This is a genomic window from Nitratireductor sp. ATLC21 (assembly GCF_057196525.1).
On the sequence record NZ_JBXUOU010000003.1, the window covers coordinates 665,072 to 722,742 of the forward strand.

Here is a 57,671-nt window from a genome sequence, read left to right on the forward strand (position 1 = left end):
GACGATCCGGATATCAAGGCCGTCGGTTTCGTCGGCTCCACGCCGATTGCGCAGTACATCTACAGCCGCGCCACTGCCAATGGAAAGCGCGCCCAGTGCTTCGGTGGCGCAAAAAACCATCTCATCATCATGCCCGATGCTGATATGGATCAGACGGTCGATGCGCTTATCGGAGCGGGTTATGGTTCGGCCGGCGAGCGCTGCATGGCGGTGTCCGTCGCGGTACCTGTCGGCAAGGAAACAGCCGACAGGCTGGTCGAGAAGCTCATTCCGCGCGTCGAGAGCCTGAAAGTCGGCCCGTCAACCGACGCCTCGGCCGATTTCGGCCCGCTCGTCACCCAGCAGGCGCTGGAGCGGGTGAAGGGCTATGTCGATCTCGGCGTCAAGGAGGGCGCAAAGCTCCTTGTCGATGGCCGCGATTTCAAGATGCAGGGTTATGAGAACGGCTACTATATGGGCGGTTGTCTCTTCGACAATGTCACCAAGGACATGCGCATCTACAAGGAAGAGATTTTCGGTCCCGTCCTCTCGGTCGTGCGCGCCAACACCTATGAAGAGGCGCTGGCGCTTCCCAATGATCACGAATACGGCAATGGCGTTGCCATATTCACGCGGGATGGCGATGCGGCGCGTGACTTCGCGGCCCGTGTCGATGTCGGCATGGTGGGCGTGAATGTCCCCATTCCGGTGCCGATCGCGTATTATACTTTCGGAGGGTGGAAGGCATCTTCCTTCGGCGATCTGAACCAGCATGGGCCGGATGCATTCCGCTTCTATACCAAAACGAAAACAGTCACCTCGCGCTGGCCATCAGGTGTGAAGGATGGCGCTGAATTCGTCATTCCGACAATGAATTAAGCGGGTTTTCACACCCACTTTCACGTTTGGCGAGAAGCCCGCACCGGTGGCCGGTGCGGGCTTTTTGCTTGCTGATACGTATAGAACTGTTTTGTTCTTTTTTGTCTCAAACTTGCAATATTGATGCGTGAAAGCGGCATATTTCGAGAGGATTCGCGAGAAGCACTCACTTTTTTCCCTTCAATGCAATGACATTGCATTGGTCCGGTGCTAGCTTCCCGCGTCAACAAGAGCCGGAAAAACCGGCCTTCGGTTTGGAGCCGGTCGTGGGAAATTTGCCGTTGCAATCGGGCGTCATTCCTCTACGACTATCAAGGGGAAAGAATAAGAAATGCGCCTGAAGGGCGACATTTCAGGGGAGTTGCATATCACATGGAATATTTCGTCCAGCAGCTTATCAACGGGCTGACGCTGGGTTCCATCTATGGGCTGATCGCCATTGGCTACACCATGGTCTATGGCATTATCGGAATGATCAACTTCGCGCATGGCGATGTCTTCATGATCGGCGCGTTCATCGCTCTGGCGATGTTCCTGATCCTGACGACCGTGCTCGGCTTTGCATTTCTGCCCGTGGTGTTGCTCATCGTGCTCATCGTGGCCATGTTCTTCACATCCGCCTGGGGGTGGACCGTTGAGCGGCTCGCATACAGGCCCCTTCGCGGATCCTTCCGTCTGGCTCCGTTGATCACCGCAATTGGCATGTCGATCGTTCTGCAGAACTTCGTGCAGATCACGCAGGGCGCGCGCGTCAAGCCGCTTCCGCCGCAAATCCAGGGAGGCATCACCCTGATGGATGGTGGCGCAACCGGCATCGTCGTGCAGCTTTCCTACATGCAGATCATCATTATCCTGACGACCGTTGCGCTGATGGCGGGCTTTACGCTCCTCATCACCCGCACGCCTCTCGGTCGTGCGCAGCGCGCCTGTGAGCAGGACCGCAAGATGGCGGCACTCCTCGGCATCAATGTCGACCGCACGATATCCCTGACCTTCGTCATGGGTGCGGCGCTCGCCGCCGTGGCCGGCCTGATGTTTGTGCTGCTTTATGGCGTGATCGATTTCTACATCGGCTTTCTTGCTGGCGTTAAGGCGTTCACCGCGGCCGTGCTCGGCGGCATCGGCTCGCTTCCCGGCGCCATGCTGGGCGGTCTCCTGATCGGCCTTATCGAAGTGTTCTGGTCGGGCTATTTCTCGGTCGAATACAAGGATGTTGCGGCATTCTCGATCCTGGCCATCGTGCTGATCTTCCTGCCTTCCGGTCTTCTCGGTCAGCCTGAAGTGGAGAAGGTCTGATGGCGATGAACGCTTCGAACAAGGGGGGCGCTGCTCAGCAGAGCGCCCCCAACTCCTTCGCCGCTTCGGTCAAGGACGCCGCCATTGCCGGCCTCCTGGTTGCTGTACTCGGCTTCTTCTTCATCGGCATTCGCACGGACATCGCGCCCGGCGGTCTTGATCTCAAGATGCGCTGGGGCGCATGGATCATCTCGATCCTTGTCGTCTTTGCGGGCAGGCTCCTGCTCAATCTCTTCGTCCTGAAAACCGACAGCCCGCTCACGCAGAAGATTGCCGGTGCGATGCCGAGTGGCTCGCGCTTTGCCGGAACGGGAAAGTGGCTGATGCGGGCCCTCTTCGCATTTGCGCTCGTGCTGCCCTTCTTCTTCACCACCTTCTTCCCGGGCAAGGATCGTCAGTTCATCGATCTGGCCATTCTGATCATGACCTACATCATGCTCGGCTGGGGGCTGAACATTGTGGTGGGGCTCGCAGGCCTGCTCGATCTGGGTTACGTGGCCTTCTACGCGGTCGGTGCATACTCCTTCGCGCTTTTGGCGCAGTATCTCGATATCGGTTTCTGGTTCGCCCTGCCGCTCGCGGGCATTCTCGCGGCCTGTTGGGGCATTGTGCTTGGTTTCCCGGTTCTGCGCCTGCGCGGCGACTATCTGGCCATCGTCACACTGGCTTTCGGTGAGATCATCCGTGTCGTGCTGCTGAACTGGTATGAGTTCACCAATGGTCCAGATGGCATTTCGGGCATTCCGAAGCCAACATTCTTTGGCCTGGAACTCAAGCGGGGCGAGGGTGGCTTCGCCGATTTCTTCGGCATCGCCTACGATCCGATCCAGCGCTTCATCTTCCTCTACTACATCATCTTCATTCTGGCGCTGATCACCAATTTCGTGACCATGCGCCTGCGGCGTCTGCCCATCGGGCGTGCCTGGGAGGCGCTGCGTGAGGATGAGATTGCCTGCCGCTCGCTCGGCATCAACACGCGCAACACCAAGCTGACGGCCTTCTCCATCGGTGCGATGTTTGGCGGTTTCGCGGGCTCCTTCTTCGCCACGCGGCAGGGTTTCATCTCGCCGGAGAGCTTCACCTTCCTGGAATCGGCGATCATCCTCGCCATCGTGGTTCTGGGCGGTCTCGGCTCGCAGGTGGGCGTGGTGATCGCGTCCATCGTGATGATCGGCGGCATCGAGATGCTGCGCAATCTCGGCTTCCTTCAGCAGGTCTTCGGCTCCGGCTTCGATCCGGTGCAGTACCGCATGCTGATCTTCGGCCTCGCCATGGTGCTCATCATGGTGTGGAAGCCGCGCGGTCTGATCTCGACCCGGGAACCCTCCGTGGTTCTGAAGGAAAAGAAACGCATCGGCGCCGATATGGTGGCTCAGGGTGAGGGACACTGATGGACGCGGCTACGACTATGAAAAACTCTGATCAGTCGACGCCCAACTGGGACCGGGATCCGGTTCTGAGCGTCGAACATCTGACCATGCGGTTCGGCGGCCTCGTGGCCGTCGGAGACCTCTCCTTCAATGTCGGCCGGGGCGACATCACCGCCCTGATCGGCCCCAATGGTGCGGGCAAGACAACCGTTTTCAACTGCGTCACCGGCTTCTACAAACCGACAGAGGGCCGCATCGTGATGCGTCACGGTCCGGGCCGGCAGCAGGAAGACGTGGAAACGCTCACCGATAGCGGCCAGCGCTGGAAGACCACCGGAAACGGTGCCGTCTACCTGCTTGAGCGCATGCCCGATCACGAGATCTCGCACAAGGCCAAGGTGGCGCGCACCTTCCAGAATATTCGCCTGTTCGGCGGCATGACCGTTCTGGAAAATCTGTTGGTCGCCCAGCACAACCCGTTGATGGTGGCCTCCGGTTTCTCTATCGGTGGCATTCTGGGCCTGCCGAGCTACAAGAAGGCGCAGCAGGAGGCCGTCGACAGGGCGGTCTACTGGCTCGAACACACAAACCTCGTGGATCGTGCGGATGATCCGGCGGCCGACCTGCCCTATGGCGCCCAGCGCCGTCTGGAGATCGCTCGCGCCATGTGCACCAAGCCGCAGCTTCTGTGCCTGGACGAGCCGGCGGCGGGCCTCAACCCGCGTGAATCCGCCGAGCTCAACGAGCTGTTGAAGTATATCCGCGACGAGCACAATGTGTCCGTGCTTCTGATCGAGCACGACATGGGCGTGGTGATGGAAATCTCCGACCATGTCATCGTGCTCGACTACGGTGTGAAAATCTCCGACGGTCCGGCCGAGTTCGTCAAAAACGATCCGAAGGTCATTGCCGCCTATCTGGGCGTGGATGACGAAGCCGAGATCGACATGCCGGAAGTGCGCAAGGACCTGGCCAAGGTCTCCGGTGATGAGCCGGCGAAAAAGGCTTCAGCGTCCAAACCCGCTTCGGCTGCGAAGAAGGCAGGCACGGCGGCGAAGAAGTCGGGATCAGCGTCGAAAAAGACAGGCGCAACAAAGACGTCTGCCGCAAAGGCAGCCGGCGCCAAGGCTTCTGCGGCAAGGGCCCCGAAACCACGGACGTCAAAATCGTCTGCCTCGAAGCCAGCTGCTTCAAAGCTTGCCGCGACAACAGCATCTTCGGAAAAAGCTGCCGCTCCGGCGGCGCCGAAAACCGTGGCGGCAAAACCCAAAACCGCTGCGAAACCGAAAACCGCCGCTGCGAGCAAGGCCGCACCCGCCGCCAGCGAGATCAAGATTGCCAATGCCGGCGATTATCCGGGCAGCCAGCCGCACGGCACGAAGAAGCCGCGCGCGGGCGGGGCCAACAACCTCACCCGCGTCAAGGGCATCGGTCCGGCCAATGAGAAAAAGCTGAACGCGCTCGGCGTCTGGCATTTCGACCAGATCGCCGCCTGGAAGAAGGCCGAGGTGCAATGGGTCGGTTCCTATCTCGCCTTCCCCGGCCGTATCGAACGCGAAGAGTGGGTCAAGCAGGCCAAGGTTCTCGCAAAGGGAGGCGAGACCGAGTTCTCCAAGCGCGTCGACAAGGGGCAGGTGGCCACAAGCGTGCCAGGCAAGCGGGGCGCTCAGCCCAAAAAGAAGACCACCGCTAAGGGAGGCAAGGCATGAGCTCTCAGAACGAACCCTTGCTCTCGGTGCGTGGCGTCGAGACCTATTACGGCAACATCGTGGCCCTGCGCGGCGTCGACATGGATGTCCATCGTGGCGAGATCGTCACCATGATCGGCGCCAATGGCGCCGGCAAGTCGACGTTGATGATGACCATCTGCGGCGACCCGCGGGCCCGCAACGGCCAGATCGTCTATGACGGCGTCGACATCACCAACATGCCGACGCATGACATCGTCAGCCTGGGGATCGCGCAATCGCCGGAAGGGCGTCGCATCTTTCCGCGCATGACGGTGATGGAAAACCTGCAGATGGGTGCGGCGCTGGTCGATCCCGAGCATTTCGACGAGGATCTTGCCAAGGTCTTCAAGCTGTTTCCCCGTCTCAAGGAGCGTATCAGCCAGCGCGGCGGCACGCTTTCGGGCGGCGAGCAGCAGATGCTGGCCATAGCGCGGGCACTCATGAGCCGGCCGAAGCTTCTTCTTCTCGACGAACCCTCGCTTGGCCTTGCTCCGCTGATCGTGAAGCAGATTTTCGATGCCATTCGCGAGCTGAACGAAAAGGAGGGGCTGACGGTCTTTCTGGTCGAGCAGAATGCCTTCCATGCCTTGAAGCTCGCCCATCGCGGCTATGTCATGGTCAACGGCAATGTGACCATGAGCGGCACCGGCGCGGAACTTCTCAAGAAGGAAGAAGTGCGGGCTGCATATCTCGAAGGCGGGAGGCACTGATGGAACACGCAAACGGACCGATCTGGGAAGTCACCTTCTGGGAGTTCTTCTTTGTCACGGTGCTTCTGGCAGGCAGTGCGGCCTATCTCACCGGGCGCGCCATGGCGCGCACCTGGCAGGGTGATGCGCATCTCGCCTTCTACATCGTGCTTCTGGCGGCGGCCACGCGCTTCATCCATTTCGCGCTTTTCAGCGGCACACTGCTTTCGCTCCATTACTACATCGTCGATCTGATCGTCCTGCTGATCATTGCCTTCATCGGCAAGCGTATTACGCGCGCCGGGCAAATGGCGACACAGTATAGCTTCCAGTATCGGCGCAGTGGACCGCTCGGTTGGGAGCGTTCAGGCTGAACGGATTCATGATTAACCGGTATGAAGCCTTTATTTCTTTTTTGAATTGAGGTTTCATGCCGATTAAGCGGGCCGGTGCGGCCCGCACAGGCCAAACCGGAAAGCCAAACACCATTTCCGGAAAGCCAAGGGAACTTCTGGTGTTTTTAAAGGGAGAAGTCATGAAAAAGGCACTTATGGCTGGCGCAGCACTCAGCCTGATGATGACCGGTTCCGCCTGGGCGGACATCACGATTGCAGTTGCTGGCCCCATGACGGGTCAATACGCTTCCTTCGGTGAGCAGATGAAGGCGGGCGCAGAACAGGCCATTGCCGACATCAACGAAGCTGGTGGCGTGAATGGCGAAATGCTGAAGCTGGAAGTGGGCGACGATGCCTGCGATCCCAAGCAGGCTGTGGCCGTTGCCAACCAGTTTGCAGGCTCGGGTGTCGTGTTCGTAGCAGGTCATTTCTGCTCGGGTTCGTCCATCCCGGCATCGTCGGTCTATGCCGAGGAAGGCATCATCCAGATTTCACCGGCCTCCACCAACCCGGCTTTCACCGACAACCGGCCTGGCCCCGGCGTCTACCGCGTCTGCGGTCGTGACGACCAGCAGGGCGATGTTGCCGGCAAGTTCCTTGTCGAGAATTTCGGCGACAAGAAGGTTGCTTTCGTCCACGACAAGACCGCCTACGGCAAGGGCCTGGCAGACGCAACGAAGGCTGCCTATGAGGCCGCCGGCGGCAAGCCGGCTCTCTACGAAGCTTACACCGCCGGTGAAAAGGACTACACCGCGCTGGTCTCCAAGCTGAAGCAGGAAGGCGTTGGCGTCCTTTATGTTGGCGGCTACCACACGGAAGCCGGCCTCATGGCGCGCCAGATGCGCGAGCAGGGCATGGACACGGTGCTTGTGTCAGGTGACGCGCTTGTCACCGATGAGTATTGGGCCATCACCGGCGACGCGGGTGAGGGCACGCTGATGACCTTCTCGCCCGATCCGCGCAAGAACGAGATCGCAAAGCCGGTCGTCGACAAGCTGCTTGCTGCCGGCAAGACGGCTGAAGGCTACGCGCTCTACACCTATGCCGCCATCCAGGCATGGAAGGATGCCGTCGAGACAGCCGGTTCCACCGACTACGATCCGGTCGTTGCCGCTCTGAACGACGGCACGTTCTCGACCGTTCTCGGCGACCTGTCCTTCGACGACAAGGGCGACGTAACGCTGCCGGGCTATGTCTTCTACGAGTGGAAAGACGGCAAATACGACTACCTCGAGCAGTAAGCCACTGGCTTGATGTGAGGTCTGGCGGCCCGGCAGCGATGCCGGGCCGCTTTCTTTTGGTGAAGCGGCTGGCGCCCAATTTCATTCAGCTGGCATTCCAGCCCTTTCGTCATCCTCGGACCTGATCCGAGGACCCATGTCAAAGCGCCGGGGATAAACCGCAGCCCTTCAAGGCGACACGCAATTTTTCTCACACGCCCCCGTCACCACCGCAACGGCACGGATCCTATGGTCAAGCCATAGGAGACGACGTTGGCGAAGCGCGTTCCCTACTCGCTATTCGCTCTTTTCTCCCCACCCCCAAAACCTCCACTACACTCCCAGCCATCGCCCCTGTCGGCCCCCTTCTCCCCGCCTGCGGGGAGAAGGGGGCCGACATCCCGGAAGCCGCGATCCATGGAAAAGCACGCTGGAACACGGCCCTGTCCTCGCCCCCTCTGCAGAATACCCGCCAACGTCAAACGTCCCCTTCTCCCCGCGAGCGGGGAGAAGGTGAGGATGAGGGGCGCGCGCCATCAGTGGTCGGGATGCCGACACAGGTGGAGAAGATCGCAAGGCCCCGCCCGCCCCTCATCCCCCTGCCGGGACCTTCTCCCCGCAAGCGGGGAGAAGGAAGCCGTCATTCCGGAAACCGCAGACTATCCGGGACCCATTGGAAGAACGCGCCAACGACAAACGTCCCCTTCTCCCCGCAGGCGGGGAGAAGGTGAGGATGAGGGGCGAGCGCCGTCAGTGGCCGGGATGGGGAAGATGGAAGCGCGCCATCGGGCGGAAACAGGGTTTGGCAATAACACTGCTTCGAAACCGGCAAAGTTTCCTCCACGTCAAGAAAGTTTGCACCGCAGCATCGTCCACGCTAATCATACCGCGTCGTTTTGGCGCGGAGGGGAGTTTCGCGCCAGGCAATCCCGCACAAACCTTCTCTTCCCGGAGTTTTTGCCAGTGCAGATTAAGAAGATCCTCGTCGCAAACCGTTCCGAAATCGCCATCCGCGTCTTCCGCGCAGCCAATGAACTCGACATCCGAACGGTGGCCATCTGGGCCGAGGAGGATAAATATTCACTGCACCGCTTCAAGGCTGACGAATCCTACCAGGTGGGGCGCGGACCGCATCTGGAGCGTGATCTTGGCCCCATCGAGAGCTATCTCTCGATCGATGAGGTGATCCGCGTCGCCAAATTGTCGGGAGCTGACGCTATCCATCCGGGCTATGGCCTTCTGTCCGAGAGCCCCGAGTTTGCCGAAGCTTGTGCCGAGAACGGCATTGTCTTTATCGGGCCCAAGCCAGAGACCATGCGCCGCCTGGGTAACAAAGTGGCCGCGCGCAATCTGGCGGTGGAGGTGGGCGTGCCGGTGGTCCCCGCCACCGAGCCATTGCCCGATGACATGGAAGAGGTTGCCCGCATGGCGGAGGAGGTGGGCTTCCCGGTTATGCTCAAGGCCTCCTGGGGTGGCGGCGGACGCGGCATGCGCGTCATTCGCAGCCGCGAGGATCTGGAACACGAAGTCACCGAGGCAAAGCGCGAGGCCAAGGCCGCTTTCGGCAAGGATGAAGTCTATCTCGAAAAGCTGGTCGAGCGCGCGCGGCACGTGGAGGTTCAGGTTCTGGGCGATACGCATGGCAACGCCGTGCATCTGTTCGAGCGGGACTGTTCCATTCAACGCCGCAACCAGAAAGTCGTGGAGCGGGCACCGGCGCCTTACCTGAACGACGAAAAGCGCGACGAACTGTGCGGCTATGCGCTGAAGATCGCCGAGGCAACCAACTACATCGGCGCCGGCACAGTCGAATTCCTCATGGATGCAGACACGGGCGCCTTCTATTTCATCGAGGTCAATCCACGCATTCAGGTGGAACACACGGTCACCGAGGAGGTGACCGGCGTCGATATCGTCAAGGCACAGATCCACATTCTGGAAGGGGCGAAAATCGGCGACAAGGCTTCAGGTGTTCCCGCGCAGGCGGACATTCGTCTGAATGGTGATGCCCTTCAGTGCCGCATCACCACGGAAGACCCGGAGCAGAACTTCATCCCGGATTACGGTCGTATCACCGCCTATCGCGGCGCGACTGGTTTCGGCATCCGTCTGGACGGTGGTACGGCCTATTCCGGCGCGGTCATCACGCGATTCTACGATCCGCTGCTTGAAAAGGTCACGGCCTGGGCGCCGACACCCGAAGAGGCCATCGCCCGCATGGACCGCGCGCTGCGCGAGTTCCGCATTCGCGGCGTGGCGACCAACCTGACCTTCCTTGAAGCGATCATCAGCCACCCGAATTTCCGCAATGCGTCCTACACGACCCGGTTCATTGACGAGACACCTGAGCTTTTCACGCAGGTCAAGCGGCGGGACCGCGCGACCAAGCTTTTGAACTATCTGGCCGATGTCACGGTGAACGGCCATCCTGAGGCGCGGGGTCGGGCACTGCCCAATGCCGAGGCGGCGGCGCCGCATGTGCCTTATGTCGACATGCCGGTGCCGGACGGAAGCAAGCAGACGTTCGATAAGCTTGGGGCCGAGGGCTTCTCCAAATGGATGCGCGAGCAGGAGCGCGTGCTGGTCACCGACACAACGATGCGCGATGCGCATCAGTCGTTGCTCGCCACCCGCATGCGCACATTCGACATGGCGCGCATTGCCGGCGTCTATGCCCGTGCACTACCTGAGCTTCTGTCGCTGGAGTGTTGGGGCGGGGCGACCTTCGACGTCGCCATGCGCTTCCTGACGGAAGACCCTTGGGAGCGTCTTTCACGCATTCGCGAGGGCGCGCCCAACCTGCTTCTCCAGATGCTCCTGCGCGGTGCCAATGGCGTCGGCTACACCAACTATCCCGACAATGTCGTGCAGCACTTCGTCAAACAGGCGGCGGAAGGCGGCATCGATCTCTTTCGTGTGTTTGACTGCCTCAACTGGGTGGAGAACATGCGGGTGGCGATGGACGCGGTGCGCTCCGAAGGCAAGCTCTGCGAGGCGACCATCTGCTATACGGGCGATCTCCTCGATCCGGACCGCGCGAAGTACGATCTGAAATACTATGTCGGGCTTGCCGGAGAACTTGAGGCTGCTGGTGCAAACATCATCGCCATCAAGGACATGGCCGGCCTCCTGAAACCGGGTGCGGCGCGGGTGCTGTTCAAGGCGCTGCGCGAGGCAACCGACCTGCCATTGCATTTCCACACGCACGACACGTCCGGCATTTCCGCCGCAACGGTGCTTGCCGCCGTTGAAAGCGGGGTCGACGCCGTTGACGCGGCAATGGATGCGCTCTCTGGCAACACATCGCAGCCCTGTCTCGGCTCCATTGTCGAAGCGCTCAAGGGCGATGCCCGCGATACCGGGCTCGACCGTGAATGGGTGCGCCGCATCTCCTTCTACTGGGAGGCCGTGCGCAACCAGTACGCCGCCTTTGAAAGCGACCTGAAAGGACCGGCTTCCGAGGTCTATCTGCACGAAATGCCTGGCGGCCAGTTCACCAATCTCAAGGAGCAGGCCCGCTCGCTGGGGCTGGAGACCCGTTGGCACGAGGTGGCGCGCGCCTATCATGACGTCAACATGATGTTCGGCGATATCGTCAAGGTCACACCCTCCTCCAAGGTCGTGGGTGACATGGCGCTGATGATGGTTTCGCAGGATCTGACCGTCGCGGATGTCCAAAATCCGGAAAAGGATATCGCCTTCCCGGACTCGGTGGTCTCCATGCTGCATGGCGATCTTGGTCAGCCACCGGCAGGCTGGCCTGAGGCCCTGCAGAAAAAGGTCTTGAAGGGGGAGAAGCCGATCACGGTGCGACCCGGTTCGCTGCTGGAGCCGGCCGATCTTGAGGCGGATCGCAAGGCGCTCGAAGAGAAGCTCGGTCGCAAGGTGAGTGAGTTCGAGTTTTCCTCATGGTTGATGTATCCCAAGGTCTTCACGGACTTCGCCGCCGCATCGGAAAATTATGGTCCCGTCAGCGTGTTGCCGACGCCTGTCTACTTCTACGGCATGCAACCCGAGGACGAGATTTTCGTCGAGATCGAACGCGGCAAGACGCTGGTGATCCGTTGCCTTGCGATCGGTGAGGTTGACGAAAAAGGCATGGTGACCGTGTTCTTCGAACTCAACGGCCAGCCTCGTCGCGTCAAGGTCCCCGACAGGGTGCATGGTGCGTCTGCATCTGCGGCGCGCCGCAAGGCGGAGGCCGGCAACGAGGCGCATGTGGGGGCACCGATGCCAGGTGTCGTGTCCACGCTTGCCGTCAAGCCGGGGCAGAGTGTCCAGTCTGGTGACGTGCTTTTGTCCATAGAGGCCATGAAAATGGAAACAGCGCTTCATGCCGAGCGCGACGGAACGATCGCCGAGGTTCTTGTGAGTGCGGGCGATCAGATCGATGCCAAGGATCTGCTCGTCGTGTTCGAGAACGGCGATTGACGATCTCGGTTAAACCGATTTAAATGCGGCGCGATCAGGTGATTTCTGACGCGCCGTTTTTCTTGGAGCCGGTTATGTCATTCCGGAATGCGTCCATCGGGCGCTGGGCTGTCGCGGCCTGCTTTTTCGTCAATGGTTTCATGGTAGGCAGCTGGGCTCCGCAGATTCCGGTTGTCGCCTCCCGCTTTGAGCTGAGCGAGACGGCGCTTGGTCTGCTCATTCTCGTTTTCGGTTGTGGAGCGGTGGCCGTGATGCCGCTGTGTGGCTATTTGATCGGCCGGTTCGGCTCCCGCATTGTCTTGCGGGTGGCCGCTATTGTGTGCGCCCTGTCCTTTGGCGGCCTCGTCGGAGCCGCATACATCTGGCAAATGATTGCCGCACTTATCTTTTTTGGTGCATTCCTAGGCGCCATGGATATCTCCATGAACGCCAATGCCGTGGCTGTGGAACGCTCGCTCGGACGGGCGGTGATGTCTTCGTCACACGGGTTTTGGAGTCTGGGCGGGTTTGTCGGTGCCGGCGCGGGCGGACTGCTTATTGAGCGCTACGGTTACATGGCGCATGCGGGAATGGTGGTGGCATTTGCCGTTGTGCTTGTCCTTGTCACGCTGCCATTTCTGATTGTTGAAGCTCGGCCCATGGCCGGGGAGGATGGCCATGGGCGCAAGGGATTGCCCCGCAATCCGATGGTCTATGTGACAGGTCTTGTCGCACTTTTCTGCATGTTGCCGGAGGGAGCGGTGCTCGATTGGGCAGCGCTTTACCTCCGGCAGGAAATGGGCGCGGGAATCGCCGAAGCGAGTCTGGCCTTTACCGCATTTTCCGGCGCCATGGCGGTCATGCGTTTTGCCGGCGACCGTCTGCGCAATCGTTTCGGTGCAGTGCGCACCTTACGCTATTCCGGCATCGTCGCAACGATCGGCATGCTTGGAGCCGGGTTCGCCACTTCGCCCATGCTGGCGACGATAGCTTTCGCTCTCAGCGGTATGGGTATCGCCAACATGGTGCCGATAGTTTTTTCCGCTGCGGGCAACCAGCCGGGGCTGTCACCGGGGGCAGGTATGAGCGTGGCAACCACGATCGGCTATTCCGGCATGCTTGTTGCTCCATCGCTTGTGGGCTTCATCGCCGAGCGCACCGGATTCGCGCCGATTTTCCTGGCTTTTTCCCTGCTGCTTGCCTGCGTTCTGATGCTGGCCAATCTCGTCAGGTCCGCTGATACGATTGCTGCGCAGCCTGCCGGTTGTGCTTGATCTTTACCTGGCGCTAGATGTTGCCCATCAGCATTAGTATTAAAACGATAACCAGCAGCAGGCCCAAGATGCCTGATGGTCCGTATCCCCATCCGCGCGAATGCGGCCAGGCGGGGATGGCGCCGAGCAAGATCAAGATCAGAATGATGATGAGGATTGTGCCGAGCGACATCGCGTTCTCCTCGCTGTGTTGAAAGCCTTGCATTTCAACGTGTCAGCAGCGCTTCGGTTCCCTCAAAAGCAAAGAAGCCGGCGCGTCGCTGGGGATGCGCCGGCTCGTGATGTAAAAAGGCCTGGTCCCTCACTCAGCCGGTTTGGGAAAGGGGTCTTCCGGAACATCGGAAGTCTTTACCGGTGCCTTGTCCTTTTCACCCCGACGGAACAGTCGAGCAAACAGACCGCGCCGCTTCTGGCCGGCGGGCAGGGTCTCGCGCGTGAACACCATCAAAGCAGAGGGCGTGACGATCAGCGTTAGAGCTGTCGCAAAGGTGAGGCCATAGACGATGGCGCCTGATAGCGAAATCCACCACTGGGTCGAGGGCGCTCCGATGGTCACTTCCTGGTGGAACAGTTCCAGTCCGAGACCGAAAGCGATTGGCGCCACACCGAGCACGGCGGAAATGGCGGTCAGCATGACCGGGCGCGCGCGTTCGCGGCAGGTCTGAAGGATGGCTTCCTGCTTTTTCCAGCCTTCGCGCCGCAGCCGGTCATAGGTGTCGATCAGAACAATGTTGTTGTTCACCACCACGCCGGCAAGCGCAATGACACCAATGCCGGACATGACGATGCCAAAGGGCTGCCCGGTTATGAGCAATCCGAGGAACACACCGATTGTGGCCATCACCACGGTCATCAATACCAGGAAGACGCTGGTGAACTTGTTGAACTGGGCAAGGAGCACCACGAAAATCAGAAAGATTGCGGCGCCGAAGGCTTTCGACAGGAAGGCGCTCGCTTCCTCACTTTCCTCGTTCGACCCGGCGAGTTTCCAGCGTGTGGCGCCAAGGTCCATGTCGCCAAGCGTCTGCGTGACTTCGGCCTGGACGGCCGAGACCTGATAGCCGCTGGCGACATTGGCTGTGACGACGATGGTGCGCTGTCCGTCGATGCGGTTCAAAATCCCGGTCGACCGTTCCGGTTCGCGTGACACGAAGTTGGAGATCGGGACCGGACCCTGCGATGTCTGGACCCGCAGCTGATCCAGGGCAGAGAGGGTGCGCCGGTCCTCGGGCAGGCGCAGGCGAATATCGACAGCGTCGTCGACACCGGCAGGCCGGTATTCTGACAGTTTCAACCCGTTGGTCACAAGCTGGACCACCGTGCCGACAGACACCGGGCTGATCCCGTATTGTGCTGCCTTGGCGCGATCCACCTTGATCGCCCAGTCGATGCCGGGTGGCGGGAGGCCGTCAGATATGTCGATCACTCCCGGCACGTTTCCGATCGCACGCGCGACCTCCGCGGCATGGCTGTTCAGGTCTGTCGGATCCGCAGCTGAAAGGCGAACCTGGATCGGCTGACCGGTCGGAGGACCGCCTTCGGGTACGCGGACCTCGATTTCGACACCAGGGGTGCCGGCAAGCTCACGCCGCAGATCATCAAGGATCTTGCTCGCAGGCTCGCGCTCCCGCCAGTCAATAAATTCGTATTGGATGACGCCGATGACATCTTCATCGATATCCTGTCCGCCGCCACGGGTTTTGCCGACGCGTGTATAGACGGATTCAATGCCTGGCCAGTTGAGTAGCTTTTCCTCGGCAGGTTTTGTCAGCCGGTCCATCTCTTCAAGCGAGAGGTTTCCACGGGCATGCACATACATGAGGCCGTATTCCGGCTCCACATTGGGGAAGAATTCAACGCCAGCGCCATATTGAGAGTAGGAGTAGATGATGCCGCCCAGCAGGCCGACCGTGAGCAGAAGAACGGTTTTGGGAAAGCGCACAGCCTGCTTCACGAGCCCCATATACCACCCGTCCGGTTTCTGCTCTTCCTGCACATGTGCCTTGGCAAAGATCGCCCCGAGGGTCGGGGTGAATATCAATGCATAGATCATCGAGGCGCTTAGCGTGACGATCAGCGTGATCGGCAGGTATTTCATGAATTCGCCGACAATGCCCGGCCAGAACAAAAGGGGCGAAAAGGCCGCGATACGAGTCATGGTTGCAGCGATCACGGGGCCGGCCATGCGTTTGGCTGCAAGCTCGAAGGCTTGCGCCTTGTCCATGCCCTCGGTCATGCGCCGCTCGGCGAATTCCGTTACGATGATGGCGTCATCAACCAGCATGCCGACGGCCAGGATGAGGCTGAAGAGAACCACCATGTTGACGGTGAAGCCGCCAAGCGAGAGAGCGTAGATGCCCATCAGGAAGGACGCGGGAACGGCGAGTCCGATCAGCAGGGAAGCGCGCCCGGAGAGGGTGTAGAGGACAACGATGAAAACCAGAATCACTGCGATCAGGACATGGTTTTGCAGGTCGTTGAGCATGTCGCGGATCATCACCGATTTGTCCTGACTGTAGGACACAGTGATGTTGCCGTCCGTAACCTTCTCGAATTCGGTCGCTGCAGTTTTCACGGCATCAACCGTGTCGACAAGATTCGCGCCGACCCGCTTCTTGACCTCAATGGCGATTGCGTTCCTGCCGTTCAGGCGGGTGATCGTTTCGGCATCCTTGAAGGTGGAGCGGATCTCTGCCAGATCACGCGCTCGCACCACGGCATTCGGGCTTGAGACAATCGGCAGATTCGCCACATCCTCCACAGTCTCGATCAGTGAAGGCACCTTGACAGCATACCGTCCGGCTTCGCCTTCCAGCGAACCGGCTGCGACCAGGCTGTTTGAGGCATTGACGCCATTGATCATCTGGTCGAGCTGCAAGCCGTAAGAGGAGAGCTTCATCGGGTCGATGAGAATCTCGACCAGCTCGTCGCGAGAGCCCTGCAGCGTGCCTTCAAGCACGCCAGGAATTTCCTCGATCCGGTCTCGAAGCTCCCGTGCGGCGGCGGAAAGAACGCGCTCGGGTACGTTGCCGGCAAGCGTTACGACGAGAATCGGAAACTCTGAAATGTTTACTTCATGCACCGAGGGCTCATCGGCCCCCTGTGGCAGCTCGCGCCGTGCGTCGGCGACCTTGGCGCGCACGTCCTCGATGGCATTGGAGAAGTCGTAGCCGGCCTGAAATTCGACAAGAACAAAGCCGCCGCCCTGATAGGCGGAGGATCGCATTTCCTTGACGCCCTCAAGGCTTTTGAGCCGGGTCTCGATCGGGCGCAGCAAGAGCCGCTCCGAGTCTTCCGGTGAGATGCCCTGATAGGTCAGGCTCACATAGATGATCGGGATCGGTACATCCGGCTCAGCTTCCTTGGGGATGCTGATATAGGCCAGTGATCCGGCAATCACGAAGAAGAGCAGGATGGATAAGGTCAGCCTGGCATTCTGAATTGCTATACGGACGATGTCCATCGGGCAGGTCCTGTCTTGTCCCGTCAGCGCGCTTCAGTGTTTCTCCTGATACCGGAGGCGCTTTGTTTCAATGGTATACAGCCTTCGAGAGAAAGCCGTTTTACGCTACAGCAGGCTGTCTCAGCGGGTGGTCATCTCGGAGGCGAGGACGCCTGCCAGTTCCCGTATGAGCTTCTGGTCGGCGATTTCCGTCTTCACCGTGTCACCCTCGGTCACGAGATCCTGGCCGGCGACGATTACCTGCGCATTGGCCGGGATGCCGGCAAGGAAGAGAGCCCGGGGCGTGTCATCGACCAGGTCAATCGGGTAAAAGACCACCTTGCTGGTGTCATCGACGGCACGAACGCCAAGCTCGCCATTCTCGTTCAGCGTCACCACGGAACGCGGCAAGGCAACCGCTTCCACCGGCTCGGCGTGAATGTTGATCTCTGCGGTCATGCCGGCGGGAATGCTGCCGTCCTGATTGGGGATCGCCACCTCGATACGGAACGTACGGGTCTGCTCAGAAGCCTCGCGGCTGACGAAGCGGACTTCACCGCTGACTTTCGTGCCGTCAACCAATCGAACGTCCGCCTTGTCACCAACATCGACAGACCCAAGGTCGTGTTCGCTGACCTCGCCCACGGCGATCACCGGGTCGAGTTTGATCAGTGTGGCAACTTCCTGACCCTGCATTGCGGAGGAGCCGAGCTCCACGTCGACCTTGTCGATGATGCCATCGAAGGGTGCGCGCACGGTGATGCGTGCAAGGTCGGCTTCAGCAGCCTCGAGCTGGGAGCGGGCAGTGGCGAGTGCCGAGCGGGCGCTGTCCAACTGCAGGCGGGCAAGATTGCCGGACTTGGCAAGGCGGTCAGCAGCCTCGGATTCGGCCTGTCTCTGGGCCAAAACCTGACGTGCGGTCTCCACCGCCGCTTCCTTGCCTTCAGTCTCGAGCCTCAGGATCAGGTCGCCCGCGGATACCCTGTCGCCCTTTGAGACCGGCAGCTCCGAGACCACGCCGCCAGCGCGCAGGGCCAGGGCCGAACGCTTGTCAGCAGCGGTCTTGCCCGAAACGCGGATCGTTCTGGAGTGATCGATACGCGGCGGCGTCGCCACCGTCACCGTCTGCGCTTCCGCCGGCTTGTTTTCGGGTCGCTGCGCCACGGTCTGTGGCTCTTCACTGGCGCTGCCAACAGAGGAAAACTCCCCCGTGGCGATCCAGGCGGCTGTCGCGACCAACACGGCAATCGCGGCAAGTTTGTGCAACCTTATCTTCGGCATGTCGTTTTCCGATGCGATAGAGCCGGCCTGTCGACTGAGGACCGGCCCGATATGGGGACTGCCCGCGCAGAATTCAATTCGCCAAGGCGCAAGGGCAAGACGCGGTATCTTGCGGCAAAAGCACGCTCATATATCGCACACGCAAGCTTTACAAAAGCCGAATGGCGAATGCTCCTGACATCAACGAACGTCTGTCTGACGTCAGAATGCAAGCACATAAAAACGCCCTCTGCACGCTGGATGCGCGAAGGTTTGGGACATATTGACAAAAATCGTTATTTTGTCAATAGTCATCGAAAGAAAGTACAGTCCATGAATTTGATTGCCCGATGCACCGATGACCCCAAGCGGGAGCGTATCCTTGATGGCGCCATGAAGGTGTTTCTTGCCTATGGCTTTGCCCGAACCACGATGGATGACATTGCCCGGTCCGCTGATGTTTCGCGGCCGGCGCTTTACCTGCAGTTTCGGAACAAGGCGGACATCTTCCGCGCCATCGGCGCATGCGTTCTTGAGCAATCGCTGGAAGGCGCGCGGCAGGGGCTCGCCGAAGAAGGAACCTTTGGCGAGCGGATGATGACGGCGCTCGACCGGGCCCTGTTCGGGCTGATCGAGACCATCGATCAGTCGGCTCATGGACAGGAAATTCTCGACATGGAAAACAAGATCGCCGCCGATATCATCGCCGAGTGGCGCGATGGGCTGACAGCCATTGTTGAGGCAGCGGTGGCGGATGAGGCAACGCGGACAAATGCCGATCTTGAGGGGCAGGGGCTTTCGGCCCGGGGGCTGGCGGAAATTCTGCTGGATGGTCTTGAAGGTATGCGTATGCGCGGCCTGTGTGGAAAGCCTGCAATAGACGGTGCGCGGCGACTGGTGCGGGTTCTCGAAATTTCCATGGCCGCAGCGCAACCGGAACGTGGTTGAGGCGGGCTGCTGGCTTCAAACTGGTGATCGTCGCTATTGTGCCGTCCAGCCACCATCCATCGGCAGGGCCGTGCCAGTCATCTGCGATGCGTGATCGGAACACAGAAACACAACCAGCTCGCCCAACTCCTCGACAGTGACAAACTCCCGCGTGGGCTGCCTGGCAAGCATCACTTCGCGCACGACCGTTTCACGATCCATGCCATGCACCTTCATCTGATCAGGAATTTGCGCCTCCACCAACGGGGTCAGGACGTAACCGGGGCAAACAGCGTTGCAGGTGATGCCAGTCTCGGCGAGTTCGAGAGCCACTGTCTTGGTCAGCCCCACCACACCATGTTTGGCTGCAACATAGGCGGATTTGAACGGCGAGGCGCGCAGGCCATGTGCCGAGGCGATGTTGATGATGCGTCCGTGACCTGCCTTCTTCATGTGCGGGATCGCAGCGGCGATGGTGTGGAAGGACGATGAAAGATTGATCGCCAGAATGGCGTTCCATTTTTCGATGGGAAATTCTTCGACGGGGGCCACATGCTGGATGCCGGCATTGTTGACGAGAATATCGACGCCACCGAAGCGTTGTGCCACCTCATCGATCAGCAGACGGCAGGCGGCCGGATCGGACATGTCGGCGCTCACATAGGCCGCCTCCACGCCGTGATCATCGGCGAGCTTTTTTGCGATAGCATGGTCTTTTGAGCTGTCCGTGAATGAATTCAGGACGATATTGCAGCCGTTAGCTGCCAGCGCTTCGGCAATCCCGAAGCCGATGCCAGACGTTGACCCGGTGATCACAGCCGTCCGTTTTTGCTTGCCCGGTTCGTTCTGCATGGCATGTCCCTTTGTCGAAGCGTGGGAAATGAGGTAATGTTGCGGCGCAGCAAAGCGACGGATGGAGACACTGTCAAGCGAGGCGATCTGCGCAAATGCGCTTATGCGCCATTGACATTCCGGTCTGTCTCGGCCACCTCAAGCCCGATACGGCTGAAAACGGGACAGTTCCCCCAATGACCGGAACATTCACGGCCAGCAAATCTGTGAGCGGCTATTTCTCATCACCATTTCCGCGGCGCGAGGCCGTGGGTGTTGCCGTGGGCAATGTGATTGTCGGTGGGGACGCACCCGTGGTCGTTCAGTCCATGACAAACACGGACACGGCGGATGTGGACCGCACGGTGGCGCAGATCGCTGCGCTTCATCGCGCCGGCTCTGAATTGGTGCGCATTACCGTTGATCGTGATGAGGCGGCCGCTGCCGTGCCACGCATCCGCGAACGGCTGGAACGGGTGGGAATTTTTGTGCCACTCGTGGGCGATTTTCACTATATCGGGCACAAATTGCTGGCCGATCATCCTGCCTGCGCCGAGGCTCTGGCGAAATACCGGATCAATCCCGGCAATGTCGGCTTCAAGGACAAGAAAGACCGTCAGTTTGCCGCGATCATCGAAACGGCGATCAAGTATGACAAGCCGGTGCGCATTGGCGTCAATTGGGGCTCGCTCGATCAGGAATTGCTCACGCGTCTGATGGACGAGAACCAGAATAACGGGTCGCCCATGACGGCTCAGGAAGTGACGCGCGAAGCCATTGTGCAGTCAGCGCTGCTTTCGGCCGAGCTTGCGGAGGAAATCGGGCTCGGGCGCGACCGTATCATTCTTTCAGCCAAGGTCAGCCAGGTGCAGGACCTGATCGCCGTCTATACCGAGCTTGCGCGGCGCTCCAACCACTCGCTGCATCTGGGGCTGACCGAAGCCGGCATGGGCACCAAGGGGATTGTCGCCTCATCAGCCGCGATGGGTATTCTGCTGCAGCAGGGTATTGGTGATACGATCCGCATTTCCTTGACACCGGAGCCGGGCGGCGACCGCACCCGTGAAGTGCAGGTGGCGCAGGAGCTTCTGCAGACGATGGGATTCCGCCAGTTCCTGCCGGTGGTTGCGGCGTGCCCTGGTTGCGGCCGAACGACTTCGACCGTCTTTCAGGAACTTGCCCAGAAGATCGAGGGTGATCTGCGAAAGAACATGCCGGTCTGGCGCAAGAAATATCCCGGTGTGGAGAGCCTGAAGGTCGCGGTGATGGGGTGCATCGTCAACGGACCTGGCGAATCCAAGCATGCCGACATCGGCATTTCGTTGCCGGGGACGGGAGAAACGCCGGCTGCCCCGGTATTTGTGGATGGCAAGAAGGCAGCAACGCTGCGGGGCGAGAACATCGCGGCAGAGTTTGAAAAGATGGTCGCCGACTATATTGAAAAGCGTTTCGGGCCCCGCGAGACAGCGCAATAGCAGTTCATTTTCCCCGGTCAGCCAGGGATGACATCACCGTTTGGGTCAGTTCGCGCAGCAACTCCTCAAGGAGTTCGCGGCGCGCCCGGGGCATCGCGGTAAAGAGCGCAAGCTCGCTGGCCATGTCGGCCCTGAACGCCTTCTCGGCGCGCTCTTTGCCGGCGGAGGTAAGCTCAACCATCATGCTGCGCCCGTCTTCGGGTGAGGGGGTGCGCTTGACCAACCCAGCCTTTTCAAGCCGTTTCAGTCTGTGCGTCAGACCACCTGAAGTGATCATTAGGGATTTGTAGAGTTCGGTCGGCGTGAGGCGGTAGGGCGCTCCGGCGCGGCGTAGGGTGGCGATCACGTCGAACTCGCCCCGATCGAGGCCGAAGGCGGCGAAGGTTTCCTCGATGCCGGGGCGAACGAGCATCGATAGCCGGTAGATGCGGCCGAGAATGCTCATGGGGCTCGTGTCGAGATCGGGAAGTTCGCGTGCCCACTGCGCCCGCAGACGGTCGACATGATCCTCGCCGGTTTTCTCGATGCTCATGAAAGCTCCTGATCGTTCGCGGGTCTTGTTGGCTCGCTATATATCTTGACGAGAAGATAAAATGCAAATATCTTGATGTTAAGATATTCGGGCTCGGCACCGCGCAGGGCTTTGGAGGAAGAAGGGAGCAACAGCGATGTTTGAGATCATTCGCCGTTCTGAGCAGAAGCCGAGCCCCAAGGGTACGGTGACCTTTGAGGGGGAGCTCTATGGTGGGCAGGTTTCCATGTTCGTGATGAACAGTCCGCCCGGCCACGCCACAGGTCTGCACAAGCATCCCTATTCGGAGACCTGGGTGCTGCATTCGGGGGAAGCCGAGTTCACGGTGAACGGCGAAACCGTGCGCGCGTATTCGGGAGACATCGTTGTCGTTCCGGCCGATACACCGCACAGCTTCGCCAATGTGGGGTCTGACCGCCTCGATATCGTTTGCATCCACGCGTCAGGGCGTATCCAGCAGGAAAACCTTTGAAGGCCAGAACCCTGAAGTCAGCCTCTGCGGGCCTCTGCGGGCCTATGTCAGGCGCTTGCTGAAAGCCGGTGGGCATCGTTTCGCCAGTGGGTGATCTTGTCGGCGAGTTTCTGGGGGGAAATCGGCTTGGGCAGGTAATCGTCCATGCCGGCACCCAGACACTTTTCCCGGTCGCCCCTCAAGGCATGGGCGGTGATGCCGATGATCGGCGTGTGCGTCCCGTTGGCAGCTTCCAGTTCCCGGATCGCAGCCGTTGCCTCGTAACCGTTCATTTCCGGCATCGATACATCCATGAGGACGAGCCCGGGCTTCAGCGTGCGCAGCATCTCGACTGCCGTTTTGCCGTTGCTTGCGATTCTGTATTTCAGTCCCATTCCATCGAGAATCTGGCTGAAAACGAGCTGGTTCACTTCGTTGTCCTCGGCGACCAGAACATCGAGCGGCCCGCTGATCCCGCGCGACCCTGAGAGGCCTCGCTCAAGTGGCGTTGAGGCATGGATCTGAATCGGTTTGGCCTGAATCGGCGCTTCGACATTGTCCCGCGTAGGAAGCGCGCGGCTCACCTGCATCACTGAAACCAGCGTTTCCAGAAGCATGGAGGCACGTGTGGGCTTGTTCAAGTGCGCGGCAATCCCGCATTCGCTCATGAGGCGCGCCGTATCGGTCTGGTCGACCGATGTGAGAAGGACGAGTGGAATGCCCGCGAGCGCCGGATCCGCTTTGATCTTCTTGGCGACATCAGCGCCATTCATTTCGGGCATCTGATAGTCGAGAATGACACAATCCACCCGCGCATCAAGTTGAGCAGAGCGCTGCAGGAAGGCGAGACCGACGGCGCCGCTTTCCGCGGCTGCGCACTCGAAGCCCCAGCTGTTCAGTTGCTCAAGCAAAATCTCGCGGTTGATCGGATTGTCATCGATGACAAACACGCGTGACCCGGAAACGTCCACCGGCGCAGTCGCCTGGACGGCATTGGCCGTATCCACAGCAAACGGCACAGTGAAGGTGAACGTGGATCCTTTCCCCACCTCGCTGGTTGCTTCAATGGAGCCGCCCATCAATTCGGCAAGTTTGACAGCGATGGCCAGCCCGAGCCCGGTTCCTTCATGGCGGCGGGTAGACGATGAATCGACCTGCGCGAATTTGTCGAAGACCACGTCCAGCTTGTCTTGGGGAATGCCGATGCCGGTGTCTTCCACCCGAACCGTGACCCGGGTGATCTCCTCTTCCGATTTGCCTGAAACATCAATCAGGACATGACCGCGCTCGGTGAATTTTACCGCGTTGCCGACCAGGTTCGTGGCGATCTGACGGAACCGGCCCACATCGCCAATGAAGGAAGCAGGCAGTTCCGGATCGACGCGGACGATGAGCTCCAGGTCTTTCTCGGCCACGCGCGAGGATACCAGAGCCGCCACGTCTTCAATCGCCTCGCCAAGACGGAATGGCGCTTCGTCCAGCTTCAGCTGTCCCGCATCGATCTTCGAGAAATCAAGAATGTCGTTGATGATGGTCAAGAGGGCTGTACCCGATTTGACGATCACGTCGACGAACATCGCCTGACGCTGGTCAAGATTGGTGCGTGCTAGCAGTTCCGCCATGCCCATAACGCCGTTCATGGGGGTGCGGATCTCATGGCTCATATTGGCCAGGAATTCGGATTTCGTGCGGTCGGCCGACTGTGCCTTTATCTTTTCGGCTGCGAGCGAGATATTTGCGCTGTGCAGTTCCTGATGCGCCCTGGAGATGCGGCGAATCATCGGCTCAAAAATGCGTAGCGCCAGGATGAGGCTCGCAGTCACCATGGCCACGGCAACGCCGAAGAGGCCCCATTGGAGGGTGCCGTGGCTTTCAATCATTCCAGCGTTGAGAAGATCGGAGATGCGCTTTAGTTCCGGGCGCACCTGGGTGTTTGCGAGCGATTGGAGCTGCTTGAAAACACGCCGCGCCGTGGCGTTGTCGTAGTCGGTGAAAACCTCCAGCCTGTTGGCGAGCGAGATGATGTCGCGGATCTGCGCCCGCAGCGGGGTTTCTCCATTCTGGCCAAGCCAAATACGACGCACAGAAACGGGGACGGTATGGCCCGTGATATCCGTTGCAGTCGGCATTGTCTGCGAGATGGGCGCGCCTGAGTCCAACCCTCCCTGAAGATTGGTCAGGCGCTGACTTTCCAATGTGGTGACTTCCCCACTAACCGCGAATTCGAGCGCCTGAAAGGCGTCGTTCAATCGCGTCAGCGCCAGCTCGAGTTCGCTGTGACTTGATGCGGTTTCCGCCGCGTCTCCACGCGAAAGAAGTTCAGCCTGTTCAAGGCGCAACGCGTTGTGAATCACATCATTGGTGGCATCCGCCATGTGGCTGATGAATGCGCCGAAACGCACCTGATTCTTGGTCGTCTGCGTTTGCCACAGCAAGAATCCGGTCCCTAAGGCAACTGCGATGACGAAACCAGCCAGCAGCACGAACAAGCGTCCGCGCATATATTGTTGTGTCCCCAGGGTAGGCATTGCTGTTCCCAAGACGTCCCCATTTTCCGTAAGAATTGAACATCCTGATTAATGCCTGATTAACGCTAAAAGAATGAGTTTATACATGGCTTTGCGGCCAAGCGGCATCAATGCGCAGTCATGTTGGAAGAAAAACAAAGCAAGACAGGCCAAGCTGTCGTGTGCTCTCAAGAAAATACGGGTCCGAGATAGTGCTATTTATCGCGATTGGCCACAAAGCGAGCGGCTTGGCGAAGGGTCTCGGCACGTTCTTCGAATGGCTCCAGAATTTCTTCAGCCTGAGCAACGAGACCATTGAGTTGATGGCGGGTCCACTCAATCCCATGCAGGCTCGCCAAAGTCGCCTTGCCAGCGGCGGCATCCTTGCCGGTCGCTTTGCCCATCGTTTCGCTGTTGGAGGTGAGATCAAGCAGATCGTCGGCCAGCTGAAACGCGAGACCGATTGCGGATCCAAATTCACCGAGACGTTCCATCTCCGCCGGTTGCGCGCCGCCCACCAAGCTGCCAGCCTCGCAGGCAAAGCGGATGAGGGCGCCCGTCTTCATAGATTGCAGGAGGAGTATTTCCTCTTCGCTGAGGATGGAGCCTTCGGCAGCCAAGTCGAGCGCCTGACCTCCGGCCATGCCGCCCATGCCAGAGGCGCGGGCGAGCCGATTGACAAGCATGACCTTCGTTTCAGCGGGTAAATCTGTCTCGCCGGCGCTGATGATGTCGAAAGCGAAGGTCAGTAGACTGTCGCCGGCCAGGATCGCAGCGGCTTCATCGAAGGCGCGATGAACAGTCGGCTGGCCACGCCGCAGGTCGTCATCGTCCATTGCAGGCAGATCGTCATGGACGAGAGAGTAGCAATGTACGCATTCCAGTGCCGCCGCCACGCGCAATGCAGCGTTCTGGTTTTTCGTATCGAACAGTGCGGCAGTCTCGAGCACAAGGAAAGGCCGTAGGCGCTTGCCGCCGTTCAGAACGCCATGGCGCATGGCCTTCAGCAAACGTTCGGGCCGATGCAGCTCTCCCTCGAGGGGGCGGGGGGCGAGCAGGTCGCGCAGCGTGCTCTCGACCAGACTCGCGCCGGCGGCCAGTTTAATCTCGAAGGGGAGGGGCAGTGTCTCTTCCATGCCCGGAGCGATGCCGTTATTGGGCGTCGGGGTCAAGTCCGATTGTTGGTGCCATTGCGCCGCAGGCATTGGAGCGCTATGCGGAAAGCAGTGTTATGGCGTTTCAAATGCGGGGAAACAGGATTGAGCGGCCCGACAGTCGATCCCGAAAAAAAGCCGTCGACCATGGGCAGCCGGCGTCGTGGCCGTAGCGGTAAAGCGCGGGCAGGAACCGCCCGTGGATGGAGAAGACGGCTTTTCCGCCTTATCGTGACCATCCTCGTGGTGCTGGCCCTGATACCGGCCGGATTGACGCTTTTGTACAAGGTCCCGTTCGTTCACCCTCTTTCCACATTGATGATGCGCGATCTGGCGACGCTTCAAGGATATGACCGCCGCTGGACTGCGCTCGATGAAATGGGAACGCTAATCCAGCACTCTGTTGTGATGTCGGAGGACGGGCAGTTCTGTGCGCATGACGGGATCGACTGGGCCGCTTTGAACCTCGTCATCAACGATGCGTTGTCGGGCGAAAAGGCGCGGGGAGCCTCCACCATACCAATGCAGACCGTGAAGAATCTTTACCTCTGGCAGGGTCGATCCTTCGTGCGCAAAGGTCTGGAGCTTCCGCTGGCATTTTATCTCGATCTTGTCCTTTCCAAGCGACGTATCCTGGAAATTTATCTGAACATTGTCGAATGGGGCCCGAACATTTATGGAGCGGAGGCTGCAGCGCAACATTACTTCGGGCGGCGGGCTTCCGAGCTTACGCGCCGCCAGGCCGCTTTGTTGGCAGTGACGTTGCCCAATCCGCTGGAGCGCAATCCGGCAAAGCCATCCGGCGGCCTCAACAGGCTCGCTGCAAATATCGAGCAGCGGGCGCGCAAGGCTGGCGGTTATGTGGGGTGTCTGAAACCCTGATTGCAGCAATTCTCCAAAAAAATGCGTTGCGACCCACTGGCCAAAGGCCGTTTTGACGTGTATAGGCACGCCGACTTCCAATTCCCGGCCGAGATGCTGGGCCCTGGATCAAGGGGCCGCAACGGCCTTTGACCGATTAGCGGAGCAGGACAATGGCTGTACCAAAAAGGAAAACGACGCCTTCGAAGCGCGGCATGCGCCGCTCGGCCGATGCCATCAAGGCACCGACCTATGTCGAAGACAAGAATTCGGGCGAGCTGCGTCGTCCGCACCACATCGACCTGAAGACCGGCATGTATCGCGGTCGCCAGGTTCTGGAGCCGAAGGACGCATGAGCGACTTTCTCCAGTGAATTGCGGAAAGGCCGGTCTTTGACCGGCCTTTTTCGTTTGGGCTACCCATTTGCCGCATTCACCTCAGCGCGCTGCTGAACGTCGTGAAGGACAGAAAGGGCTTTTTCCGCAAGCTGTTCGGGCACGAATACATGGTCGTGATGGAAAGCAGCGATCACATTGCAAGGAATGCCTTCCTCTGCCAGCGCCGTGGCCACGGAAGCGGTTAGCCCCACACCATCTAGCGCCGAATAGACGCCAAGGACGATCCGGCGCATCGGCATATCTGTGTCAAAGCCATGTGCCCTGGCGCTTTGCAGGGAGACGACGAGCGTCGTTCCCTCCTCTTCCTTGAAAACGCAGAGCGCGTCCTTGAGGAGCGTCTCAGAGGTATCCTGGCGGGGGACGCTGCAGAAAACATAGATGCCCTCACTCAGCACCGGCGTCAGGCCTGAAAGCATAGAATGCCGGTCGCGCACAGGGTCGGTCATCTCGTGCAGTCCGAAGGGAAGTTCAGTTGGGGAAGAGCTTCAGGTCAGGAATCGCCCATTGAATCAATCTTGCGTTGCATCGCGGCAATCTGCTCTCGTAAATCTTTCAGATCGTCGGAGCGGTGCGTGTCATTGCCCGCGTCCCTTTCCGGAGCCGCGGGTGGCTCGGAAGCGCCAGACATCGGTGTGAACATGCGCATTGCATTTTGAAACATCTCGATGTTTCGGCGTGTCTGCTCTTCCACCATTTTCATTGGAGCTGACATGCCCATCATGTCCATCGAGGAGGTCCCAAAGGCCTTGTTCATCTGCTCACGCATGCGCTCCTGCTCTTTCGAGAAGGCCATCATGGATTGTTCGAGAAAGCTTGGAACAACCATCTGCATCTGATCGCCGTAAAAGGCGATGAGCTGGCGCAAGAAGGATACGGGCAGCATGTTCTGTCCGTTGCGGTCATTCTCCAATTCAAAAATGATCTGGGTCAGAACCGAATGGGTGATGTCGTCGCCGGATTTGGCGTCCTGCACGACGAAATTTTCATCGCGTTTCACCATTTCAGCGAGATCTTCCAGCGTCACATAGGTGCTGGTGCCGGTGTTGTAGAGACGGCGATTGGCGTATTTCTTGATGACGATCGGGTCGTCCTTGGCTGGCATTACTGACCTCCCCGTAGCACGGTGTCTATGGCGTCGCTTCCGGTCGTCTCTTCCGTCGACCTGGAATAACGATGCCCTGGATTCAAGGACCAGGGGCAGGATATGCGCAAAATCCGGTCGAATGAAAGCGGTTTTCGCAGGGGCGAAGACGCGGTCGCTTTTCTTCGGCGACGCGCAACAGTTGTTGCGCTGCACACTACCGTTTGACTCGTCACTTATTAGCCGCGACAAATGCGGATGAAGTCAGTCCGTTGCACGGGCTGCGCAATTTTACGTATCGCCTTTTCACGGGAGAAGCCTTCATGTCGACAGCTGAAGCCATCGTCGTCGCCAGTGCCGCTCGGACACCGGTCGGTTCTTTCAACGGATCGTTTGCCACCGTGCCAGCGCACGAACTGGGCGCCACTGCCATCAAGGAAGCGCTTTCACGCGCTGGTGTGGCGCCTGAAGAGGTGAATGAGGTCATTCTCGGTCAGGTGCTGACCGCGGGTCAGGGGCAGAACCCGGCACGTCAGGCTTCGGTCGCAGCCGGCCTGCCGAAGGAGACAACCGCCTGGGTGCTCAATCAGGTCTGTGGTTCGGGCTTGCGCACCATCGCCATCGGAATGCAGCAGATCGCTACGGGCGATGCCGACATCATCGTGGCCGGCGGGCAGGAATCCATGACGCTCTCGCCGCATTGCGCCTATCTGCGTGCCGGGGTGAAGATGGGCGATTACGCCATGATCGACACGATGATCCGCGACGGCCTTTGGGATGCCTTTAACGGCTATCATATGGGTATCACGGCGGAGAACGTGGCGCGGCAGTTTCAGATCACGCGTGAGGAGCAGGACGCCTTTGCGCTCGCCTCGCAGAACAAGGCGGAGGCCGCTCAGAAGGCCGGGCGTTTCAAGGACGAGATCGTGCCCGTGACCGTGAAGAGCCGCAAGGGGGAGACGGTCATTTCGGAGGATGAGTATATCCGTCATGGCGCGACCCTTGAGGGTATGCAGAAGCTGCGTCCGGCCTTCGACAAAGAGGGCACCGTGACGGCGGCCAATGCATCAGGCATCAATGACGGTGCTGCTGCGGTGGTTCTGATGCGCGAAAGCGAGGCGGAGCGCCGTGGTTTGACGCCGCTCGTACGCATCGCGTCCTGGGCAACGGCAGGTGTCGATCCGGCGATCATGGGCACGGGGCCGATCCCCGCTTCGCGCCGTGCGCTGGAAAAGGCAGGCTGGAAGGCGGAAGATCTCGATCTGGTCGAAGCCAACGAGGCCTTTGCCGCACAGGCCTGTGCCGTGAACAAGGATATGGGCTGGAACCCGGAGATCGTGAACGTGAATGGCGGAGCGATCGCCATCGGCCATCCGATTGGAGCTTCGGGCACACGCATTTTCAACACGCTGGCCTTCGAGATGCGCCGCCGGGGCGCGAAGAAGGGGCTGGCGACGCTTTGCATTGGCGGCGGAATGGGCGTCGCCATGTGCGTGGAAGCGCTGTAGATTGTTTGCCGGCACGCGGCGGCAGACGTCGCGTGCCAGCCGGCTTATCGCTCAGGCACAATGGGGCGAAGGCGGCGGGGACGATTCATTTTCAGGGAGGCGACCTGCATGAAGACGGCACTTGTTACCGGTGGAACCCGTGGCATTGGCGCGGCAATAGCAACAGCCCTCAGGGGTGCTGGCTATCGGGTCGCGGTGAATTACGCGGGCAATGACGAGGCGGCGGCGCGGTTTGCCGAGGAAACCGGCATTGCCGCCTACAAATGGTCGATCGCCGATTATGATGCCTGTGCCGAAGGTGTTGCGAAGATCGAAGCCGATCTCGGGCCGGTGGACGTTCTGGTCAACAATGCCGGAATCACGCGGGATGTGATGTTCCACAAGATGACGGTGGAAGACTGGCGCGCGGTTGTCGATGTCAATCTCAACGGCGTCTTCAACATGACGCATCAGGTTTTTGCCGGTATGCGCTCACGCAGGTTCGGTCGCATCGTCAATATATCTTCCATCAACGGTCAGAAGGGCCAGATGGGGCAGGCCAACTACTCGGCGGCCAAGGCCGGCGAGATCGGTTTCACCAAGGCATTGGCCCAGGAGGGGGCGCGATTCAATGTGACAGTGAACGCGATCTGCCCGGGCTATATCGCCACAGACATGGTGATGGCTGTGCCGGAAGCCGTGCGCGAGAAAATCATCGCCCAGATCCCGGTGGGGCGGTTGGGCGAGGCCTCGGAGATTGCAAGATCCGTGCTTTTTCTGGTTTCGGACGAGGCCGGGTTCATGACCGGGTCGACATTGACGGTCAATGGCGGACAGTACTTCGTCTGAAGGAAAAACTGCTGCGTTGCGCGGCTGGATGACCGGGTGCTGTGGAGAAAAGCGAGCGTCGTGCCTTGCGTATCTCTGTATCAAATTGAAGCAATTTGGTTAACGCGACATTCATCCTGACACTTCGGTCCTGTGGATAAGCTGTTCCTTATCTGTCGACAGCTGGTGGAAAACACCAGATGTAGTGGCGAACGTACCAGGAACATTCTGGTATCACTGATTCGTCGCCGATTCGTTCCGGGTTTGGTCGAAGTGTTAACGCGTGGGTCTTCGAAGCGTCGAAAACCCGTTAACCGCTCAGCAAATTTTCCTAACAAAATCTTATGCTTGTTAGGGAAGAAGAGACGCGGTCCTCTGCCTTTCGCTCAAAAGTTAACGCTCATCCCCGGTTTCATACCATTTGGGCAAGGTGTCGATTCAGCATGTAGGCCCACGTGCTGAGCGATGCACAGCATATTGGGGTGAACAAAACGGGAAACACTCGAAGTCAGTGATTCGTCGCTGATTCGTTCCAGACTCGTTCTAAACCTTAACAATCAAATTTTTCTCCTGCCCGTTTTGGCAGGCTTTGTCGGCGGAGTGTCAGTCTTGCCTTGGAATGCGAAGGCAAAGCGTGCTAACCCGTGTGCTCGCCTTTTTTCGCTGAGGTAGACGGCTTTCCGGGCCCTATGAATTTCCAGAATCAGAATGCCAGTCCCCGGACACTTTCGGGGCGCAACGTCACAGCCATCCTCGGCCCTACCAACACGGGCAAGACGCATCTCGCCATTGAGCGTATGGTGGCGCATTCGAGCGGGATAATAGGCCTGCCACTGCGCCTGTTGGCTCGCGAGGTTTACACGCGTGTTGTCGCCAAAGTGGGTGAGCAGCATGTGGCGTTGATCACCGGCGAGGAAAAGATATCGCCGCCGGGCGCGCGCTTCTCGGTGTGTACTGTGGAGGCAATGCCGCGTGAGGCGGATGTGGCCTTTGTCGCCATCGACGAAGTGCAGCTTGCCGCTGATCTCGAGCGCGGGCATATCTTCACCGACCGCATCCTGCACCTGCGGGGCCGCGAGGAAACGCTGCTGCTCGGTGCCGGTACGATGCGCGGCATCCTGGAAAAGCTGCTGCCGGGTCTTTCGGTCATAACCCGGCCGCGCATGTCGGTGCTTACCTATTCCGGTTCGCGCAAGATCACGCGGCTGCCGCGTCGCTCGGCCATCGTGGCCTTTTCCTCCGATGAGGTTTATGCGATCGGCGAACTGATCCGCCGCCAGCGCGGCGGTGTCGCCGTGGTGCTTGGCGCGTTGAGCCCGCGCACCCGAAATGCGCAGGTGGCGCTCTATCAATCCGGCGATGTTGACTATCTGGTGGCGACGGATGCCATCGGCATGGGGCTCAACCTCGATGTGGACCACGTTGCCTTTGCGCAAAACCGCAAGTTCGACGGTTTCCAGTATCGCGACCTCAATCCGTCGGAACTCGGCCAGATCGCCGGACGTGCAGGCCGACATTTGAGGGACGGAACCTTTGGTGTGACGGGCCAGGTGGACCCACTCGCCGATGAGCTGGTCCATCGTATCGAGGCGCATGAGTTTGATCCGGTCAAGGTGCTGCAATGGCGCACGGCCGCGTTCGACTTTTCAAGCGTTGACGCTCTCAAGGCATCTCTTGATATGCCGCCTCCGGTTGAGGGACTCACTCGCGCACTGCCTGCTGCGGATGCCAAAGTGCTCGAATTCCTGTCGCGGGATGAGGACATACGCAAGCTGGCGGAAGGGCGTGAACGCGTCGGGCTTCTGTGGGAAGCCTGTGTGCTGCCCGATTACCGGCGTATAGCACCGGCCCAGCACGCGGAAATTGTTGGTGCAGTCTTTTCTGATCTGGCGCGAATGGGCCATGTCGATGAAGACTATATGGCTGAACAGGTCAAACGTGCCTCGTCTACCGAGGGGGACATCGACACTTTATCGCAGCGGATCGCGCAGATCCGCACATGGACATTTGTCTCGCATCGGCCCGGATGGTTGGCCGATGCGACACACTGGCAAGAAAAAACACGAGAGATTGAGGACAGTTTGTCCGATGCGCTGCATGAGCGATTGACGAAACGCTTTGTGGACCGCAGGACTTCCGTGCTCATGAAGCGCCTGAGAGAGAATGCAATGCCGGAAGCAGAAATCAGCCCCGTTGGCGAAGTCCTTGTCGAGGGGCACCATGTTGGTGAGATGCTAGGGTTCCGCTTTACTGCCGACCGTTCGGCGGAGGGCGAGGATGCGCGCGCCGTCAAGGCAGCCGCGCAAAAAGCGCTCGCGGCCGAGTATGAAGCTCGTGCGGAGCGTTTTGCCTCATCGGGCAATGGAGATCTGGCGCTCGATTCTGATGGTCTGCTGCGTTGGCTCGGACAGCCTATCGCAACCCTGGTGGCTGGCGAGGATGCATTAAAGCCGCGTGTGGTGCTTCTGGCAGATGAGCAGCTTACCGGGCCGGCACGCGACAAGGTGGCTGCCCGTGCCGAACGCTTTGTGACATATCAGATCGAGTCGCTACTGAAGCCCTTGGTGGACCTTCGCAACACCGAAAGTCTTTCAGGAATGGCGCGCGGCATCGCCTTCCAGCTTGCCGAGAATTTCGGCGTGCTCAATCGACGCAATGTGGCCGAAGACGTTCGCGCTCTCGATCAGGACGCGCGTGCCTCGTTGCGCCGCCTCGGCGTGCGCTTTGGTGCTTATCACATCTTTGTTCCTGCGCTGATCAAACCCGCTCCTGCAGGGCTTCTGACACTTCTGTGGGCGCTGAAAAACGACGCTAAAGACAAGTCGGGCTATGGGGATGTCGTGAACGCGCTTGCCGCGGGGCGCACGTCTATCGTCACCGATCCGACCTTTGAAAAGGCGTTTTACGGGCTCGCCGGCTATCGCAATCTCGGCCGCCGCGCGGTGCGTGTCGATATTCTTGAGCGCCTTGCAGATCTTATTCGACCTGCGCTGTCGTGGAAGCCGGGAGCGGGCGCACGGCCTGAAGGCGGTTATGACGGTGCGGCCTTTGTGGTCACGCCGGCAATGATGTCCATTCTTGGTGCGACCGCTGACGATATGGAAGCGATCCTCAAGGGGCTGGGCTATCGTGGAGAGCCGAAATCAGCTGAAGAGGTGGCCGCGCATCTGAAGGCGCTCGACGAGGCGGCTGCGGAAAAGGAAGCCACACAAAAGGCCGAGGAACTCAAATCAGCCGCGCCCGTGGCTGAGGGGACGGAAACTGCCGCGGCGACCGAGGTGGCCACTGCCCAGCCAAATGAGGGAGCAGAGGCAGAGACCGTTGTGGCGGAGACACCCGCCGAGACCGCAACGCCTGCGGCTGCTGAGACCACCGCGGATGCAGCAGCTGAGGCTGTGGCTGAAGCGCCTGCTTCCGAGGCTTCGGCCGAAAATGCATCCGTCGAGGAAGAAGAACCGAAGCCGGTTCTCATCTGGCGGCAGGCTCGTTTCGATGGGCGAAAGCGCCATGGTGCGGGCAAGGGAAGTCCGCGCCAGCAGGGGCGCGGGCGTCAGGAACGCGAGGGGGCCCAAAAGCGAGGCAAACCTCCACGCAAGGACGGTGACAAGCAGAGCTTTAAACGCAAAGGAGCTGCGCATCGTCCGCGCGAGGAGCGGCCGGCTCGGATCGATCCGGATTCACCCTTTGCCAAGCTCGCTGCACTGAAGGACCAGTTGAAGAAGTAGCGCCATGCAATGAGCGGGACAGCTTTAGAACGGCAGCGCATCGATAAGTGGCTGTTCTTTGCACGGGTGGTGAAATCACGCTCACTCGCTGCCAAGCTCGCACAGGCGGGACGAGTTCGGGTCAATCGCAACAAGATCGAGCAGGCCGCCTACCAGATCAAGGTGGGCGACGTGCTCACCATCTCTCTTGACCGGCGTATCCTTGTATACCGTGTTCTGGCGCCTGGGGCGCGGCGTGGCCCCGCGGAAGAGGCACGTCTGCTCTATGAAGACATGACTCCGCCTGCCCCGCCCAAAGAGATCCTGGTAGCGTCACAGCCGCCAAAGCGTGATCTGGGGACCGGACGCCCGACCAAGAAGGAGCGTCGCGCGCTCGATCGGTGGCGCGACGACGGCTGAATCCGAAAACAGGTCTCCAAAGGTAGGAATGGGATTTCGCCTGCGACGATTGCGGCGCAATAACGGGCCTTGCAACCGCCCTTCAAAGGCGATACCTCACCTCTCGACATTCCAAGAAGCTGTCAGCCGAGAGCACCAATGACCTATATCGTCACCGACAATTGCATCAAGTGCAAGTACATGGACTGTATAGAAGTTTGTCCGGTGGACTGTTTCTATGAGGGTGAAAACATGCTCGTCATCCATCCGGATGAGTGCATCGACTGCGGTGTTTGTGAACCGGAATGCCCGGCAGAGGCGATCAAGCCCGATACTGAGCCAGGTCTGGATAGCTGGCTTCAGCTGAATTCCGAATATGCCGAAAAATGGCCCAACATCACCGCTAAGAAAGAGCCTCCGGCAGACGCCAAGGAATTTGATGGCGTCGAAAACAAGCTGGAGCAGTACTTTTCGCCGGAGCCCGGCGAAGGAGATTGAACCCACTTTACGTCCGTGGGGCATAATGCAAATAGACGTGGCAATCGCGCAGGATTCTGCCGCGACATCTTCGCACATGCGTCAAATTCTTGATTCTTTCGGCTTTTTGTGGTAGCTTCACGAAATCATGCCGGTGACAACACGTCTTTTGATGGCGCACACAGACTAATCACTGAAAGGTGGGGCTCAAAATCCGGACCGGGGCTATCTGGGTCAGGGTGTATTGGTTTGCGTGGCGGGCCTTCGGTACAGGGCTGTCACCATTTCCCAGAGCTTAAAATTTCTCGTGCGTCCGAAAAGCCGGCAGGCGTATGGGCATAGGTTATCGTCGAGGCGAGGCGATGCCGGCATGCCCCACTAGAACAGGAGTGTTAGGCGGATGACCACCCAGCAGAAGAAATCGGCGCAGCGTCAGGGATTCAAGACTGGCGAATATATCGTGTATCCGGCGCACGGCGTCGGGCAGATCGTTACGATCGAAGAGCAGGAAGTCGCCGGTCACAAGCTGGAATTGTTCGTCATCGATTTTCAGAAGGACAAGATGCGCCTCAAGGTTCCGGTCGCCAAGGCGACGTCCATTGGCATGCGCAAGCTTTCCGAAACTGATTATGTCGATCGTGCGCTCAAGGTCGTCCAGGGCCGTGCCCGCGTGAAGCGCACCATGTGGTCGCGCCGCGCCCAGGAGTATGATGCAAAGATCAATTCGGGTGACCTGATCTCCATTTCGGAAGTCGTGCGCGATCTTTATCGTGCCGACAATCAGCCGGAGCAGTCCTATTCGGAGCGTCAGCTCTATGAAGCCGCACTCGACCGCATGGCGCGCGAGATTGCGGCCGTCAATCGCATGTCGGAAACCGAAGCCGTGCGCCTGATCGAGACGAACCTGAACAAGGGTCCGCGCCGTGGTGCGAAAGCCGACAATGAGGAAGCCGAGAAGGACGAAGCGGCGTAAAACGTCCCTCCCAAACACTTTCCAAGGAACCCGGCTCTCTAGCCGGGTTTTTTGTTGTTCGGTGTCATACGCGCTCGCGGCTGGAACTTTTCGTGTTTCCGACTCGTTACTTTAAGTGATGTCTCGTTGCCTAGGCCTGAGAAACCCTATTCACGGTGCTTTCAAAAGGCCTTCTACCGCCGGCGAGACCTCCGCCACTGGCGCGGCCGCGCATGTTTGAACGGGCGTCAGCGACGCTTGGAATGTTTGGACAGCGCATGGCTAAGCCAGTGCGTGTGGGCTTGGTGGCCCGCTCTCCGTTGTCGGAGGCTGGCTCGTAACGCGGGAGTGCATGATGCAAGACCGGGCGGAACGCAAACTGATCGAGAATGCGATGAAAGCGCCATATCTGGCGCTGGAAGAAGAACAAGATCTGGCAAAACGCTGGTCGAAAACACAGGATCAGCAAGCGCTGCATCAACTGACCGTCGCTCATATGCGCCTGGTTATCGCCATGGCTGGCCGTTTTCGAAACTTTGGACTTCCGATGGCTGACCTCATACAGGAGGGGCATATCGGGCTCCTGGAGGCTGCAGCCCGGTTTGATCCCGAACGCGGCGTCCGTTTCTCCACATATGCGACATGGTGGATACGCGCCTCGATGCAGGACTATGTCTTGCGCAACTGGTCGATCGTGCGCGGTGGGACGAGTTCCGCCCAGAAGGCGCTTTTCTTCAAGTTCCGACGCCTGAGGGCAAAGCTCCAGAAAAGCATGGGGACTTCTGCCGAGATTCACGAAGAGGCGGCCAAACTTCTTGGCGTTTCAACCGCCGACGTGGCGATGATGGATGCGAGGCTGTCCGGACCCGACTTGTCTCTCAACGCACCGATGCGCGATGAAGGCGAGGCGTCTGCGGAGCGGATGGAGTTTATACCTTCCGATGCCGATCCCGTGGATGAAACCGTCGAGCACATGATCGACGGTGAGCGGCGTGCGGTGTGGCTCGCCAAGGCGCTCAATGTTCTGGATCGGCGCGAATTACAGATCATACGCGAGCGCCGGTTGTCAGACGAGGGGGCGACGCTTGAGGCGCTCGGGACCGCGCTCGGAATATCAAAGGAACGTGTTCGTCAGATCGAAAGCAGGGCGATCGAGAAGTTGCGCGGCGTGCTTGTTCGCGAGCATCCCGCGCTCCTTGGGGGCGCAGCCTGAAACAAACGGCGCTCTGAAAGATATGACAAATGGCAAATGCTATTGATCGGTGACGATCTTCACCTTGGTGCCCGCTGAAGGTGACGCTCCGGGTCCGAGAGCATTCAGCAGTCGGAAAAGCTCTACCTTCCGATCCACGCCGCGCATGCGTGCAGCCAGCGAAGCCAACGTTTCGCCAGGCTGAACCGTGACCACGCGGATCCGCAGGGGGGTGAGCGCCGCGCGTTCCGCCTCATTGAGCACACGGAAACTCTGACCGACAGAATCGGCAACCTTTTCAAGTTCGCCGCTCGTTGCGGGGGCGGCGGTCAGCAGGCGATAGACCTGTCCGCCCGAACGGATCACCGTCACATCGAACTGCCAGCCATCGGCGCTGGCGCGTCCCTTGGCGGCCGGGTAGCCATTGATGGTGAGGGTCCGGATTGTTTCGGGCTCAAGCCCGGCAACCCAGCCACTCGTCAGATAATCGGTCAGGGATGTTCCCTGCGGAACGGTGGCTCCATCGAAACGCACGGCGATGTCCTCGGGTCCGACGGCGGTGACTGCTTTCGCTGAGTTGTCGATGATGAAGCCCTGGGGAACGCGGAAGGCGACGCCGAGCCTTGGATGAAGAAAGTCGCGTCCGCGCACAAACCCTTCTTCCGGGGAATCGCCGTAGATCATGCCGTCGATACCAGCGAGGAAGGAATCGCGGTCTCGCTTGCCCGCCGCGTTGGGCTGTTGAAGTTCACGGGCATGGCGTTGCGCGAGCTCGATGCGGCGTGGGGCGTTGGGGTGGCTGGCCAGAAAGTCGAGGCTGGCGTCCGTCGCGCCGCTGACGCTGCGAAAGCCCTGATAGGCGTCCATCGCTTGCAGGAAACGAGCCGCGGCGAACGCGTCGTAGCCGGCATGGGAGGTGGTGCGAATGCCAATACGGTCGGCTTCAAGCTCCTGGTTTCGGGAGAATTGCGCAAGCCGCAATTTGCCGCGAACCAGTGCAGCCTGCGCCGCCTGATCGCGACCGCCCACCACTTCATTGACCACCTTGGAAGCGAATTTTTCTTCCGCCTCCAGTTTCTGCCTCTCGATGCCATGATTGGCGGTCACGTGTGCCATTTCATGGGCCAGGACAGCAGCGAGCTCCGCCGAATCATTGGCAAGCGCCAAGAGCCCGCGTGTGACATAAAGGTAGCCGCCGGGCAGGGCGAACGCGTTCACGTTCGGTGAATTGAGTATCGTGATCCGATAGGCGGCGCCGGTGTTTTGTTCGTCCAACGTCAGCGAGCCGACGACCTTGGCCACCATTCGCTCGAGCTTCGCGTCGGAATACTCGCCGCCATAGGTCTGGAGGATACGTGGGTGCTGCTGGCGGGCGAGACGTGCCAGCCTGTCACCGCGTGTCACCGTGTCCACCGTGACCGGGTTGGAGGATGGCATGAAACTGCCCGTGTCGGTCGGGATCATCTGGCAGCCGGAGAGGAGCGCGGTGAGCGTCAGGACCAGGACAGTTTTGCGCGACGATGACCGCGCGGGCGGCAGGAAGTTCATGGTAGCGGGCGCTCGATTGGACAAGTGAATGTCCTTCCGGTTGATCTTGTCCAAAGCATGACCAGCCTCAACGAGCCAGCCGCGCTTTTGGTTCCCTCAGCATTGCATCATGTCCCATCGGGGGCATCGTCTAGCGCATAAGCTGCAAAAGGGGAATCCATTTCTTGGAGCTTAATTGATTTCCCGGCGTGCGCCTATATAGCGGTTGAAGGCTTCCGATGCCTTGCCAGAGATGAACGCATCGGTTGTGCCAATGGCGGAAACCTGTCCTTCTTCCACGAAGATCATCGTTTTGCAAAGCCGCTCTGCATCGCGTGGATCATGCGTCGCCATCAGAATTGTCATTCCTTGCGCGGCGTGCAGCTCGGTGATGAGATCGAGCATCTCATCACGCAGGGCAGGTCCGAGCGAAGCGAAGGGCTCGTCCATCAGAAGGACGGGGCGTCTGCGAATCAATACGCGCGCAAGCGCCACACGTTGGCGCTCTCCGCCCGAGAGCGCCTGGGGTAAGCGGTCTTCCTTGCCGGCGAGGCCGGTTCTGGCAAGCGCATCCGAAACCGCTGCCCGGTCTTCCTCGGTCAATCTCAGGGAAGCAGAGCGGCCAAGCCCCACATTCTGGGCGACGGTGAGATGCGCGAAGAGATTGTTTTCCTGAAACACCATGGAAACAGGCCTGCGGTGAGGATTGAGCCGGGAAACATCTTCGCCATTTATGAGGACACGGCCCGCGGTGGGGTTCTCGAAGCCGGCTATCAGACTGAGCAGCGTCGATTTGCCCGAACCGCTTGGGCCCATAACGGCCACAATATCGGATGGCGCGATTGTCGCCTCGAACGCCATCGGCCTCCCCCCCGGATAAGCGAATTGCAGCGCTTCCAGAGCGATTTGCGCGCCATGTCCAGCGGCGGTCTTGATCATGTCTTCTCCCTGCCGAGACGATCGGCGATGAACATCAATGCCAGACAGAGAAGCCCCAGGAAAAGAGCGAGGCCGGCGGCATCTGCCGTGCGGTAGCTGCCCATGCGCTGCAGCAGGAGATAGGGCAGCGTCTGGACCTGATCGGAGCCGAACAGGGCGATGACGCCGAGATCGCCCAGAGATAGGGCGGCAGCGAAGGCGAGTGCGGTGGCAGCGGGACGTTTGAGCGCAGGCCAGTCGACAAGGCGTAGCCTGCTCCACCCGGTAATGCCAAGTGAGAGACACAGTCTTTCATGGCGGGCGCTGGCGGCATCATAAGCCGGACGAATGGCACGGATGGCGAAGGGCATGGCCATCACCGCATTGACCGTGACGACCATGACCGGCGCGAAGGCGAAGACATTGCCCACATGGCGCAGGAGAATAAACCAGCCAGCACCGATGACCAGCGGCGGAACGATGAGCACCATGGCAGCACCGCTGTCGGTTGCGCGCTCCAGCAGGGTTGCGGGCAGGGCGCCGCGTTTCATTTCCAGCGCGCGCCGGGCGGCGACCAGTGCCAGTGACAGGATGAGGCAGAGGAGGGCCGACAGGCTCGCGAAAACAAGGCTGGTGGCCGTGGCCGCAAAGACCGCGCTTTCGGTGGCAAGGCGTCCGAGATCGGCTTTCAGGCCAGCGACCACGGTTGCCGCCATCGGCCCTGCAACGAAGAAGAGCCCGATAAGGATGAGGGCTGCGTTAAAACCGGTCTCTGCGGGCGTATGCCAGACGATCCGTCGGGGTGCGACGGGGAGGTTTGCGTCGCCGCTGAAGGATGCGCCGAGGCGGCTCATTGCCAACACGATGCTGCCCGCCAAGGCCACCTGAATGAGGGTGAGCACCAGTGCACGGGCAGGGTCGAAGTCGAAGCGCAAGGCCTGATAAATCGCCACTTCGAGTGTGGTCGCGCGCGGGCCCCCTCCGAGTAGCAAGACGATGGTGAAGGACGTGACGCACAGCATGAAAACGAGCCCGGCAATGCCGGGCAGGGCAGCGCGCATGGCCGGCCATTCGAGAAACCGGAACGAGGCTCGCGCGCCCATGCCAAGCTGGGCTGCAAGACGCCACTGGTCTGCCGGCACGCTTTCAAGCGCGTTCAGGAAGAGCCGCGTTGCGAGCGGCAGGTTGAAGAAGACATGGGCGACCAGAATGCCCGAAAGGCCATAGATGCCAGGCCAGTGCTCGTTGAAGGCGACCGACAGGAATGGCGCGAAGAAGCCCGCGCGGCCATAGAGCGCGAGCACGCCAAGGGCAGCGACAATGGCTGGCAGCGCAAGCGGCACGGCGAACAGGCGCAGGATGAAGGCGCGGCCCGGAAAGGCCGGATGCCGCGCCAGCGCACGCGCCAGAAGGATCGAAGGGAGCACCGAGAGCAGCGTGGAAAGCAGGGCCTGCCAGAGCGTGAAACGGGCAATGCGCAGAAGCCATGCATCGAACGCATCCAGCACGCCAGAACCCTGGCGTGCCGCTTCCAATGCGAGGCCGATAAAGGCTCCGCTGACAAGCAGGCCGACGGCCGCTAGCGCGACACGCCCTGCGGTTATGCGTCTGTCCATGGCTGGCACCGGGGTGTGCTTAGCGGCTCATCACCGAAAGCCACTCATCGACCCATGTCTTCCGGTTCTTTGCCACCTCTTCAGGCGGGAACTCGAGCGTTTTGGTCGGTTTGACGAGTTCATCGAAAACCGGATTCAACTTGCCGGAGGTTTCTCCGGCCGGGAACATCCAGTTGGTTTCGGGAATGGCGTCCTGAAAGCCGGGACCGGTCATGAAGGCAAGGAATTTCTGCGACAGCGGATTCTTCGCGCCCGCAACCGTCTGTGCCGCCACTTCCACCTGCAGGTAGTGACCTTCCGCGAAGCTGGCTGCCTTGTAGCGCTCGGTGTCTTCGGCGATGCGGTGATAGGCGGGCGAGGTGGTGTAGGAGAGCACCATGGGAACCTCACCGCTGGTGAACAGTCCATAGGCCTCGCTCCAGCCGGGTGTCACCGTCAGCACCTTGTCCTGCAGCCGGCTCCAGGCTTCTGATGCCTTGTCTCCATAGACGGCCTTGACCCAGAGCAGAAGACCTAGGCCCGGTGTGGAGGTGCGCGGGTCCTGAATGGCGATCTTCAGATCACCCTCGGCCTCCACCAGTTCCTTCAGGCTTGCCGGTGGTGTCTCAATGGCTTCGGTGTCGTAGACGAAGGCGAAGTAGCCATAGTCGAAGGGAACGAAAATGTCGTTCTCAAAGCCGCCCGGCACCTCTACCTTGGCCGTATCAATACCGTGGGGGGCGAAGAGGCCGGTTTCCCGCGCCTCGTGGAGAAGATTATTGTCGAGGCCGAGCACAATGTCGGCTTTCGTGGAGCTGCCCTCAAGCCGGACACGGTTCAGCAGTGCCACGCCATCGGCGACCGAAACGAATTCCACGTCGCAACCGCATTCCGCCTCAAACGCCTTTTCCACCTGTGGGCCTGGGCCCCAGTCAGACGTGAAGCTCTCATAGGTGTACACCGTGAGCTTATCCTGGGCGATTGCCTGCCCGGAAAGGGCCAATGTGCCGAGCACCAGGATGGAAAGCAGGGTGGTGGTGCGCATCTGCGCCTCCTCTTTTCTGGTCTGGGAATGAGGCGCTGAATGAAAAGCGTCTAATCCCTCCGCCGGTATCAGCCGGATCAGGTTCCGCGGGTTGGTTGGGTTCTTCCCAAGCCTCTCAGCCGACAATGCGCCGGCACCCCGTTAGAGCGACCGGGAAAATAGGGCGCGGTGCGCAGCTCCGCAAGGGGTTGAATGGCGCAAACGACGTTGGCGCTGGCTCGCCGGCATGATATGGGCCTCGCCCATGAGCCGATTTACCCTTCTCCTTGGCGGAGACCTCACCCGGACACCGGCCCTCGATGCCGAAATCGCCAACAGCCGCATCATCGCAGCGGATTCGGGCATGCGCCATGCTGCGCTTCTGGATGTGAAGCCCGAGCTCTGGGTGGGGGACTTCGATTCCGTGCCCGACGGGTTTGAGGATGCCTATGTCGACGTGGCGCGCCGCACCTTTCCCTCCGAGAAGGACAAGACCGACGGCGAGATCGCGATTGCGGCAGCTCTGGAGGCCGGGGCGACAAGCCTTCTGCTGGCCGGCGCCTTTGGTGGCGAACGGGCCGACCACATGTTCCTGCATTTCGCGCAGGCATTGCAGCTCTCCGAGCGCGGCATTGCCGCGAAGCTGACGAGCGGGCATCAGGAAGGCGTGCCGCTCGTCCCGGGGCGGCGCCACAGCTTCGCCTATGCTGATGGCACACTGTTTTCGATCCTCGGCTTTTCGGAGCTTTCCGGCCTCACGGTCGACGGCGCGAAATGGCCGCTCGATGCCGTGGAGGTGCCCTTCGGTTCCTCGCTCACGCTTTCCAATGTGGCGGATGGCGGCCTTTCCATCACGCTCATGAAGGGCCGGGCGCTGTTCATGGCGCATCTACTGAATGACGGAGAACGCTGAACCATGGCGCCGCCACTTTTAAAGCTGGATGATATTCGTTTGACCTTCGGTGGCACGCCGCTGCTGGCCGGTGCCTCGCTGATGGTCGGCCCCGGCGAGCGGCTTGCGCTGGTGGGGCGCAATGGCTCCGGCAAGTCGACCCTGTTGAAGATTGCCGCCGGGCTCGTGGAGCCGCAGGATGGCGAGATCTTCCGCCAGCCGACAGCAACCATACGTTACCTGCCGCAGACGCCCGACTGGCAGGGCTTCGCGACCGTGCGCGCCTATGTGGAGGCGGGTCTCGGCCCGGCCGACGACATCAACCGGGTGGCGCTGGTCATCGACCGGCTGGGGCTCACGGGCGATGAAGACCCGGCGACGCTTTCTGGCGGCGAGGCGCGCCGTGCGGCACTGGCCCGCGTGCTTGCGCCGGAGCCGGATCTGCTGCTGCTCGATGAGCCGACAAACCATCTCGACCTTGCCACGATCGAGTGGCTTGAGGAAGAGTTGCAGCGAACCTCTTCTGCTTTGGTCACCATCTCGCATGACCGCCGATTTCTGGAAAAGGTAAGCCGCGCAACCGTGTGGCTCGACCGGGGTGTGACGCGCCGGCTCGACAAGGGGTTCGCCCATTTCGAGGACTGGCGCGATCAGGTGCTCGAAGAGGAAGAACGCGAGCAGCACAAGCTCGCCCGCAAGATCGAGCGCGAAGAGCACTGGCTGCGCTATGGCGTGACCGCGCGCCGCAAGCGCAATGTGCGCCGTCTGGGAGAGTTGCAGGCGCTGCGCGAGAAACACCGCAGCCACCGCGGCGCGGAAGGCGTGGCGACCATGGCGGCCAGTGATGCCGCTGAATCCGGCAAGCTTGTCATCGAGGCGAAGGGGCTCGCCAAATCCTATGACGGGTTGCAGGTGGTCAAGGACTTTTCCGCGCGCATCCTGCGTGGCGACCGTGTCGGCCTTGTCGGGCCCAATGGCGCCGGCAAAACGACGCTGATCAATCTTCTGACAGGCAAGCTTGAGCCCGATGAGGGATCGCTGCGGCTCGGTGCCAATCTGGAAATCGCCATTCTGGACCAGAAGCGTGCGCTCGATCCGCTGGAGACGCTCTCTCACTTCCTGACCGATGGGCGCGGCGACAGCGTCATCGTCAACGGGCAGGAGCGGCATGTCGTTTCCTATATGAAGGACTTCTTGTTCAAACCTGAGCAGGCGCGCACGCCGATCCGCGAGCTTTCGGGCGGTGAACGCGCGCGGCTGGTTCTGGCCCGGCTCCTCGCACGCCCGGCCAATCTGCTGGTTCTCGATGAACCGACAAACGATCTCGATATGGAGACGCTCGACCTTCTGCAGGAGCTTGTCGAGGACTTTCCCGGCACGGTGCTGCTCGTCAGCCATGACCGCGATTTCCTCGACCGTACGGTGACGAGCACCATTGCGCCTGCTGGCGATGGCCGCTGGATCGAGTATGCGGGCGGCTATTCCGACATGATGGCGCAGCGCAAGGGCGAGGAGCTGGAGCGGCGCAAGGCCCGTAGTGCCGAGCAGCAGAAGGCGAAGCCCGCCGGCAATGCGGGCACGCCCAAGCCGGCATCGAAGAAGCTCTCCTACAAGCAGAAGTTCGCGCTGGAGACGCTGCCGCAGAAGATCGAAGAGCTGGCGGACGAAATAGCTGCTCTGGAAGAGAAACTCGCCGATCCGAACCTCTACACGCGCGATGCAACCGCTTTTCAGCGCTATTCCAAAGAGCTCGATGAAAAGCGCGCGAACCGGGAGACGATGGAAGAGGAATGGCTGGAGCTGGAAATGTTGCGCGAGGAGGTTGAGGGCGCTTAGCGGCTCTTGCTTTTTTGGACGCCGACTTCAAAGCCCCCCTCTCCCCGCAGGCGGGGAGATGAAAGCCGTCATTCCCCCGCCTTCACCGCTCGCTAACCAGACTGGTTCAGAATGCCGCGTATGGACCAGGATTTCCTCATTTCCGCAAAGCCCGACCTCCAGAAGGCCCGTGTCAGGTGGCTTGCCTCGCTGGCTGATGAGCGGCGTCTTTCGGCGCTGACCGTCGATGCCTATGAGCGAGACACGCGGCAGTTTCTGCAGTTTCTCACAGGGCATTGCGGCGAGGCACCGGGTCTCGCTGACATTGCCGAGCTGCGCCCGGCGGACCTGCGCGCCTTTCTGGCCTTTCGGCGGGGCAGGGGTGCGGGAGCCCGTACGCTCGGGCGCGGGCTTGCCGGCGTGCGCTCGTTTCTGCGTTATCTGGAGCGTCGGGGGCTGGTGAACGCGGCGGCTGCGGCTGCGCTGAAGGCGCCGCGTGCTCCGCGCGCGCTGCCCAAGCCACTGACGGCCGCCGATGCGCGCAAGGTTGCCTCTGGTGAGGGGCAACTTGCCGAGGAACCGTGGATCGCGGCGCGGAATGCCGCCGTCTTCACGCTGCTTTATGGAGCCGGGCTTCGGATTTCGGAGGCGCTTGGGCTTCTTGGCGGTCAGGTCGGGGAGCTGCGTCAGGGCGCGCTCAGGATCACCGGCAAGGGTGGCAAGACACGGCTTGTGCCGGTGCTGCCGGTATCTGCCGAGGCGGTCGCCGAGTATCAGCGTCTTTGCCCTTATCATCTGGAGGCAGACGGGCCGCTTTTTCGCGGCGCGCGTGGCGGTGCTTTGCAGCCTGCGATCATTCAGCGCGAGATGAAGCGTATGCGCTCCGCGCTCAACCTGCCGGAGACAGCAACGCCGCATGCGCTCAGGCATTCCTTCGCCACGCATCTTCTTGGGCGCGGCGGCGATCTGCGCGCGATCCAGGAGCTTCTGGGCCATGCGAGCCTCTCCACGACGCAGGTCTATACGGGTGTGGACACGGCGCGGCTTCTCGAAATCTACGATGCCACCCATCCGCGGGCTTGAAGCCATTGCTCGCAATTTGTGGTGGCGGTTTAACGGTTTCGCCGGGATTTGCCGCTAGCGTGGCGCCATGAAAACGCATGCAAAAGCCACCACCGCGACCGAGCGGTTTGTTGACCGCCTTTTTCTGTGCGCTGCTGCCTTTCCGCTTTTCCTGCTGCTGGCGCTGGTCCTCGGCCTGCTGATGGCAAAGCCGGCAAAGGCGGATGAGATTGTCTGTTCGGGCACAAACCTCCTGACGGAACTCGCCGCAGAGAACCCGGACGCGCTTGAAGAGGTGCGACGACAGGCGGCGGAGACGCCGAATGGCAGCGGACTCCTTTGGCGGGTCGAGAAGGAGGGCGTTGCGCCCTCTTATCTTTTCGGCACCATGCATATGAGCGACCCGCGCGTGGTCACTCTTCCCGTGGATGCTCGCCAAGCATTCGACGCGGCGGAACGCGTCGTCATCGAAACAACGGATATTCTCGATCAGTCCAAAATGGCTGCGGCCATGTTTAAACGCCCGGAACTGATGATGTTCACCGGTGAGGAAACGCTTGGCGATCACCTGGCCGGGGCCGAGCGTCAAACGGTGGCGGATGCGCTTGAGCTGCGCGGTATTTCGTTCGCCAGCGTGAAAAAGATGAAGCCATGGATGTTGATCTCGCTGGTGGCATTGCCTGCCTGCGAAATTCAGCGCAAGGAAGCCGGGATGCCGATTCTGGACGTTAAACTCGCCGAGGATGCGCAAAACGCCGGCAAAGAGCTTCTGGGTCTTGAGACGGCGGTTGATCAACTGGACGCCATGGCCTCTCTGCCCATGGAAATGCATGTGCGTGGCCTGGTAGAGACGCTGGCGCTGGGTGATGGCCTGAACGACGTGATGGAAACCATGGTGTCGCTCTATGCCGAGGGAGAGACCGGCATGTTCTGGCCACTGATCCGTGTTGCAATCCCCGAGCAGGAAGAGGGTTCGGGTGATTACGCTGCCTTCGATCAGGCAATGGTCAAAGCGCGCAATGGAACAATGGCCGAGCGGGTGCGGCCCATACTGGACAGGGGCAATGCCTTTGTCGCAGTTGGAGCATTGCATCTGCCCGGGGAGGAAGGCCTCATCGAACTTCTGCGTGCACAGGGTTATTCAGTTGAAGGCGTGCGGTAGATTTAGGGTTCCGGCTAACTAAACGCGTGTTATCGTGGTGATGGTGCTGGGGAGGGTTTTTGGAGTGACGTCATGCAAGACGAAAACCCAAACGAGAATCCCAAACACCGTTCCGCAAGCTCGGCGGGAACGCGCGGGTTTGTGATTGGCGCCATCGCCGCCGCGCTCGCCATACTCGTCTTCATGGCGATTTCAGGAAGCGGCTTCTTCGGTCCACATGTCACCACGGTGCCGGAGGCTGTCAACGACAGTATTCCCACCGGTGATGGTGAGTAAAAAAGCCCCAAAGCTTTCGCTTCGGGGCTTCGTCGTTGTTTAAATCCCTGTCGGATTACATGTGGATCGGCTTGGCAAAGGTGGCGAGTGCGGCTTCCTTGACCGTTTCCGACATGGTGGGGTGTGCGTGGCAGGTGCGGGCCAGGTCTTCCGACGAGCCGCCGAACTCCATCAGAACCGCTGCCTCATGGATCATCTCGCCGGCGCCGAAGCCGACGATGTGAACGCCCAGCACGCGATCCGTCTTCTTGTCGGCGAGCACCTTCACGAAACCATCCGTCTTGAGCATGGAGCGGGCGCGACCGTTGGCCGAGAAGGGGAATTTGCCGGCGTTGTATTCCACGCCGGCCTTTTTAAGCTCTTCTTCGGTCTTGCCCACGGATGCAACTTCCGGGCTGGTGTAGACCACGCCGGGGATCACATCATAGTTCACGTGCCCGGCCTGTCCGGCGAGGATCTCGGCCACGGCGACGCCTTCATCCTCGGCTTTGTGCGCGAGCATCGGACCGGCGATCACGTCGCCAATCGCGTAAATGCCATCGACATTCGTCTTGAAATGCCCGTCGGTCTTCACACGGCCGCGCTCATCCAGCTCCACGCCCACGGCATCAAGGCCAAGGCCCTCTGTGTACGGCTTGCGGCCGGTCGCAACGAGAACCACATCTGCTTCGACGGTTTCGGCGTCTCCGCCCTTTGCCGGCTCAAAAGTGACCTTCGCGCCCTTGCCGGCCTTGGTTACGTCCGTGACCTTCGCGCCGAGCTTGAACTCGAAACCCTGCTTGCCGAGCATACGCTGAAACTGCTTGGCGACCTCACCGTCCATACCGCCAAGAATGGTGTCGAGATATTCGACCACGGTCACCTTGGCGCCGAGGCGGGCCCAGACGGAACCCAGCTCCAGGCCAATCACGCCGCCCCCGACAACCACCATGTGCTCAGGAACCTTGGAAAGCTCCAGAGCGCCGGTGGAGGAGACGATCACCTTTTCGTCGAACTTCACGTCGACGCCAGGAATGCCGGCGACGTCGGAGCCGGTGGCGATGACGATGTTCTTCGTCTCGACAGTCTGTTCCTTGCCGTCGTCGCCCTTAACGCTGACCTTGCCTTTGCCGGCGATGCTGCCAAAGCCGCGAAGGACATCGATCTTGTTCTTCTTCATCAGGAAGTCGAGACCCTTGGTGTTCTGCTCGACCGTCTTGACGCGATGCTCCATCATCTTCTTGAGATTGAGCTTGGGCTTGCTCACCTCAACGCCGAGATCGGCAAGGCCATGGCCGGCTTCCGCGAACATCTCCGTGGCGTGCAGCAGCGCCTTGGAGGGGATGCAGCCGACATTGACGCAGGTGCCGCCATGGGTGGAGAGCTTCTCGACAACAGCTGTCTTGAGGCCGAGTTGAGCCGCCTTGATGGCGCAGACATAGCCGCCGGGGCCGGTGCCGATCACGACGAGATCATAGGACATGTTCGTGCCTTTCCTGAATTCCGTTGCGTCGGCTATCGGCCGCCGCTGACATTGAGAATGGCGCCCGTGGAGTAGGACGCCTCATCGGAGAGAAGCCAGAGCGCGGCGCGGGCGATTTCCTCTGCCGTGCCAGGCCGTTTCATTGGGATCAGACCCGAAAGCCGCTGCGCCCTGTCCGGCTGGCCGCCGGAGGCGTGGATTTCGGTATCGGTGATGCCGGGCCGCACGGCGTTGACACGGATGCCTTCCTCAGCAACTTCGCGGGCAAGCCCCATTGTGAAGGTATCGACCGCTGCCTTGGAGGCTGCGTAATCCACATATTCGCCTGCCGAACCAAGCACTGCGGCGATGGAAGATATGTTGACGATGGCACCGCCCTTGCCGCCGTGGCGTGTGGACATGCGCTTCACCGCCTCGCGGGCGCACAGCATCGTGCCGATCACATTGATACGCATCATACGCTCGAAGCGAGCGAGGTCCATTTCGTCGACGCGCGCCTTGCGGTCGACAATGCCCGCATTGTTGACAAGAGCATCGAGCCGGCCAAAGCGCCGGTCAACGGCCTCAAACATGGCCAGGATTTCGCTTTCCTCGGCCATGTCAGCCTTGACGGCGAAGGCCTCGCCGCCCGCTTGTTCGATATTCCGGACCACGGTTTCGGCTGCGTCAGGGTTGGCAACATAGTTGACTGCTACACGATATCCCGCGCTTGCCGCCAGTCGACAGATCGCAGCGCCGATGCCGCGGCTCCCGCCTGTCACCAGAAGTGTCTTTGCTGACTGCATCATCGCCATTCCTGATCTCGCCGGATGGACAAGGGCGCGAAAGACATCCGCCTTCCGCGCCCGGCTTTTCTAGAGGTCGAGGACCAGTCGTTCCGGATCCTCGAGCACGTCCTTGATGCGCACGAGGAAAGTCACGGCTTCCTTGCCGTCAACGATCCGGTGATCATAGGAAAGCGCGAGATACATCATCGGGCGGATGACGATCTGGCCGCCGACCACCATGGGCCGCTCCTGGATCTTGTGCATGCCCAGAATGCCCGATTGCGGCGCATTCAGGATCGGGGTCGACATCAGCGAGCCATAGACACCGCCATTGGAGATGGTGAAGGTGCCGCCCTGCATGTCAGCCATGGAGAGCTTGCCATCGCGGGCCGCGAGACCCAGACGACCGATTTCCTTCTCCACCTCGGCGATCGACATTTGGTCGGCATCGCGCACCACCGGCACGACGAGACCACGGTCGGTGCCGACCGCTACGCCGATATGGCAGAAGTTCTTGTAGATGATGTCCGTGCCGTCGATCTCGGCATTCACAGCCGGGATTTCCTTCAGCGCATGGCACACCGCCTTGGTGAAGAAGCCCATGAAGCCGAGCTTCACGCCATGCTTCTTCTCGAAGAGCTCCTTGTACTTCTTGCGCATCTCCATGACCGCAGTCATGTCCACCTCGTTGAAGGTGGTGAGCATCGCGGCAGTGTCCTGCGCATCCTTGAGGCGGCGCGCGATGGTCTGACGCAGGCGCGTCATCTTCACGCGCTCTTCACGGCTCTCGTCCTCGGCGGGAGAAGCGGGGCGGGCTGCTTTGGGCTTTTCAGCCGGTGAACTCGGTGCGCCGCCTTCAAGCGCCGCCAGCACATCGCCCTTCAACACCTGGCCGTCTTTGCCGGAACCGGCAACGTCCGAGGCCTTCATGCCCTTTTCTGTCATCAGCTTCTGAGCAGAGGGTGCGGGCGGACGTCCGCCATCGTCATCCTTCTTCGCCGCGGGGGCTTCCTTCTCGGCCGGCTTGTCGGCCTTGGGCGCTGCGGCGCCGGCAGAGGCTCCCTGTTCGATGCGTAGGAGAAGCGCCCCCACTTCGACCTCGTCACCCGATGCAACCACCATCTCAGTGATCACGCCATCGACCGGCGACATCACTTCCTGAGCCGCCTTGTCGGTTTCGAGCTCAAGAATGGCTTCATCGGTTTTCACCGCGTCGCCAACCTTCTTGTAGATCTCGCCGACCTGGGCTTCGGTGACGGATTCGCCCGCCGATGGAACATTCACCTCGACGATTTTTCCGCCGCCGGCCATGGTTGCCTCCTGGGTTTCTTTCGTACCGGACGAGCTTTCGCCGGCCTGACTGGTTTCTGGTTTTGCTTTGCCGGCGCCTTCGCCCGCGGCAATCATGCCGAGGAGCGCGCCGACTTCGACGGTTTCGCCTTCCTTGACGGTGATCTCATCGAGAGTGCCGGCAGCGGGCGCGGGCACTTCAATGGAAACCTTGTCGGTTTCCAGCTCAACGAGTGGCTCGTCGGTGGCGATCGTGTCACCCACCGATTTCATCCAGCGGGCAATGGTTGCCTCGGTAACGGACTCGCCCAGTGTGGGAACCCGAATCTCGGTCGCCATGTCGTTTTTCTCCGTCGCTTGCTATTCGCCGAGCGCGTCTTCGAGGAAAGCCTCGAGCTGCGCCAGATGCTTCGACATAAGGCCGGTCGCGGGCGATGCAGCGGCCGGACGACCGGTGTAGCGCACACGCGTATTCTTGGCCTCGATGTGTTGCAGAACCCACTCGAGATACGGATCGATAAAGGACCAGGCACCCATGTTCTTGGGCTCTTCCTGGCACCACACCATTTCCGCATTCTTGAAGCGCGAAAGCTCGTTGATCAAAGCCTTGGCCGGGAACGGGTAGAGCTGCTCGACACGGAGAAGATAGATATCGTCGATGCCGCGCTTCTCGCGCTCTTCGTAGAGGTCGTAATAGACCTTGCCGGAGCACATGACGACGCGGCGGATCTTCGAATCCTTCACCAGCTTGATCTTCTCGCCGTCCAGATGCTCGGCATCGTCCCACAAGAGACGGTGGAATGCGCTTTCGCCGGAAAGCTCAGCCAATGTGGACACGCAGCGCTTGTGGCGCAGCAGCGATTTCGGTGTCATCAGGATGAGCGGCTTGCGGAAATCGCGCTTCAACTGACGACGCAGAATGTGGAAATAGTTTGCAGGCGTTGAACAATAGGCGACCTGCATGTTGTCTTCCGCGCACATCTGAAGCCAGCGTTCGAGGCGGGCGGAGGAGTGCTCCGGACCCTGACCCTCATAACCGTGTGGCAGCAGGCACACGAGGCCTGACATGCGGAGCCACTTGCGTTCGCCAGACGAGATGAACTGGTCGAAGACCACTTGCGCGCCGTTGGCGAAGTCGCCGAACTGCGCTTCCCACAGCGTCAGCGCGCGGGGTTCGGCAAGCGAGAAGCCGTATTCGAAGCCGAGGACAGCTTCTTCCGAAAGCATCGAGTTGATGACTTCGTAATAGGCCTGCTGCGGTCCCAGATTGTTGAGCGGGATGTAGCGATTTTCGTCGCGCTGGTCGTAGAGCACGGAGTGGCGCTGCGAGAAGGTGCCGCGCTCGGAGTCCTGACCGGACAGGCGCACCGGATTGCCCTCGAGCAGGATCGAGCCGAAGGCAAGGGCCTCAGCCGTCGCCCAGTCGATACCGGCGCCCTCGTCGATCATTGCCTTGCGGTTTTTCAGGAAGCGCTGGATCGTGCGGTGGGCTTCGAAATCCTCCGGGATTTCGGTCAGCTTCTTGCCGATTTCCTTGAGCGTCTTGACCGGGACGGCGGTCTTGCCGCGGCGCTGTTCATCCGCATGATCGGCCTTCTTCAGGCCCGACCAGACGCCATCCAGCCAGTCGGCCTTGTTGGGCTTGTAAGCCTGACCGGCCTCGAACTCCGCTTCAAGATGGGCGCGCCAGTCGGCCCGCATCTTCTCGATGTCGGCTTCGGTCACAAGACCTTCCTCGATCATCTTCTTCGCATAGATCTCGCTCGTCGTCGTGTGCTTGCGGATCTTGCGATACATGATCGGCTGGGTGAATGCCGGCTCGTCGCCCTCGTTGTGGCCGTAGCGACGGTAGCAGAACATGTCGATGACAACCGGCTTGTGGAAGGTCATGCGGAATTCGGTTGCAACCTTTGCCGCATAGACCACCGCCTCCGGGTCGTCGCCATTCACGTGGAAGATCGGTGCCTCAATCATCTTCGCCACATCGGAAGGATAGGGCGAGGAGCGCGAGAAGCGCGGATTGGTGGTGAAGCCGATCTGGTTGTTGATGATGAAATGCACGGTGCCGGCAACGCGGTGGCCGCGCAGGCCCGATAGGCCGAAGCACTCGGCCACAACGCCCTGACCGGCAAAGGCGGCATCACCGTGCAGCAGCAACGGCATGACCCGCGCCCGCTCTTCCGGCGGCACCACTTCCTCGCGCTTGCGGCCGAACACCTGGTCCTGCTTGGCGCGGGCCTTGCCCATCACCACCGGGTTCACGATTTCCAGATGCGAGGGGTTCGCCGTCAGCGAGAGGTGCACATTGTTGCCATCGAAGGCGCGGTCGGAGGAGGCGCCGAGATGATATTTCACGTCACCGGAGCCTTCCACATCGTCAGGCGCGAAGGAGCCGCCCTTGAACTCGTGGAAGATGGCGCGGTGAGGCTTTTCCATGACTTGCGCGAGGACGTTCAGGCGGCCACGGTGGGCCATGCCGAGAACGATTTCCTTGAGGCCCATCTGGCCGCCGCGCTTGATGATCTGTTCGAGAGCGGGGATCAGCGCTTCACCGCCGTCGAGGCCGAAGCGCTTGGTGCCCTTGTATTTCACATCGATGAACTGCTCAAAGCCTTCCGCTTCGATCAGCTTCTGCAGGATTGCCTTTTTGCCGTTGGCGGTGAACTCGACGCCTTTGTCGGGACCTTCGATGCGCTCCTGGATCCACGCTTTTTCAGCCGGGTTGGAGATGTGCATGAACTCGACGCCCAGCGTCGAGCAATAGGTCCGCTTCAGAATGTCGAGCATCTGGCGGATCGTGGCCGTCTCGAGGCCGAGCACATGATCGATGAAGATCGGGCGGTCGTAGTCGGCCTCCGTGAAGCCGTAGGCCTCTGGCGACAGCTCGTTGTAATCTTCCAGCGGCTTGGCAATGCCCAGCGGGTCGAGGTCGGCATGCAAATGACCGCGCATGCGATAGGCACGGATCATCATGATGGCACGGACGGAATCACGGGTCGCCTGGAGGGTTTCTTCGGGCGAAAGCTGCGCGCCGGTCTTGGCTGCCTTTTCCTTGATCTTGCCGTCGAAATGCTTTTCGACTGCGCCCCAGTCGCCATCAAGCGCTGAGACAAGCTCGCCATTTGCGGCCTGAGGCCAATTCTTCTTTTTCCAGGACGCGCCGGCGGCGTTCTTCTTCACATCGGCGGCATCATCTTTGAGCGCGCCGAAGAAATCGCGCCAGTCTTCACTGACGGAAGACGGATCGTCCTGATAGCTGGCGTAGAGTTCCTCGATATAGGCAGCATTGCCGCCATAGAGAAACGAGGTGAGCGACATTTGGTCGTTGGCCTGATCTTGCCGTGCCATTTTGATTTCCGGAACCCGCGTTCCGGCTCCTTGGTCGCCGGCAAATTAGCCGGACAGTCACATTGTTCCCGGCTGCCACCTATGTGGCAAGCCGGGTTTATGGTTCTTCTTCAACCCTTGATCGCTTCAACGAGCGTCTGGCCAAGGCGCGCCGGGGAGGGCGAAACCTTGATGCCGGCTGCTTCCATTGCCGCGATCTTGTCTTCTGCGCCGCCCTTGCCGCCGGAGATCACGGCGCCTGCATGGCCCATGGTGCGTCCGGGAGGAGCGGTACGGCCCGCGATGAAGCCGGCCATCGGCTTCTTGCGGCCTTTCTTGGCCTCATCGCGGAGGAACTGGGCTGCTTCTTCTTCCGCCGAACCGCCGATCTCACCGATCATGATGATCGACTGAGTTTCGTCGTCGGCCAGGAACATCTCCAAAACGTCGATGAACTCGGTGCCTTTCACCGGGTCGCCGCCGATGCCGACTGCCGTCGTCTGGCCAAGGCCGGCATTGGTCGTCTGGAACACGGCCTCATAGGTGAGCGTGCCGGAGCGCGACACGACGCCCACGGAACCCTTCTGGAAGATGTTGCCGGGCATGATGCCGATCTTGCATTCGTTCGGCGTCAGAACACCGGGGCAGTTCGGGCCGATCAGGCGCGACTTGGACTTGTCGAGCTTTGCCTTCACCGCAACCATGTCCATCACCGGAATGCCTTCCGTGATGCAGACGATGAGCGGGATCTCGGCCTCGATGGCCTCGATGATGGCCGCGCCTGCGCCTGCCGGCGGGACATAGATCACGGATGCGTTTGCGCCGGTCTTTTCCTTGCCTTCGGCGACGGATGCGAAGATCGGGAGCTCTTCACCGCCCTGGCCGGTCCAGGTGGAGCCGCCCTTCTTGGGGTGAATGCCGCCGACCATCTGCGTGCCATGATAGGCAAGCGCCTGTTCGGTGTGGAAGGTTCCGGTCTTGCCGGTCAGGCCCTGAACGAGAACCTTGGTGTCTTTGTTTACGAGAATGGACATCTTGGCTCAGCTTCCCTTAACGGCTGCAACGATCTTCTTGGCGGCGTCGTCGAGATCATCGGCGGCGATCACGTTGAGACCGCTTTCGTTGATGATCTTCTTGCCAAGATCGACATTGGTGCCCTCTAGGCGAACCACCAGCGGAACCTTCAGGCCCACTTCCTTGACGGCAGCGACAACGCCTTCAGCGATGACGTCGCAGCGCATGATGCCGCCGAAGATGTTGACCAGAATGCCCTTCACGGCCGGGTCCGCGGTGATGATCTTGAAGGCTGCCGTCACCTTCTCCTTGGATGCGCCGCCGCCGACATCGAGGAAATTGGCAGGTTCGGCTCCGTAGAGCTTGATGATGTCCATCGTGGCCATTGCGAGACCGGCACCATTGACCATGCAGCCGATGTTGCCGTCGAGCGCGACATAGGCGAGGTCGTATTTGGAAGCCTCGATTTCCTTCTCGTCTTCCTCGGTCGTGTCGCGCAGGGCAACCACGTCCTCGTGACGGAACAGCGCGTTGCCGTCGAAGGAGACCTTGGCATCGAGAACGCGCAGACGGCCATTTTCCATGACGATCAGCGGGTTCACTTCCAGAAGGCTCATGTCCTTCTCGGTGAAGGCCTTGTAGAGGATAGGGAACAGCGTCTCGCCGTCCTTTGCCGCCTCGCCGTCGAGCTTCAGCGCCTCGTTGAGCTTCTTCACGTCGTCAGCCGTCACGCCCGTTTCCGGGTCGATGGCGAGCGTGAGGATCTTCTCCGGCGTCTCTTCGGCGACAGCCTCAATGTCCATGCCGCCTTCCGTCGAGACGACGAAAGCCGGACGGCCGACCGTGCGGTCGATGAGGATCGAGAGGTAGAGCTCGCGGTCGATGTCCGCACCGTCTTCGATATAGAGGCGGTTCACCTGCTTGCCGGCCGGGCCGGTCTGCTTGGTGACCAGCGTGTTGCCGAGCATCTCGTTGGTGTGCGCGACAACTTCCTCGACGCTCTTCGCAAGCCGCACGCCGCCCTTGGCGTCGGGCCCGAGTTCGGTGAACTTGCCCTTGCCGCGTCCACCGGCGTGGATCTGGCTCTTTACCACATAGAGCGGTCCGGGAAGCTTTTTCGCAGCGGCTTCGGCTTCGCCCTTCTCAAAGACCGGCACGCCCTCGGCCACCGGTGCGCCATAGCTCTTCAGAAGCTGCTTGGCTTGATACTCATGAATGTTCATTGGAGGCCTACTCCTACTTCTTCAGGTTGGGCGCGATGTTGGCGCAGGCCTCGCAAAGACCGGCAACGGCCTCCACGGACTGTTCGAACATCTTCTGCTCAGACTTGTTGAGATCGATTTCGATGATGCGCTCGACACCGCCGGCGCCGATGACTGTGGGAACGCCCACATACATGTCCTTGACGCCATACTGGCCGGCAAGATGTGCCGCGCAGGGCAGGACGCGCTTCTTGTCTTTCAGGTAGCTCTCCGCCATCGCGATGGCCGACGAAGCCGGGGCGTAATAGGCCGAGCCGGTCTTCAGAAGGCCGACGATCTCTGCGCCGCCGTCACGGGTGCGCTGCACGATCTCGTCGATCTTCTCCTTGGAGGTCCAGCCCATCTTCACCAGGTCCGGGATCGGAATGCCGGCAACGGTGGAGTAGCGCGTCAGCGGAACCATGGAATCGCCGTGGCCGCCGAGAACGAAAGCCGTCACGTCTTCGACGGAGACCTTGAACTCTTCCGACAGGAAGTAACGGAAACGAGCCGAGTCCAGCACGCCGGCCATGCCGACCACATGGCTCTTCGGCAGGCCGGAGAACTTCTGCAGCGCCCAGACCATGGCGTCGAGCGGGTTGGTGATGCAGATCACGAAAGCGTTGGGGGCGTATTTCTTGATGCCAGCGCCGACCTGCTCCATCACTTTCAGATTGATGCCCAGAAGGTCATCGCGGCTCATGCCGGGCTTGCGGGCAACACCGGCGGTGACGATGCAGACATCCGCGCCCTCGATGGCAGCGTAGTCGTTGGCGCCAACCATTTTGGCGTCGAAGCCCTCGACCGGCGAGGATTCGGCGATGTCCAGTCCCTTGCCCTGGGGGATGCCCTCGGCAATGTCGAACAGGACGACGTCGCCCAGTTCCTTCAAGCCCGCCAGGTGTGCGAGCGTTCCACCGATCATGCCGGAGCCGATGAGAGCGATCTTGTCGCGTGCCATGTGGTTAGAATTCCCCCTTGTGTCGAAAGGATAGGTGGTGAGATGGATGTGTGAAGAAGAATGCGCGCGTCGCGTTTTGCCTGTGTCGTGTCACACTAATGCATTTCGGGCCAGCGGTTCGTCGCGCTCCTTTTTCCA

General features: G+C 60.3%; 46 protein-coding genes and 1 riboswitch (1 of these 47 cut by a window edge). Of the genes, 26 read left to right on the forward strand and 20 right to left on the reverse strand.

Annotated elements, in window-relative coordinates; translation table 11 throughout:
• The 9 genes from AC2CHD_RS17735 to AC2CHD_RS17775 all read left to right on the forward strand — a co-directional run.
• Window positions 1-858, forward strand: the 3' portion of a protein-coding gene (locus tag AC2CHD_RS17735; protein WP_229449803.1) for a CoA-acylating methylmalonate-semialdehyde dehydrogenase. Its footprint begins 639 nt before the window's first position; 858 of the gene's 1,497 nt are visible here — the last part of the coding sequence; its start codon lies beyond the left edge, outside the window; it ends in the stop codon at window positions 856-858.
• Between the two features lie 372 nt (window positions 859-1,230).
• Window positions 1,231-2,154, forward strand: coding sequence for an ABC transporter permease subunit (locus tag AC2CHD_RS17740; RefSeq protein WP_229449804.1), 924 nt, complete (start codon window positions 1,231-1,233; stop codon window positions 2,152-2,154).
• Window positions 2,154-3,545, forward strand: a complete 1,392-nt coding sequence (gene livM / locus AC2CHD_RS17745) for a high-affinity branched-chain amino acid ABC transporter permease LivM (protein WP_484554710.1) — start codon at window positions 2,154-2,156, stop codon at window positions 3,543-3,545. The genes AC2CHD_RS17740 and livM overlap by 1 nt, the downstream gene beginning before the upstream one ends.
• The gene (locus tag AC2CHD_RS17750; RefSeq protein ID WP_484554711.1) at window positions 3,545-5,233 is read left to right on the forward strand and encodes an ATP-binding cassette domain-containing protein; all 1,689 of its coding nucleotides are present in this window, start codon (window positions 3,545-3,547) and stop codon (window positions 5,231-5,233) included. The genes livM and AC2CHD_RS17750 overlap by 1 nt, the downstream gene beginning before the upstream one ends.
• A complete protein-coding gene (locus tag AC2CHD_RS17755; RefSeq protein WP_292897771.1) occupies window positions 5,230-5,964 on the forward strand; it encodes an ABC transporter ATP-binding protein in 735 nt (244 codons plus the stop codon). Before AC2CHD_RS17750 ends, AC2CHD_RS17755 begins: the two co-directional genes overlap by 4 nt.
• Entirely contained in the window at window positions 5,964-6,317 is a 354-nt protein-coding gene (locus AC2CHD_RS17760; protein ID WP_229449808.1) for a DUF6867 family protein, read from the forward strand. The genes AC2CHD_RS17755 and AC2CHD_RS17760 overlap by 1 nt, the downstream gene beginning before the upstream one ends.
• Window positions 6,318-6,478: 161 nt before the next feature.
• The gene (locus AC2CHD_RS17765) at window positions 6,479-7,579 is read left to right on the forward strand and encodes a branched-chain amino acid ABC transporter substrate-binding protein (RefSeq protein ID WP_229449809.1); all 1,101 of its coding nucleotides are present in this window, start codon (window positions 6,479-6,481) and stop codon (window positions 7,577-7,579) included.
• 942 nt (window positions 7,580-8,521) lie between these two features.
• The gene (gene pyc, locus AC2CHD_RS17770) at window positions 8,522-11,989 is read left to right on the forward strand and encodes a pyruvate carboxylase (protein ID WP_484554712.1); all 3,468 of its coding nucleotides are present in this window, start codon (window positions 8,522-8,524) and stop codon (window positions 11,987-11,989) included.
• A 74-nt stretch (window positions 11,990-12,063) separates the two neighbouring features.
• Window positions 12,064-13,242, forward strand: coding sequence for an MFS transporter (locus tag AC2CHD_RS17775; protein WP_484554713.1), 1,179 nt, complete (start codon window positions 12,064-12,066; stop codon window positions 13,240-13,242).
• 13 nt (window positions 13,243-13,255) lie between these two features.
• Here AC2CHD_RS17775 and AC2CHD_RS17780 read toward each other — a convergent pair whose 3' ends face one another.
• The 3 genes from AC2CHD_RS17780 to AC2CHD_RS17790 all read right to left on the reverse strand — a co-directional run bounded on the left by AC2CHD_RS17780 (window position 13,256) and on the right by AC2CHD_RS17790 (window position 17,965).
• Window positions 13,256-13,414 (reverse strand): DUF3309 family protein, encoded by a 159-nt coding sequence (locus tag AC2CHD_RS17780; protein WP_229449812.1) that lies wholly within the window; start codon window positions 13,412-13,414, stop codon window positions 13,256-13,258.
• 129 nt (window positions 13,415-13,543) lie between these two features.
• Window positions 13,544-16,705: an efflux RND transporter permease subunit gene (locus AC2CHD_RS17785; RefSeq protein ID WP_484554714.1), complete on the reverse strand. Its 3,162-nt coding sequence runs from the start codon at window positions 16,703-16,705 to the stop codon at window positions 13,544-13,546.
• A gap of 120 nt (window positions 16,706-16,825) precedes the next feature.
• The gene (locus AC2CHD_RS17790) at window positions 16,826-17,965 is read right to left on the reverse strand and encodes an efflux RND transporter periplasmic adaptor subunit (protein WP_484554715.1); all 1,140 of its coding nucleotides are present in this window, start codon (window positions 17,963-17,965) and stop codon (window positions 16,826-16,828) included.
• Between the two features lie 312 nt (window positions 17,966-18,277).
• Between AC2CHD_RS17790 and AC2CHD_RS17795 the strand changes: the two genes are divergently transcribed.
• Window positions 18,278-18,892: a TetR/AcrR family transcriptional regulator gene (locus AC2CHD_RS17795; protein WP_229449815.1), complete on the forward strand. Its 615-nt coding sequence runs from the start codon at window positions 18,278-18,280 to the stop codon at window positions 18,890-18,892.
• A 33-nt stretch (window positions 18,893-18,925) separates the two neighbouring features.
• Here the strand turns inward: AC2CHD_RS17795 and AC2CHD_RS17800 are convergent, their stop codons facing one another.
• Window positions 18,926-19,723, reverse strand: coding sequence for a 3-hydroxybutyrate dehydrogenase (locus AC2CHD_RS17800; RefSeq protein ID WP_484554716.1), 798 nt, complete (start codon window positions 19,721-19,723; stop codon window positions 18,926-18,928).
• A gap of 176 nt (window positions 19,724-19,899) precedes the next feature.
• On the opposite strand from AC2CHD_RS17800, the gene ispG reads away from it, so the two are divergent.
• On the forward strand, window positions 19,900-21,177 hold the full coding sequence (gene ispG, locus AC2CHD_RS17805) for a flavodoxin-dependent (E)-4-hydroxy-3-methylbut-2-enyl-diphosphate synthase (protein WP_229449817.1): 1,278 nt from the start codon (window positions 19,900-19,902) through the stop codon (window positions 21,175-21,177).
• 4 nt (window positions 21,178-21,181) lie between these two features.
• Here the strand turns inward: ispG and AC2CHD_RS17810 are convergent, their stop codons facing one another.
• Window positions 21,182-21,709 carry a MarR family winged helix-turn-helix transcriptional regulator gene (locus AC2CHD_RS17810; RefSeq protein WP_484554717.1) on the reverse strand — a complete coding sequence of 176 codons (528 nt, stop codon included), beginning with the start codon at window positions 21,707-21,709 and terminating at the stop codon, window positions 21,182-21,184.
• Window positions 21,710-21,845: 136 nt separating this feature from the next.
• Between AC2CHD_RS17810 and AC2CHD_RS17815 the strand changes: the two genes are divergently transcribed.
• Window positions 21,846-22,181: a cupin domain-containing protein gene (locus tag AC2CHD_RS17815; RefSeq protein WP_484554718.1), complete on the forward strand. Its 336-nt coding sequence runs from the start codon at window positions 21,846-21,848 to the stop codon at window positions 22,179-22,181.
• 47 nt (window positions 22,182-22,228) lie between these two features.
• Here AC2CHD_RS17815 and AC2CHD_RS17820 read toward each other — a convergent pair whose 3' ends face one another.
• Together AC2CHD_RS17820 and AC2CHD_RS17825 are read right to left on the reverse strand one after the other, a co-directional pair.
• Window positions 22,229-24,661 (reverse strand): hybrid sensor histidine kinase/response regulator, encoded by a 2,433-nt coding sequence (locus AC2CHD_RS17820; RefSeq protein WP_484554719.1) that lies wholly within the window; start codon window positions 24,659-24,661, stop codon window positions 22,229-22,231.
• Window positions 24,662-24,882: 221 nt separating this feature from the next.
• Complete coding sequence (locus tag AC2CHD_RS17825; RefSeq protein ID WP_484554750.1) at window positions 24,883-25,803, reverse strand: polyprenyl synthetase family protein; 921 nt, start codon at window positions 25,801-25,803, stop codon at window positions 24,883-24,885.
• A gap of 123 nt (window positions 25,804-25,926) precedes the next feature.
• On the opposite strand from AC2CHD_RS17825, the gene mtgA reads away from it, so the two are divergent.
• On the forward strand, window positions 25,927-26,703 hold the full coding sequence (gene mtgA, locus AC2CHD_RS17830; protein ID WP_484554720.1) for a monofunctional biosynthetic peptidoglycan transglycosylase: 777 nt from the start codon (window positions 25,927-25,929) through the stop codon (window positions 26,701-26,703).
• 152 nt (window positions 26,704-26,855) lie between these two features.
• Window positions 26,856-27,038 (forward strand): 50S ribosomal protein L32, encoded by a 183-nt coding sequence (rpmF, locus tag AC2CHD_RS17835; protein WP_007007560.1) that lies wholly within the window; start codon window positions 26,856-26,858, stop codon window positions 27,036-27,038.
• Between the two features lie 59 nt (window positions 27,039-27,097).
• Here rpmF and AC2CHD_RS17840 read toward each other — a convergent pair whose 3' ends face one another.
• Both AC2CHD_RS17840 and phaR read right to left on the reverse strand, forming a co-directional pair.
• Window positions 27,098-27,526: an ACT domain-containing protein gene (locus AC2CHD_RS17840; protein ID WP_484554721.1), complete on the reverse strand. Its 429-nt coding sequence runs from the start codon at window positions 27,524-27,526 to the stop codon at window positions 27,098-27,100.
• A 44-nt stretch (window positions 27,527-27,570) separates the two neighbouring features.
• Window positions 27,571-28,182, reverse strand: a complete 612-nt coding sequence (gene phaR, locus AC2CHD_RS17845; RefSeq protein WP_229449823.1) for a polyhydroxyalkanoate synthesis repressor PhaR — start codon at window positions 28,180-28,182, stop codon at window positions 27,571-27,573.
• Window positions 28,183-28,484: 302 nt separating this feature from the next.
• On the opposite strand from phaR, the gene AC2CHD_RS17850 reads away from it, so the two are divergent.
• The 7 genes from AC2CHD_RS17850 to AC2CHD_RS17880 all read left to right on the forward strand — a co-directional run bounded on the left by AC2CHD_RS17850 (window position 28,485) and on the right by AC2CHD_RS17880 (window position 37,221).
• Window positions 28,485-29,669 carry an acetyl-CoA C-acetyltransferase gene (locus tag AC2CHD_RS17850; RefSeq protein ID WP_484554722.1) on the forward strand — a complete coding sequence of 395 codons (1,185 nt, stop codon included), beginning with the start codon at window positions 28,485-28,487 and terminating at the stop codon, window positions 29,667-29,669.
• 108 nt (window positions 29,670-29,777) lie between these two features.
• Entirely contained in the window at window positions 29,778-30,497 is a 720-nt protein-coding gene (gene phbB / locus AC2CHD_RS17855; protein ID WP_484554723.1) for an acetoacetyl-CoA reductase, read from the forward strand.
• Between the two features lie 668 nt (window positions 30,498-31,165).
• Window positions 31,166-34,201 carry a helicase-related protein gene (locus tag AC2CHD_RS17860; RefSeq protein ID WP_484554724.1) on the forward strand — a complete coding sequence of 1,012 codons (3,036 nt, stop codon included), beginning with the start codon at window positions 31,166-31,168 and terminating at the stop codon, window positions 34,199-34,201.
• Window positions 34,202-34,210: 9 nt separating this feature from the next.
• Entirely contained in the window at window positions 34,211-34,600 is a 390-nt protein-coding gene (locus tag AC2CHD_RS17865) for an RNA-binding S4 domain-containing protein (RefSeq protein ID WP_229449827.1), read from the forward strand.
• A 138-nt stretch (window positions 34,601-34,738) separates the two neighbouring features.
• The gene (gene fdxA, locus AC2CHD_RS17870) at window positions 34,739-35,077 is read left to right on the forward strand and encodes a ferredoxin FdxA (RefSeq protein ID WP_007007554.1); all 339 of its coding nucleotides are present in this window, start codon (window positions 34,739-34,741) and stop codon (window positions 35,075-35,077) included.
• A 379-nt stretch (window positions 35,078-35,456) separates the two neighbouring features.
• Complete coding sequence (locus tag AC2CHD_RS17875; RefSeq protein ID WP_229449828.1) at window positions 35,457-36,029, forward strand: CarD family transcriptional regulator; 573 nt, start codon at window positions 35,457-35,459, stop codon at window positions 36,027-36,029.
• A 334-nt stretch (window positions 36,030-36,363) separates the two neighbouring features.
• The gene (locus tag AC2CHD_RS17880) at window positions 36,364-37,221 is read left to right on the forward strand and encodes an RNA polymerase factor sigma-32 (protein ID WP_484554751.1); all 858 of its coding nucleotides are present in this window, start codon (window positions 36,364-36,366) and stop codon (window positions 37,219-37,221) included.
• Between the two features lie 39 nt (window positions 37,222-37,260).
• On the opposite strand, the gene AC2CHD_RS17885 is transcribed toward AC2CHD_RS17880, so the two are convergent.
• From AC2CHD_RS17885 to thiB, 4 genes are all read right to left on the reverse strand, one after another.
• Entirely contained in the window at window positions 37,261-38,748 is a 1,488-nt protein-coding gene (locus tag AC2CHD_RS17885) for a M48 family metalloprotease (protein ID WP_484554752.1), read from the reverse strand.
• Window positions 38,749-38,919: 171 nt separating this feature from the next.
• Entirely contained in the window at window positions 38,920-39,666 is a 747-nt protein-coding gene (thiQ, locus tag AC2CHD_RS17890) for a thiamine ABC transporter ATP-binding protein (RefSeq protein ID WP_484554725.1), read from the reverse strand.
• Window positions 39,663-41,261: a thiamine/thiamine pyrophosphate ABC transporter permease gene (gene thiP, locus AC2CHD_RS17895; protein WP_484554726.1), complete on the reverse strand. Its 1,599-nt coding sequence runs from the start codon at window positions 41,259-41,261 to the stop codon at window positions 39,663-39,665. The genes thiQ and thiP overlap by 4 nt, the downstream gene beginning before the upstream one ends.
• Before the next feature lie 19 nt (window positions 41,262-41,280).
• Entirely contained in the window at window positions 41,281-42,285 is a 1,005-nt protein-coding gene (gene thiB / locus AC2CHD_RS17900; protein WP_484554727.1) for a thiamine ABC transporter substrate binding subunit, read from the reverse strand.
• Between the two features lie 37 nt (window positions 42,286-42,322).
• A riboswitch (TPP riboswitch) is annotated at window positions 42,323-42,436 on the reverse strand.
• 93 nt (window positions 42,437-42,529) lie between these two features.
• On the opposite strand from thiB, the gene AC2CHD_RS17905 reads away from it, so the two are divergent.
• The 5 genes from AC2CHD_RS17905 (at window position 42,530) to AC2CHD_RS17925 (ending at window position 47,471) form a co-directional block, all read left to right on the forward strand.
• The gene (locus AC2CHD_RS17905) at window positions 42,530-43,177 is read left to right on the forward strand and encodes a thiamine diphosphokinase (RefSeq protein ID WP_484554728.1); all 648 of its coding nucleotides are present in this window, start codon (window positions 42,530-42,532) and stop codon (window positions 43,175-43,177) included.
• A 3-nt stretch (window positions 43,178-43,180) separates the two neighbouring features.
• Window positions 43,181-44,992: an ABC-F family ATP-binding cassette domain-containing protein gene (locus AC2CHD_RS17910; RefSeq protein ID WP_484554729.1), complete on the forward strand. Its 1,812-nt coding sequence runs from the start codon at window positions 43,181-43,183 to the stop codon at window positions 44,990-44,992.
• Between the two features lie 120 nt (window positions 44,993-45,112).
• Window positions 45,113-46,054 (forward strand): tyrosine recombinase XerC, encoded by a 942-nt coding sequence (locus AC2CHD_RS17915; protein ID WP_484554730.1) that lies wholly within the window; start codon window positions 45,113-45,115, stop codon window positions 46,052-46,054.
• 67 nt (window positions 46,055-46,121) lie between these two features.
• A complete protein-coding gene (locus AC2CHD_RS17920) occupies window positions 46,122-47,195 on the forward strand; it encodes a TraB/GumN family protein (protein ID WP_484554731.1) in 1,074 nt (357 codons plus the stop codon).
• 72 nt (window positions 47,196-47,267) lie between these two features.
• On the forward strand, window positions 47,268-47,471 hold the full coding sequence (locus AC2CHD_RS17925) for a hypothetical protein (protein ID WP_229449837.1): 204 nt from the start codon (window positions 47,268-47,270) through the stop codon (window positions 47,469-47,471).
• A gap of 55 nt (window positions 47,472-47,526) precedes the next feature.
• Here AC2CHD_RS17925 and lpdA read toward each other — a convergent pair whose 3' ends face one another.
• The 7 genes from lpdA to mdh form a co-directional block, all read right to left on the reverse strand.
• The gene (gene lpdA / locus AC2CHD_RS17930; RefSeq protein ID WP_484554732.1) at window positions 47,527-48,933 is read right to left on the reverse strand and encodes a dihydrolipoyl dehydrogenase; all 1,407 of its coding nucleotides are present in this window, start codon (window positions 48,931-48,933) and stop codon (window positions 47,527-47,529) included.
• Window positions 48,934-48,965: 32 nt separating this feature from the next.
• Complete coding sequence (locus tag AC2CHD_RS17935; RefSeq protein WP_484554733.1) at window positions 48,966-49,721, reverse strand: SDR family oxidoreductase; 756 nt, start codon at window positions 49,719-49,721, stop codon at window positions 48,966-48,968.
• Between the two features lie 66 nt (window positions 49,722-49,787).
• Complete coding sequence (gene odhB / locus AC2CHD_RS17940) at window positions 49,788-51,329, reverse strand: 2-oxoglutarate dehydrogenase complex dihydrolipoyllysine-residue succinyltransferase (protein WP_229449840.1); 1,542 nt, start codon at window positions 51,327-51,329, stop codon at window positions 49,788-49,790.
• 21 nt (window positions 51,330-51,350) lie between these two features.
• Complete coding sequence (locus tag AC2CHD_RS17945) at window positions 51,351-54,338, reverse strand: 2-oxoglutarate dehydrogenase E1 component (protein ID WP_229449841.1); 2,988 nt, start codon at window positions 54,336-54,338, stop codon at window positions 51,351-51,353.
• Between the two features lie 110 nt (window positions 54,339-54,448).
• The gene (gene sucD, locus AC2CHD_RS17950) at window positions 54,449-55,351 is read right to left on the reverse strand and encodes a succinate--CoA ligase subunit alpha (protein WP_229449842.1); all 903 of its coding nucleotides are present in this window, start codon (window positions 55,349-55,351) and stop codon (window positions 54,449-54,451) included.
• A 6-nt stretch (window positions 55,352-55,357) separates the two neighbouring features.
• The gene (sucC, locus tag AC2CHD_RS17955) at window positions 55,358-56,554 is read right to left on the reverse strand and encodes an ADP-forming succinate--CoA ligase subunit beta (RefSeq protein WP_484554734.1); all 1,197 of its coding nucleotides are present in this window, start codon (window positions 56,552-56,554) and stop codon (window positions 55,358-55,360) included.
• A gap of 13 nt (window positions 56,555-56,567) precedes the next feature.
• On the reverse strand, window positions 56,568-57,533 hold the full coding sequence (gene mdh / locus AC2CHD_RS17960; protein ID WP_229449844.1) for a malate dehydrogenase: 966 nt from the start codon (window positions 57,531-57,533) through the stop codon (window positions 56,568-56,570).
• Window positions 57,534-57,671 lie beyond the last annotated feature (138 nt).

Excerpts from the sequence above, each read along its gene's own strand:
- AC2CHD_RS17875 (WP_229449828.1), top strand. The coding sequence starts at position 35,457 with ATGACCACCCAGCAGAAGAAATCGGCGCAGCGTCAGGGATTCAAGACT.
- AC2CHD_RS17810 (WP_484554717.1), bottom strand. The coding sequence starts at position 21,709 with ATGAGCATCGAGAAAACCGGCGAGGATCATGTCGACCGTCTGCGGGCG.
- livM (WP_484554710.1), top strand. The coding sequence starts at position 2,154 with ATGGCGATGAACGCTTCGAACAAGGGGGGCGCTGCTCAGCAGAGCGCC.
- AC2CHD_RS17755 (WP_292897771.1), top strand. The coding sequence starts at position 5,230 with ATGAGCTCTCAGAACGAACCCTTGCTCTCGGTGCGTGGCGTCGAGACC.
- AC2CHD_RS17850 (WP_484554722.1), top strand. The coding sequence starts at position 28,485 with ATGTCGACAGCTGAAGCCATCGTCGTCGCCAGTGCCGCTCGGACACCG.
- phbB (WP_484554723.1), top strand. The coding sequence starts at position 29,778 with ATGAAGACGGCACTTGTTACCGGTGGAACCCGTGGCATTGGCGCGGCA.
- AC2CHD_RS17865 (WP_229449827.1), top strand. The coding sequence starts at position 34,211 with ATGAGCGGGACAGCTTTAGAACGGCAGCGCATCGATAAGTGGCTGTTC.
- AC2CHD_RS17825 (WP_484554750.1), bottom strand. The coding sequence starts at position 25,803 with ATGGAAGAGACACTGCCCCTCCCCTTCGAGATTAAACTGGCCGCCGGC.
- AC2CHD_RS17920 (WP_484554731.1), top strand. The coding sequence starts at position 46,122 with ATGAAAACGCATGCAAAAGCCACCACCGCGACCGAGCGGTTTGTTGAC.
- fdxA (WP_007007554.1), top strand. The coding sequence starts at position 34,739 with ATGACCTATATCGTCACCGACAATTGCATCAAGTGCAAGTACATGGAC.
- mdh (WP_229449844.1), bottom strand. The coding sequence starts at position 57,533 with ATGGCACGCGACAAGATCGCTCTCATCGGCTCCGGCATGATCGGTGGA.
- thiQ (WP_484554725.1), bottom strand. The coding sequence starts at position 39,666 with ATGATCAAGACCGCCGCTGGACATGGCGCGCAAATCGCTCTGGAAGCG.
- odhB (WP_229449840.1), bottom strand. The coding sequence starts at position 51,329 with ATGGCGACCGAGATTCGGGTTCCCACACTGGGCGAGTCCGTTACCGAG.
- AC2CHD_RS17910 (WP_484554729.1), top strand. The coding sequence starts at position 43,181 with ATGGCGCCGCCACTTTTAAAGCTGGATGATATTCGTTTGACCTTCGGT.
- AC2CHD_RS17795 (WP_229449815.1), top strand. The coding sequence starts at position 18,278 with ATGAATTTGATTGCCCGATGCACCGATGACCCCAAGCGGGAGCGTATC.
- AC2CHD_RS17840 (WP_484554721.1), bottom strand. The coding sequence starts at position 27,526 with ATGACCGACCCTGTGCGCGACCGGCATTCTATGCTTTCAGGCCTGACG.
- AC2CHD_RS17775 (WP_484554713.1), top strand. The coding sequence starts at position 12,064 with ATGTCATTCCGGAATGCGTCCATCGGGCGCTGGGCTGTCGCGGCCTGC.
- sucD (WP_229449842.1), bottom strand. The coding sequence starts at position 55,351 with ATGTCCATTCTCGTAAACAAAGACACCAAGGTTCTCGTTCAGGGCCTG.
- AC2CHD_RS17750 (WP_484554711.1), top strand. The coding sequence starts at position 3,545 with ATGGACGCGGCTACGACTATGAAAAACTCTGATCAGTCGACGCCCAAC.
- AC2CHD_RS17925 (WP_229449837.1), top strand. The coding sequence starts at position 47,268 with ATGCAAGACGAAAACCCAAACGAGAATCCCAAACACCGTTCCGCAAGC.
- ispG (WP_229449817.1), top strand. The coding sequence starts at position 19,900 with ATGACCGGAACATTCACGGCCAGCAAATCTGTGAGCGGCTATTTCTCA.
- thiP (WP_484554726.1), bottom strand. The coding sequence starts at position 41,261 with ATGGACAGACGCATAACCGCAGGGCGTGTCGCGCTAGCGGCCGTCGGC.
- lpdA (WP_484554732.1), bottom strand. The coding sequence starts at position 48,933 with ATGTCCTATGATCTCGTCGTGATCGGCACCGGCCCCGGCGGCTATGTC.
- AC2CHD_RS17915 (WP_484554730.1), top strand. The coding sequence starts at position 45,113 with ATGGACCAGGATTTCCTCATTTCCGCAAAGCCCGACCTCCAGAAGGCC.
- AC2CHD_RS17880 (WP_484554751.1), top strand. The coding sequence starts at position 36,364 with ATGCAAGACCGGGCGGAACGCAAACTGATCGAGAATGCGATGAAAGCG.
- AC2CHD_RS17790 (WP_484554715.1), bottom strand. The coding sequence starts at position 17,965 with ATGCCGAAGATAAGGTTGCACAAACTTGCCGCGATTGCCGTGTTGGTC.
- AC2CHD_RS17945 (WP_229449841.1), bottom strand. The coding sequence starts at position 54,338 with ATGGCACGGCAAGATCAGGCCAACGACCAAATGTCGCTCACCTCGTTT.
- AC2CHD_RS17905 (WP_484554728.1), top strand. The coding sequence starts at position 42,530 with ATGAGCCGATTTACCCTTCTCCTTGGCGGAGACCTCACCCGGACACCG.
- AC2CHD_RS17935 (WP_484554733.1), bottom strand. The coding sequence starts at position 49,721 with ATGATGCAGTCAGCAAAGACACTTCTGGTGACAGGCGGGAGCCGCGGC.
- AC2CHD_RS17780 (WP_229449812.1), bottom strand. The coding sequence starts at position 13,414 with ATGTCGCTCGGCACAATCCTCATCATCATTCTGATCTTGATCTTGCTC.
- sucC (WP_484554734.1), bottom strand. The coding sequence starts at position 56,554 with ATGAACATTCATGAGTATCAAGCCAAGCAGCTTCTGAAGAGCTATGGC.
- AC2CHD_RS17885 (WP_484554752.1), bottom strand. The coding sequence starts at position 38,748 with ATGAACTTCCTGCCGCCCGCGCGGTCATCGTCGCGCAAAACTGTCCTG.
- AC2CHD_RS17785 (WP_484554714.1), bottom strand. The coding sequence starts at position 16,705 with ATGGACATCGTCCGTATAGCAATTCAGAATGCCAGGCTGACCTTATCC.
- AC2CHD_RS17815 (WP_484554718.1), top strand. The coding sequence starts at position 21,846 with ATGTTTGAGATCATTCGCCGTTCTGAGCAGAAGCCGAGCCCCAAGGGT.
- AC2CHD_RS17760 (WP_229449808.1), top strand. The coding sequence starts at position 5,964 with ATGGAACACGCAAACGGACCGATCTGGGAAGTCACCTTCTGGGAGTTC.
- AC2CHD_RS17765 (WP_229449809.1), top strand. The coding sequence starts at position 6,479 with ATGAAAAAGGCACTTATGGCTGGCGCAGCACTCAGCCTGATGATGACC.
- AC2CHD_RS17800 (WP_484554716.1), bottom strand. The coding sequence starts at position 19,723 with ATGCAGAACGAACCGGGCAAGCAAAAACGGACGGCTGTGATCACCGGG.
- rpmF (WP_007007560.1), top strand. The coding sequence starts at position 26,856 with ATGGCTGTACCAAAAAGGAAAACGACGCCTTCGAAGCGCGGCATGCGC.
- AC2CHD_RS17860 (WP_484554724.1), top strand. The coding sequence starts at position 31,166 with ATGAATTTCCAGAATCAGAATGCCAGTCCCCGGACACTTTCGGGGCGC.
- AC2CHD_RS17740 (WP_229449804.1), top strand. The coding sequence starts at position 1,231 with ATGGAATATTTCGTCCAGCAGCTTATCAACGGGCTGACGCTGGGTTCC.
- AC2CHD_RS17820 (WP_484554719.1), bottom strand. The coding sequence starts at position 24,661 with ATGCGCGGACGCTTGTTCGTGCTGCTGGCTGGTTTCGTCATCGCAGTT.
- phaR (WP_229449823.1), bottom strand. The coding sequence starts at position 28,182 with ATGCCAGCCAAGGACGACCCGATCGTCATCAAGAAATACGCCAATCGC.
- thiB (WP_484554727.1), bottom strand. The coding sequence starts at position 42,285 with ATGCGCACCACCACCCTGCTTTCCATCCTGGTGCTCGGCACATTGGCC.